This is a genomic window from Pseudooceanicola nanhaiensis (genome assembly GCF_020171315.1).
Lineage (GTDB): Bacteria > Pseudomonadota > Alphaproteobacteria > Rhodobacterales > Rhodobacteraceae > Pseudooceanicola > Pseudooceanicola nanhaiensis_A.
In genome coordinates, this window is sequence record NZ_JAIUZP010000001.1 from 844,096 (window position 1) to 900,555 (window position 56,460).

General features: G+C 67.0%; 53 protein-coding genes (1 of these 53 only partly in view). 37 read left to right on the forward strand and 16 right to left on the reverse strand.

The window, feature by feature from the left end:
• From LCM32_RS03940 to LCM32_RS03950, 3 genes are all read right to left on the reverse strand, one after another.
• A protein-coding gene (locus LCM32_RS03940; RefSeq protein ID WP_224819740.1) for an adenine phosphoribosyltransferase crosses the window boundary here: on the reverse strand, positions 1-288 show its 5' portion. The gene continues 243 nt to the left of window position 1, outside the view; the window shows 288 of its 531 coding nt (coding positions 1-288); the start codon lies at positions 286-288; the stop codon falls past the left edge of the window.
• On the reverse strand, positions 288-1,157 hold the full coding sequence (locus tag LCM32_RS03945; protein ID WP_224819741.1) for an S-methyl-5'-thioadenosine phosphorylase: 870 nt from the start codon (positions 1,155-1,157) through the stop codon (positions 288-290). Before LCM32_RS03945 ends, LCM32_RS03940 begins: the two co-directional genes overlap by 1 nt.
• 92 nt (positions 1,158-1,249) lie before the next feature.
• On the reverse strand, positions 1,250-1,834 hold the full coding sequence (locus LCM32_RS03950; protein ID WP_224819742.1) for a flavin reductase family protein: 585 nt from the start codon (positions 1,832-1,834) through the stop codon (positions 1,250-1,252).
• A gap of 82 nt (positions 1,835-1,916) precedes the next feature.
• On the opposite strand from LCM32_RS03950, the gene LCM32_RS03955 reads away from it, so the two are divergent.
• From LCM32_RS03955 to LCM32_RS03975, 5 genes are all read left to right on the forward strand, one after another.
• On the forward strand, positions 1,917-2,402 hold the full coding sequence (locus LCM32_RS03955; protein ID WP_224819743.1) for a GNAT family N-acetyltransferase: 486 nt from the start codon (positions 1,917-1,919) through the stop codon (positions 2,400-2,402).
• A gap of 106 nt (positions 2,403-2,508) precedes the next feature.
• Positions 2,509-3,303, forward strand: a complete 795-nt coding sequence (locus LCM32_RS03960; RefSeq protein WP_412070660.1) for an EcsC family protein — start codon at positions 2,509-2,511, stop codon at positions 3,301-3,303.
• A gap of 207 nt (positions 3,304-3,510) precedes the next feature.
• Entirely contained in the window at positions 3,511-4,110 is a 600-nt protein-coding gene (locus tag LCM32_RS03965; RefSeq protein ID WP_224819744.1) for a LysE/ArgO family amino acid transporter, read from the forward strand.
• Positions 4,111-4,224: 114 nt separating this feature from the next.
• Positions 4,225-5,169, forward strand: coding sequence for a DMT family transporter (locus LCM32_RS03970; RefSeq protein ID WP_224819745.1), 945 nt, complete (start codon positions 4,225-4,227; stop codon positions 5,167-5,169).
• Between the two features lie 151 nt (positions 5,170-5,320).
• A complete protein-coding gene (locus LCM32_RS03975) occupies positions 5,321-5,572 on the forward strand; it encodes a YdcH family protein (protein ID WP_224819746.1) in 252 nt (83 codons plus the stop codon).
• Here the strand turns inward: LCM32_RS03975 and LCM32_RS03980 are convergent, their stop codons facing one another.
• Positions 5,573-6,970: a helix-turn-helix domain-containing protein gene (locus tag LCM32_RS03980; protein ID WP_224819747.1), complete on the reverse strand. Its 1,398-nt coding sequence runs from the start codon at positions 6,968-6,970 to the stop codon at positions 5,573-5,575. It abuts the gene before it with no gap.
• 124 nt (positions 6,971-7,094) lie between these two features.
• Complete coding sequence (locus LCM32_RS03985) at positions 7,095-8,318, reverse strand: multidrug effflux MFS transporter (RefSeq protein WP_224819748.1); 1,224 nt, start codon at positions 8,316-8,318, stop codon at positions 7,095-7,097.
• 190 nt (positions 8,319-8,508) lie between these two features.
• Between LCM32_RS03985 and LCM32_RS03990 the strand changes: the two genes are divergently transcribed.
• The 7 genes from LCM32_RS03990 to LCM32_RS04020 all read left to right on the forward strand — a co-directional run bounded on the left by LCM32_RS03990 (position 8,509) and on the right by LCM32_RS04020 (position 14,490).
• Positions 8,509-10,041: an acyl-CoA carboxylase subunit beta gene (locus LCM32_RS03990; protein WP_224819749.1), complete on the forward strand. Its 1,533-nt coding sequence runs from the start codon at positions 8,509-8,511 to the stop codon at positions 10,039-10,041.
• Between the two features lie 4 nt (positions 10,042-10,045).
• The gene (locus LCM32_RS03995; protein ID WP_224819750.1) at positions 10,046-10,402 is read left to right on the forward strand and encodes a hypothetical protein; all 357 of its coding nucleotides are present in this window, start codon (positions 10,046-10,048) and stop codon (positions 10,400-10,402) included.
• Entirely contained in the window at positions 10,395-10,796 is a 402-nt protein-coding gene (locus LCM32_RS04000; protein ID WP_224819751.1) for a DUF6497 family protein, read from the forward strand. The genes LCM32_RS03995 and LCM32_RS04000 overlap by 8 nt, the downstream gene beginning before the upstream one ends.
• 217 nt (positions 10,797-11,013) lie before the next feature.
• The gene (locus LCM32_RS04005; protein ID WP_224819752.1) at positions 11,014-11,154 is read left to right on the forward strand and encodes a hypothetical protein; all 141 of its coding nucleotides are present in this window, start codon (positions 11,014-11,016) and stop codon (positions 11,152-11,154) included.
• An 84-nt stretch (positions 11,155-11,238) separates the two neighbouring features.
• Positions 11,239-11,649 (forward strand): hypothetical protein, encoded by a 411-nt coding sequence (locus LCM32_RS04010; protein ID WP_224819753.1) that lies wholly within the window; start codon positions 11,239-11,241, stop codon positions 11,647-11,649.
• A 391-nt stretch (positions 11,650-12,040) separates the two neighbouring features.
• The gene (locus LCM32_RS04015) at positions 12,041-12,253 is read left to right on the forward strand and encodes a hypothetical protein (RefSeq protein WP_224819754.1); all 213 of its coding nucleotides are present in this window, start codon (positions 12,041-12,043) and stop codon (positions 12,251-12,253) included.
• Between the two features lie 191 nt (positions 12,254-12,444).
• Entirely contained in the window at positions 12,445-14,490 is a 2,046-nt protein-coding gene (locus LCM32_RS04020; protein ID WP_224819755.1) for an acetyl/propionyl/methylcrotonyl-CoA carboxylase subunit alpha, read from the forward strand.
• Between the two features lie 115 nt (positions 14,491-14,605).
• Here the strand turns inward: LCM32_RS04020 and LCM32_RS04025 are convergent, their stop codons facing one another.
• Positions 14,606-15,112, reverse strand: coding sequence for a DUF4174 domain-containing protein (locus LCM32_RS04025; RefSeq protein ID WP_224819756.1), 507 nt, complete (start codon positions 15,110-15,112; stop codon positions 14,606-14,608).
• Positions 15,113-15,281: 169 nt separating this feature from the next.
• On the opposite strand from LCM32_RS04025, the gene LCM32_RS04030 reads away from it, so the two are divergent.
• Together LCM32_RS04030 and scpA are read left to right on the forward strand one after the other, a co-directional pair.
• Positions 15,282-16,229, forward strand: a complete 948-nt coding sequence (locus LCM32_RS04030) for a hypothetical protein (RefSeq protein ID WP_224819757.1) — start codon at positions 15,282-15,284, stop codon at positions 16,227-16,229.
• The gene (gene scpA / locus LCM32_RS04035) at positions 16,201-18,330 is read left to right on the forward strand and encodes a methylmalonyl-CoA mutase (protein ID WP_224819758.1); all 2,130 of its coding nucleotides are present in this window, start codon (positions 16,201-16,203) and stop codon (positions 18,328-18,330) included. Before LCM32_RS04030 ends, scpA begins: the two co-directional genes overlap by 29 nt.
• A gap of 242 nt (positions 18,331-18,572) precedes the next feature.
• Here scpA and LCM32_RS04040 read toward each other — a convergent pair whose 3' ends face one another.
• On the reverse strand, positions 18,573-19,217 hold the full coding sequence (locus LCM32_RS04040) for a pyrimidine 5'-nucleotidase (protein ID WP_224819759.1): 645 nt from the start codon (positions 19,215-19,217) through the stop codon (positions 18,573-18,575).
• A 110-nt stretch (positions 19,218-19,327) separates the two neighbouring features.
• Between LCM32_RS04040 and LCM32_RS04045 the strand changes: the two genes are divergently transcribed.
• Entirely contained in the window at positions 19,328-19,975 is a 648-nt protein-coding gene (locus LCM32_RS04045) for a GntR family transcriptional regulator (protein WP_224819760.1), read from the forward strand.
• Positions 19,976-19,982: 7 nt separating this feature from the next.
• Here the strand turns inward: LCM32_RS04045 and LCM32_RS04050 are convergent, their stop codons facing one another.
• Entirely contained in the window at positions 19,983-21,854 is a 1,872-nt protein-coding gene (locus LCM32_RS04050) for a glycosyltransferase family 2 protein (RefSeq protein WP_224819761.1), read from the reverse strand.
• Positions 21,855-22,015: 161 nt separating this feature from the next.
• A complete protein-coding gene (carA, locus tag LCM32_RS04055; protein ID WP_224819762.1) occupies positions 22,016-23,179 on the reverse strand; it encodes a glutamine-hydrolyzing carbamoyl-phosphate synthase small subunit in 1,164 nt (387 codons plus the stop codon).
• A 311-nt stretch (positions 23,180-23,490) separates the two neighbouring features.
• On the opposite strand from carA, the gene LCM32_RS04060 reads away from it, so the two are divergent.
• A complete protein-coding gene (locus LCM32_RS04060; RefSeq protein WP_224819763.1) occupies positions 23,491-23,952 on the forward strand; it encodes a GatB/YqeY domain-containing protein in 462 nt (153 codons plus the stop codon).
• A gap of 87 nt (positions 23,953-24,039) precedes the next feature.
• Here LCM32_RS04060 and LCM32_RS04065 read toward each other — a convergent pair whose 3' ends face one another.
• On the reverse strand, positions 24,040-24,441 hold the full coding sequence (locus tag LCM32_RS04065; RefSeq protein WP_224819764.1) for a GFA family protein: 402 nt from the start codon (positions 24,439-24,441) through the stop codon (positions 24,040-24,042).
• Between the two features lie 308 nt (positions 24,442-24,749).
• Here LCM32_RS04065 and LCM32_RS04070 point away from each other — a divergent pair, with 308 nt between their 5' ends.
• From LCM32_RS04070 to LCM32_RS04090, 5 genes are all read left to right on the forward strand, one after another.
• Positions 24,750-25,739 (forward strand): helix-turn-helix domain-containing protein, encoded by a 990-nt coding sequence (locus LCM32_RS04070; protein WP_224819765.1) that lies wholly within the window; start codon positions 24,750-24,752, stop codon positions 25,737-25,739.
• 200 nt (positions 25,740-25,939) lie between these two features.
• On the forward strand, positions 25,940-27,280 hold the full coding sequence (locus LCM32_RS04075; RefSeq protein ID WP_224819766.1) for an 8-oxoguanine deaminase: 1,341 nt from the start codon (positions 25,940-25,942) through the stop codon (positions 27,278-27,280).
• A 492-nt stretch (positions 27,281-27,772) separates the two neighbouring features.
• Positions 27,773-29,149, forward strand: a complete 1,377-nt coding sequence (locus LCM32_RS04080; RefSeq protein ID WP_224819767.1) for an aminotransferase — start codon at positions 27,773-27,775, stop codon at positions 29,147-29,149.
• A gap of 20 nt (positions 29,150-29,169) precedes the next feature.
• Positions 29,170-30,618: an aldehyde dehydrogenase family protein gene (locus LCM32_RS04085; protein WP_224819768.1), complete on the forward strand. Its 1,449-nt coding sequence runs from the start codon at positions 29,170-29,172 to the stop codon at positions 30,616-30,618.
• Positions 30,619-30,620: 2 nt separating this feature from the next.
• On the forward strand, positions 30,621-31,409 hold the full coding sequence (locus tag LCM32_RS04090) for an ABC transporter ATP-binding protein (RefSeq protein ID WP_224819769.1): 789 nt from the start codon (positions 30,621-30,623) through the stop codon (positions 31,407-31,409).
• Positions 31,410-31,651: 242 nt separating this feature from the next.
• Here the strand turns inward: LCM32_RS04090 and LCM32_RS04095 are convergent, their stop codons facing one another.
• Positions 31,652-32,089, reverse strand: a complete 438-nt coding sequence (locus LCM32_RS04095; protein WP_224819770.1) for a VOC family protein — start codon at positions 32,087-32,089, stop codon at positions 31,652-31,654.
• A complete protein-coding gene (locus LCM32_RS04100) occupies positions 32,086-33,621 on the reverse strand; it encodes an ABC transporter permease (protein ID WP_224819771.1) in 1,536 nt (511 codons plus the stop codon). Before LCM32_RS04100 ends, LCM32_RS04095 begins: the two co-directional genes overlap by 4 nt.
• Positions 33,622-34,197: 576 nt before the next feature.
• Here LCM32_RS04100 and LCM32_RS04105 point away from each other — a divergent pair.
• The 9 genes from LCM32_RS04105 (at position 34,198) to LCM32_RS04145 (ending at position 44,024) form a co-directional block, all read left to right on the forward strand.
• On the forward strand, positions 34,198-35,187 hold the full coding sequence (locus tag LCM32_RS04105; RefSeq protein ID WP_224819772.1) for an ABC transporter substrate-binding protein: 990 nt from the start codon (positions 34,198-34,200) through the stop codon (positions 35,185-35,187).
• 12 nt (positions 35,188-35,199) lie between these two features.
• On the forward strand, positions 35,200-36,315 hold the full coding sequence (locus tag LCM32_RS04110) for an NADH:flavin oxidoreductase/NADH oxidase (RefSeq protein WP_224819773.1): 1,116 nt from the start codon (positions 35,200-35,202) through the stop codon (positions 36,313-36,315).
• 79 nt (positions 36,316-36,394) lie between these two features.
• A complete protein-coding gene (locus LCM32_RS04115; RefSeq protein WP_224819774.1) occupies positions 36,395-37,432 on the forward strand; it encodes an aldo/keto reductase in 1,038 nt (345 codons plus the stop codon).
• Between the two features lie 179 nt (positions 37,433-37,611).
• Positions 37,612-38,655 carry an AI-2E family transporter gene (locus LCM32_RS04120; protein WP_224819775.1) on the forward strand — a complete coding sequence of 348 codons (1,044 nt, stop codon included), beginning with the start codon at positions 37,612-37,614 and terminating at the stop codon, positions 38,653-38,655.
• A gap of 109 nt (positions 38,656-38,764) precedes the next feature.
• Positions 38,765-40,063: an extracellular solute-binding protein gene (locus LCM32_RS04125; RefSeq protein ID WP_224819776.1), complete on the forward strand. Its 1,299-nt coding sequence runs from the start codon at positions 38,765-38,767 to the stop codon at positions 40,061-40,063.
• Positions 40,064-40,209: 146 nt separating this feature from the next.
• A complete protein-coding gene (locus LCM32_RS04130) occupies positions 40,210-41,136 on the forward strand; it encodes an ABC transporter permease subunit (protein WP_412070661.1) in 927 nt (308 codons plus the stop codon).
• 4 nt (positions 41,137-41,140) lie between these two features.
• On the forward strand, positions 41,141-41,983 hold the full coding sequence (gene ugpE / locus LCM32_RS04135; protein ID WP_224819894.1) for a sn-glycerol-3-phosphate ABC transporter permease UgpE: 843 nt from the start codon (positions 41,141-41,143) through the stop codon (positions 41,981-41,983).
• Positions 41,983-43,056 carry a sn-glycerol-3-phosphate import ATP-binding protein UgpC gene (locus LCM32_RS04140; RefSeq protein ID WP_224819778.1) on the forward strand — a complete coding sequence of 358 codons (1,074 nt, stop codon included), beginning with the start codon at positions 41,983-41,985 and terminating at the stop codon, positions 43,054-43,056. The genes ugpE and LCM32_RS04140 overlap by 1 nt, the downstream gene beginning before the upstream one ends.
• Positions 43,053-44,024: an endonuclease/exonuclease/phosphatase family protein gene (locus LCM32_RS04145; protein WP_224819779.1), complete on the forward strand. Its 972-nt coding sequence runs from the start codon at positions 43,053-43,055 to the stop codon at positions 44,022-44,024. Before LCM32_RS04140 ends, LCM32_RS04145 begins: the two co-directional genes overlap by 4 nt.
• A gap of 154 nt (positions 44,025-44,178) precedes the next feature.
• Here LCM32_RS04145 and LCM32_RS04150 read toward each other — a convergent pair whose 3' ends face one another.
• A complete protein-coding gene (locus LCM32_RS04150; protein ID WP_224819780.1) occupies positions 44,179-44,832 on the reverse strand; it encodes a GntR family transcriptional regulator in 654 nt (217 codons plus the stop codon).
• A 138-nt stretch (positions 44,833-44,970) separates the two neighbouring features.
• Here LCM32_RS04150 and LCM32_RS04155 point away from each other — a divergent pair, with 138 nt between their 5' ends.
• The 7 genes from LCM32_RS04155 (at position 44,971) to LCM32_RS04185 (ending at position 53,308) form a co-directional block, all read left to right on the forward strand.
• A complete protein-coding gene (locus tag LCM32_RS04155; protein ID WP_224819781.1) occupies positions 44,971-46,485 on the forward strand; it encodes an ABC transporter substrate-binding protein in 1,515 nt (504 codons plus the stop codon).
• An 83-nt stretch (positions 46,486-46,568) separates the two neighbouring features.
• Positions 46,569-47,486: an ABC transporter permease gene (locus tag LCM32_RS04160; protein WP_224819782.1), complete on the forward strand. Its 918-nt coding sequence runs from the start codon at positions 46,569-46,571 to the stop codon at positions 47,484-47,486.
• 3 nt (positions 47,487-47,489) lie between these two features.
• Positions 47,490-48,401, forward strand: coding sequence for an ABC transporter permease (locus LCM32_RS04165; RefSeq protein WP_224819783.1), 912 nt, complete (start codon positions 47,490-47,492; stop codon positions 48,399-48,401).
• Positions 48,402-48,404: 3 nt separating this feature from the next.
• On the forward strand, positions 48,405-50,054 hold the full coding sequence (locus LCM32_RS04170) for a dipeptide ABC transporter ATP-binding protein (protein ID WP_224819784.1): 1,650 nt from the start codon (positions 48,405-48,407) through the stop codon (positions 50,052-50,054).
• A gap of 120 nt (positions 50,055-50,174) precedes the next feature.
• A complete protein-coding gene (locus tag LCM32_RS04175; protein WP_224819785.1) occupies positions 50,175-50,516 on the forward strand; it encodes a RidA family protein in 342 nt (113 codons plus the stop codon).
• A 9-nt stretch (positions 50,517-50,525) separates the two neighbouring features.
• Positions 50,526-51,758 carry an NAD(P)/FAD-dependent oxidoreductase gene (locus tag LCM32_RS04180; RefSeq protein ID WP_224819786.1) on the forward strand — a complete coding sequence of 411 codons (1,233 nt, stop codon included), beginning with the start codon at positions 50,526-50,528 and terminating at the stop codon, positions 51,756-51,758.
• A 35-nt stretch (positions 51,759-51,793) separates the two neighbouring features.
• Complete coding sequence (locus LCM32_RS04185; RefSeq protein ID WP_224819787.1) at positions 51,794-53,308, forward strand: amidase; 1,515 nt, start codon at positions 51,794-51,796, stop codon at positions 53,306-53,308.
• A 90-nt stretch (positions 53,309-53,398) separates the two neighbouring features.
• On the opposite strand, the gene LCM32_RS04190 is transcribed toward LCM32_RS04185, so the two are convergent.
• The 3 genes from LCM32_RS04190 to LCM32_RS04200 form a co-directional block, all read right to left on the reverse strand.
• On the reverse strand, positions 53,399-54,055 hold the full coding sequence (locus LCM32_RS04190) for a DUF2161 domain-containing phosphodiesterase (protein WP_224819788.1): 657 nt from the start codon (positions 54,053-54,055) through the stop codon (positions 53,399-53,401).
• Between the two features lie 167 nt (positions 54,056-54,222).
• A complete protein-coding gene (gene argF, locus LCM32_RS04195) occupies positions 54,223-55,149 on the reverse strand; it encodes an ornithine carbamoyltransferase (protein WP_224819789.1) in 927 nt (308 codons plus the stop codon).
• 62 nt (positions 55,150-55,211) lie between these two features.
• Positions 55,212-56,399, reverse strand: coding sequence for an aspartate aminotransferase family protein (locus tag LCM32_RS04200; RefSeq protein ID WP_224819790.1), 1,188 nt, complete (start codon positions 56,397-56,399; stop codon positions 55,212-55,214).
• Positions 56,400-56,460 lie beyond the last annotated feature (61 nt).

The following is a 56,460-nucleotide window of genomic DNA, read 5'->3' on the forward strand; positions in this document are numbered from 1 at the left end:
TTCCAGCGTGTAGCTCTGCGAAATCGTGGCGGCGGGCAGCTTGCCTGCCTTGCGCACCGGCACGAAGCCGCAGGACAGCTGATGTGCCACGGCGCCGCCGAGGATGAAGCCGCGGGCCTCCAGACCCACGACCTTGTCGATCCGCGTGCCCGCGAAGGGCTGCACCAGCTGGTCCACCGCAAGCCGGAAGCCGCGGGCGCTGCCGAAGAGCGTGGTCACGTCGCGAAAGAGGATGCCCTCGTGGGGGAAGTCGGGGATCGTGCGGATGTAATTGCGGATGTCGTCCATCACAGCACCCGCCCGGCCACGGCGTCGAGCTTGGCCAGCAGCGCCGGGTCGCGTTTCTCGGGCGCGGTCAGCAGGGCATACTCCAGCGACCGGTCGCAGCCCTCGGCGCAGGGCTGGGGGGAGCCTGCGAGCAGCCGGGGCAGTTCCTGCACCAGCGCGCGCCCTCTCTCGGCATTGCCGAGCAGCGTGTCGCGGATCTTGGTCACATCCACGGCGCCGTGGTCTTCGTGCCAGCTGTCGTAGTCGGTGACCATGGCGATGGGGGCGTAGCAGATCTCCGCCTCGCGGGCGAGCTTGGCCTCGGGCATGTTGGTCATGCCGATGACATCGCAGTTCCAGACGTTGCGGTACATCAGGCTCTCGGCCAGGGTCGAGAACTGCGGCCCCTCCATGGCGAGGTAGGTGCCGCCGCGGTGCAGGGAGATGCCCGCCGCCCGCGCCGCTTCCGCCACGAGGTCGGAGAGCCGCGCGCAGGTGGGATGGCCGAGCGAGACATGGGCCACGCAGCCGGTGCCGAAGAAGCTCTTCTCGCGGGCGAAGGTGCGGTCGATGAACTGGTCCACGAGGACGAAATCGCCCGGCGCCATCTCCTCGCGGAACGAGCCGCAGGCGGAGAGGGCGAGGATATCCGTCACGCCCAGCCGTTTCAGCGCGTCGATATTGGCGCGGTAGGGCACCTCGGTCGGGGAATGGACATGGCCGCGCCCGTGGCGGGGCAGGAAGGCGAGCCGCGTGCCCGCCAGCCGCCCCGTCAGGATCGCGTCGGAGGGCGCGCCCCAGGGCGTTTCGACCTCCTGCCATGTCGCCTCTTCGAGCCCCTCGATCTGGTAGAGGCCCGAGCCGCCGATGATCCCAAGTACACGTTCCATGCGCCGCTCCCCTGTGCCTGTGCCTGTGCTTGTGCCTGAGGCTTTGCCCGCAGCTTACGCAGCGGCGGGCAGGGTGCAACGGCGCGCTGCGATCAGTCGTCGGGGCGTGTCAGTTCGAACACGTCGGTGACGCTTGCGTAGTCACGGTAGCCAAGCCGCGACAGCGCCTGGAAGGTGGTCACGTCGAAACGCCCGTCCACGAGGCAATCCTCGCGGATGTGCACGCCGGTGACCTCGCCGAGGATCAGCCAGTTGTCGGCGCCTTCCAGCTGCAAGATCTGGGTCACGCGGCATTCCAGCGAGGCAGGCGCATTGGCCACGCGCGAGCAGGGGATCGTCTCGCACTCGGCGCGGGTGATCCCGGCGTGGGTGAATTCGTCGGTCTCGGGCGTCAGCGCGGCGGAGGTGGCGTTCATCACGTCGCGGGCCGCGGTCTCCACCACGTTGGCGCAGAAGACGCCGGTTTCGCGGATGTTGCGCAGGCTGTCCTTGGAGGAGGTGGAGGCGAACATCACCTGCGGCGGCACATAGGCGACCGCGTTGAAGAAGGAATAGGGGGCGAGGTTTTCGGACCCGTCCTTGCCCCGGGTCGAGATCCAGCCGATCGGGCGGGGAGAGACGATGGCGTTGAACGGGTTATGGGGCAGCCCGTGGCCGTCCTTCGGTTCGTAGAACATGTGACCTCCGATGGTTTGCCCCCGGTGTAGCGCCATGCTAGGTGCCGTGCCACTGACTTCAGCCAACGGGGCCGCAGGACGCATGTTCACCGTTTCACAGGAACATCCCGAGGACTGGTGGGAGGTCGAGGCGCTGTATGACCTGTGCTTCGCCCCGGGCCGGACCGCGCTGTCGTCCTATCGGCTGCGCGATGGCGTGCCGCAGGTGGCGGAGCTGAGCCGGATTGCCCGCGATGCCGATGGCATCCTCGGCGGGGCGATCCGCTACTGGCCGATCCGGGTGGGCGGGGTGATCTCGCTGCTGCTGGGGCCGGTGGCCGTGCACCCGACGCACCAGGGCGAAGGGCTGGGCGCGCTGCTGATCCAGGACAGCCTGGCGCTGGCGGAGGCGCGGGGCTGGGAACGGGTGATGCTGGTGGGCGATGCGCCCTATTACAGCCGCTTCGGCTTTACCAAGCTCGACGACGTGGTGATGCCGCCGCCGACCAACCCCGACAGGGTGCTGGGCCGCGCGCTGATCCCCGGCAGCTGGGACGGCATAAAGGGCGAGGTGGTGCGCGCCTATTGAGCGCGATCTGCCCGCCGCGCGGGCGTGCCGCTGACTTGTTAACCCGATAAACATTGAAAGCGGCGCTCCTCGGCCCAATCTATCTGTCATGCAGCGGGAGAGCGAGATGCAGCAGATGGAACGCCCGGGCGCGGAGCAGAGCCGTGCCCTGATCACCGACGACACCGCGGCGGCGCTGGATGCGCTGGCCAAGCGATATCGCAACGCGGGTGGCATGGGGATGCAGGTCCTCTCGCTGGTGGGGGGCAAGGCCGAAGGCCTGCTGGACCGGCTGCCGGGCGACGTGCGTGGCCGGCTCGACCGGGCCACGGGGCTGGCGCTGAACGTCGCGGTGAAGGCCGCGCATACATCCCGCGGGATGGTGGGGGACCAGCCCGGCTGGCTCAACACCGTGACAACGACGGCCATGGGGGCGGCGGGCGGCTTCGGCGGGGTCTCGGCCTCGCTGGCGGAGCTGCCGGTCACCACGACGGTGCTGATGCGCGCGATCCTCGGCGTGGCGGCGGAGCATGGCTTCGACCCCTCCGAGGAGAACGTGCAGTTCGACTGTATCGAGGTCTTTGCCGCCTCGGGCCCCTTGGGGGTGAACGAGGCCTCGGACCTCAGCTTCCTGACCGCCCGCTTTGCGCTGAGTGGCAAGACGGTGCAGGGCGTCATCGCCCGGGTTGCGCCGAAACTGGCGGTGGCGATGGGGCAGAAACTGGCGGCCCAGACCGTCCCGGTGCTGGGGGCCGTGGCGGGGGCGGCGACGAACTTCGCCTATACCAGCTACTACCAGGAGGTGGCGCATGTCAGCTTTGGCCTGCGTCGGCTGGCGATCGAGGCGGATGTGCCCTACCCGATCCTCGTGGAGGAACTGCGCGCCCGGGTGACGCGCAAACCCCTGCCACGGCAGAACTGATCGCAGGCCGCAGCGGCGCCCTGTCGGTGTTGCGCGCGGCTAGCCCGGCCCGCAGGGCACCCCCGAACCGCGTACACGTGAAAGGCCCTGTACAGGCTGGTCCCGTATAGGCTGTCCCCGTTCAGACTGGCCTTTGCATTTCCGCCCTTGGGCCGGAGGCCTCGCCGCGCTAGGAAGGGCGCTCTGCTGTGCAAGGGGGAGGCGGCGATGCAATCTTATCTGGCGGGCTTCGGGCTTGGCCTGTCGCTGATCGTGGCGATCGGGGCGCAGAATGCCTTCGTGCTGCGGCAGGGGCTGCGGCGCGAACATGTCTTCTGGATCTGCCTCGTCTGCGCCCTGTCGGATGCGGTGCTGATCGCGGCGGGCGTGACCGGCTTTGGCGCGTTGGCCGCGCGGATCGGCTGGCTGGAGCCGGTGATGACATGGGGCGGGGCGGCCTTCCTGCTGGTCTACGGGGCCTTGGCCTTTCGCAACGCATGGCGTGGCGGCGAGGTGCTGGAGGCCGCGGGGCAGGGCGGGCAGAGCCTTGGCCGGGCGCTGGCCACCTGCCTGCTGCTGACATGGGGCAACCCGCATGTCTACCTCGATACGCTGGTGCTGATGGGCGCGGTCTCGGCCCCCTATGACAAGGCGGGATTCGCCGCGGGCGGGATGAGCGCCTCGCTGGTCTTCTTCTTCTCGCTGGGCTACGGCGCGCGCCTTCTGGCGCCGCTCTTTGCCAAGCCGCTGGCGTGGCGGGTGCTCGACATCCTCGTCGGGCTGGTGATGTGGAGCGTGGCCTTCAGCCTCCTGCGCGGGCAGCTCTGAGCCCCGGTCCTGATCCTGCCAGCACCGCTTCACTAGGCGCGCGTCCGTTTCATTTTCATCTCTGGGGGTTGCCGGAATCGGGCGTTACTGTATGCAGATGACATGGATATGCGCATGTCAAAGACCTCTCGCCTGACCCCGGGCAGTCCGGTTCCGCCGCCGCCCAAACCGGAACAGCGTCCGGTTCTCGGGGTGGCCTACATGGTCATGGCGGGGCTGCTCTTTGTCGGCGTGACGGCGGGGGTACGCTACATCGGCACCGGCCTGCCGGCAGCGCAGGGGGCCTTCATCCGCTATGCCTTTGGCATCATCCTGACGATCCCGGCCTTCTATGTCCTTGCGAAACAACCGCTGACCCGGCGCCAGTGGGGCATGGCGGGGCTGCGCGGCGTGGTGCATTCGGCAGGCGTGATCCTGTGGTTCTACTCCATGGCCCGCATCCCGCTGGCCGATGTGACGGCACTCGGCTACCTGACGCCGATCCTCGTGACCATCGGGGCCGCGCTCTTCATGGGCGAACGGATGGCCGTGCGCCGCATCGTGGCAGTAGGGGTGGGGCTGGTCGGGGCCTGCATCATCCTGCGCCCCGGACTGCGCGAGATCGGGCCGGGGCACCTGTCGATGCTGGTGGCCGCCGTGCTCTTTGCCGTCTCGTACTCTGTCGCGAAGGTGATGACCGACGATATCGGCCCGGTGCCGGTGGTGGCGCTGATGTCGCTGACGGTGACCATCGGGCTGGCGCCTGCGGCGATCCCCGTCTGGCAGGCGCCCACGGGCGAACAATGGGCCGTCCTTGCGGGGGTCGCGCTGGTGGCGACGGCAGGGCACTACCTGATGACGCTGGCCTTCCGCGAGGCCCCGATCACGGTGACCCAGCCGGTGACCTTCCTGCAGCTGGTCTGGGCGGTTCTGCTGGGCGTGCTGGTCTTTGGCGAGCCGATTGACCCCTATGTCGTCTTCGGCGGCGTGGTGATCATCTCGGCCGTGTCTTTCATCACCTGGCGCGAGGCACGGTTGAAGCGGCGCATCACCCCGCCGGCCCCCGCGACGAAGCTATGATCGGGCCTGTCGAATTGGGCCTGCCGGACTGGCCCACTTGCATTGGGCCGGATTGTCGCAGCGGCACCCCCGTGGGACTTGATCCCTGTCAAAGAAGGGTCTGGGACATGGGTCTAGCCTCTCCTCAAAGACAACAGGAAAGGGAACGACAATGTCCAAGGCTCCGCACCAACTTCATGACGACTTCCCGGAATATGCTGCCACGATCACGGCGCTGAAGACGCAGGACACGCATTTCGCGCGCCTGCTGGCCGAATACGCCGAGGCAAACGACAAGATCCATCTGGCCGAAACCAACGTCACGCCGATGGACGATCTGGCCGCCATCGAACTGCGCAAGCAGCGCGGCGCCCTGAAGGACGAGCTTTTCGCCCTGCTGAAGGCCGCACAGCCCGCGGGCTGATCAGCCCACGTCGTAGGGCAGCACGTCCCGCGTGTTCACATCAATGGTCAGCCGCCGCTCCAGCGGCGGCACCGACCGTTGGTGGCAATGCACCCGCTCGCAGATGCGGCAGGAAATGCCGATCGGCTCAAAGGCCTTGGGCTTGCCCAGGTCGAGGTCATCCGCGTAGACGAGCGCCGGCGCATGGGCCACCTCGCAGCCGAGCGCGATGGCAAAGCGGCGCACCGGTGCCCCGAAACTCCCCCCCGATTTCGACACGTCCCGCGCGAGGTTGATATAGCGCACCCCGTCCGGCGTTTCCGCCAGCTGGCGCAGGAAGCGGCCCGGCGTCTCGAAGGCGCGGTGCACGTTCCAGAGCGGGCAGGCCCCGCCGAAGCGCGCGAACTGCAGCCGCGTGGCAGAGTGGCGTTTCGTGATCGTGCCTGCCTGATCGACCCGCACGAAGAAGAAGGGGATGCCCTTGGCCCCCGGCCGCTGCATCGTCGAGAGCCGGTGTGCCACCTGTTCGATGGAGGCGCCGAAGCGGGTTGCCAGCAGCTCCAGATCGTGACGCACCTCCTGCGCTGCGTGGAGGAAGGCGGTATAGGGCATCAGCGCCGCCCCGGCGAAGTAGTTCGCCAGCCCGATCTTGGCGATGGCGCGGCTTTCGGAGGACTGGAAGCGGGCGAGGTCCAGCGTGGCCTCCAGCAGCTTGTCCTGCTCCAGAAGCGCCACCTGCAACAGCAGCTGGAAGGTCTGCGTCTCGGGCGCTGCGCGGTGCGACAGGGTCAGCACGCCCGCCTCGGCATCGAAGCGGCGCAGCACCGGCGTTTCGGCGAAATCCACCGTGATGCCGCGCGCGCCAAGCGCGGTGACGGCCCGCACGCGGATGTTGTGCTCCGGCCCCGTGGGGCTGGCGAAACGTTCCGCCGCACGGTCCACCGCGTCGATGTAATTGTCGCAATAGTGGAAGAAATCGCGCACCTCGTCCCAGGGCGAGGTCTGGCTGCGGGCGTCGTCGCGGCCAAGCGCCTCGTCCAGCGAGGCGAGGCGTTCATGGGTCTGGCGATAGGCGCGGTGCAGTTCGAGGAAGGCCCGGGCGAGGGCGGGCGCGTTGGAGGCGGTCAGCCGTAGGTCCGCCAGCGGCGGGGCGACCTCGGCCAGCACCGGATCGGCCATCGCCTCGCGCATGTCGCTGACCAGCCGCTCGCTGTCGCCGGTCGACAGCTCCGTCACGTCGAAGCCGAACTCCTGCGCCAGCGACAGCACGACCGAGGTGCTGACGGGCCGGTTGTTGTTCTCCATCTGGTTCAGATAGGGCAGCGAGACGCCGAGCTTGGCCGCGAAATCCTTCTGGGTCAGCCCTAGCCGTTGCCGCGTTTCACGCAGCTTGGCCCCGGCATAGAGTTTCTGCGCCATCTCTGTCCCCTCCGCCGCAGCCTGTCGTCCGGGGGTGGCTTTGCAGATTTGCTGCGCCCCGGGTGCCGGAGACGCTAGCTTTGCAAACTGCCGTTAACAAGCGGTTTTGCGCAGGCCGGGGGCGTCAGATCCCGGCCGCGGCGAGGCTCTTTTCGCGCTTGATGACGAGGTAGATCGCGACCAGACCGGCGATGCCACAGGTCATCTGCAACCACAGGAGGGGGAAGGGCGCCTCGGCCCCCTGCAGCAGGATACCGGCGAGGATCGATAGCAGGGCGCCGCCCCCGATCATGATCGTGCCACCAAGCCCCGAGGCAGTGCCGGCGAGGTGCGGGCGCACGGAGAGCATCCCCGAGGTCGCATTGGGCATCGTCAGACCGTTGCCCATGCCTACGAAGATCATCGCACCGAAGAAGGTGAAGGGCCCGCCCAGTCCGACCATGTGCAGCAGGATCGACCCGCCGAGGCCGATCACCATGACGATCGAGCCCCAGATGATCAGCCGGTTCACGCCCAGCCTGGCCGCCAGCCGCGCGGTGACGAAGTTGCCCGCGAAATAGCCGATGGCCGGGGCGCCGGTGAACATGCCGAAGGTCGCCGGGGTCATCTGGTACATCTCGGTCGCGATGTAGGGCGCGCCGCCGAGGTAGGCAAAGAAGGAGCCTGCCGAGAGGGCCGAGGCCATGCAATAGCCCCAGAACCGCGGTGAGGTCAGAAGCTCGGGGTATTCGCGGAACTGCTGGACGAGGGTCAGACCGCTGCTTTCCTTGGTTTCCCCAAGGTCGAAGAAGACCACCGTGAAGAGGCCCAGCCCCATCAGCAGCAGCGCCCAGAAACAGGCCTGCCAGCCGAAGGTCTGATCGAGGAAGCCGCCGATCATCGGGGCGAGCATCGGCACCAGCGACATCCCCATGGTGACATAGCCCAGCATCGAGGCGGCCTTGTTGCGGGAATAGATGTCGCCCACCACGGCGCGGGACAGCACCAGCGAGGCGGCGATGGTGGCCTGCATCATGCGGAAGATCAGGAAGACCGTGATGTTCGGCGCCGCAAGGCAGCCCATCGTCGCCAGGCAGAAGAGCCCGATCCCGCCAAGCGCCACGGGGCGTCGCCCGAATTTGTCGGACAGCGGGCCGATGAAGATCTGCATAACCGCGTTGGTGGCCAGGAACAGCGCCACCGCCAGCTGCATCACGGAGTATTCGGCCCCGAAATGCACCGCCATCGCGGGCAGCGACGGCAGGAAGAGATTGATCGCCATGGCCGAGGCCCCGGCCATCAGGATCAGGGTCGAAATATGCGGGTGGGACCGCCGGTCGAGGTACCGCGATTTAGATGCGTCTGTCATGCAATTCTCGTATGGCGCGCGTGCAGCCTTGTCTATCCCCCGCAAGCTGGGGCAGGGGGTGACTTTGCATATTTGCAATTTGCAAAATGCGAGTTGCCAATGATTTGCAAATATGCCGGATTTCGCTTTGAGCCTGAGCGGCGCTCCACTATGGTCCCGGAAAATCGCACAAGAGCCATGGGGACCCATCATGAAGGATATTCTTCAGGAACTCGACGATCGCCGCAAGATTGCGCGGCTGGGTGGCGGCGAACGGCGCATCGCGGCGCAGCATGCCAAGGGCAAGCTGACCGCGCGCGAGCGGATCGAACTGCTGCTGGATGCGGACAGTTTCGAGGAATTCGACATGTTCGTGGCCCATCGCTGCACCGACTTCGACATGGAGAAGGATCGCCCCTACGGCGACGGTGTCATCACCGGCTGGGGCACGATCAACGGCCGCATGGTCTATGTCTTCTCTCAGGATTTCACCGTCTTCGGTGGCTCGCTGTCGGAAACCCACGCCCAGAAGATCTGCAAGATCATGGACATGGCGGTGCAGAACGGCGCGCCGGTCATCGGTCTGAACGACTCGGGCGGGGCCCGCATCCAGGAGGGGGTCGCCTCGCTCGCGGGCTATGCCGAGGTCTTCCAGCGCAACGTGCTCGCCTCGGGCGTGGTGCCGCAGATTTCTGTCATCATGGGCCCCTGCGCCGGCGGCGCGGTCTATTCGCCCGCCATGACCGACTTCATCTTCATGGTGAAGGACAGCTCCTACATGTTCGTCACCGGCCCCGACGTGGTGAAGACCGTAACCAACGAGGTCGTCACTGCCGAGGAACTGGGCGGGGCATCGACCCACACCAAGAAATCCTCGGTCGCGGACGGCGCCTTCGAGAACGACGTGGAGGCGCTCGCAGAAGTGCGCCGCCTCGTGGACTTCCTGCCGCTCAACAACCGCGAGAAGCCGCCGGTCCGTCCCTTCTTCGATGAGGTGGACCGGATCGAGGCCAGCCTCGACACGCTGATCCCGGACAACGCCAACACCCCCTACGACATGAAGGAACTGATCCTGAAGGTCGCGGACGAAGGCGATTTCTACGAGATCCAGGAAGACTACGCCAAGAACATCATCACCGGTTTCATCCGGCTGGAAGGCCAGACCGTGGGCGTGGTGGCGAACCAGCCGATGGTGCTGGCGGGCTGCCTCGACATCGACAGCTCCCGCAAGGCGGCGCGGTTCGTGCGCTTCTGCGATGCCTTCGAGATCCCGATCCTGACCTTCGTCGACGTGCCGGGCTTCCTGCCGGGTACCACGCAGGAATACGGCGGCGTCATCAAGCACGGGGCCAAGCTGCTCTTTGCCTATGGCGAGGCGACGGTGCCCAAGGTGACGGTGATCACCCGGAAGGCCTATGGCGGCGCTTATGACGTGATGGCGTCCAAGCACCTGCGCGGCGATTTCAACTACGCCTGGCCCACCGCAGAGATCGCGGTGATGGGCGCCAAGGGCGCGACCGAGATCCTCTATCGGTCCGAACTGGGCGATGCCGAGAAGATCGCGCAGCGCACCAAGGACTACGAGGACCGCTTCGCCAATCCCTTCGTCGCGGCCGAGAAGGGCTTCATCGACGAGGTGATCCAGCCCCGCTCGACCCGGCGGCGCGTGGCGCGGGCCTTTGCCAGCCTGCGCGGCAAGAAGCTGCAGAACCCCTGGAAAAAACACGACAACATCCCGCTCTGATCCCATGTCCCGGACCCGCTGGCATATCCTGCGGCAGGACGGCGCGCTGACACTGGCGCGCCAACTGCCCGCGCGCTTCGACCTGAAGGCGGAAACGCTTCTGCCGGGTGGGTCGAAGACCGCGATCGCGCATCAGGTCCGTCAGGACGTCTGGCGTGCGTTGCAGCATATGCGCGGCTTCTCGCCGGTGGTCCGGGTCGAGGACACGGGCGCGGGCCTGCACGTCACCGCCGGTGGGCGGGTCGAGGGCGCCTTTGGCCGCGCGGCCGCCGAAGAGGCGGTGGCCACGCTGCTGGCCAGCCCCGCGCATCGTGCGCGGTGGGTCCGCCATGCCCGTCGCGGGGAGAGGTCCGATGCATAGGGCCGTTGTGACATCTGCCGTTCTCGGAGGGGCCCTCTTTTGGGCGACGGCACCGGTTGCGGGGCAGGAGGACGCCCCGACCGTTCCCTCTGGTCTGGTCCTGCATCTGCAGGAAATCAGGCTGGACGACGCCTCGGAGGGGGGCGTCGTCCGTTTCAGATACGTGGCGGACGGGCTGACCGGTGCCGCCTATGACCGGGTCGAGGGCGACTTTGCCGCGCTCTGCGAGGGGCAGGTTCTGCCCTGGGCGGCGGGGCAGGGAGACCGGCCCGGACAGGCCATCATCTCGCTGGCGTCCTCTGCGGTTGATTTCGGTGTTTCGGCGCCCGATGTGACGCAGTATTTCGAGGCTTTCCGCCTCGAAGAAGGCCGCTGCATCTGGGAGATGTTCTGATGACCGCACCACATATTGCGAAACCCTGCCGGGCCCCCCGGCGGGATGATGCTTTCCCACCACAGGCCGCAGGGACACTGCGAGCCGGATATGAAATCCGCCCGAACTCCGCTATGTTGTCGGCAGGTCGCGATCATGTGACCTCAAACCCGTGGTCGGGGTTCCGTGCCCCCGTGGCCATGGAATACCCGCCCCAGCAACGAAGCAGGAGTATTGGATGTCCAAGAGCATCAAGAGCATCCTCGTTCTCGGTCTGGTCGCCGTCGCAGGCGCCTGCGCGAAACAGGAAGAAGAATACGTCGTGGTCCAGCCCGAGCCGATCTCGATGGAACCCGTCTACACCGGCAAATACAAGTAAGCCGCGTGTGAAGACACCGGGTCCGGCCCTGCGGCCGGACCCGACCCATGGCCTGTCTGTCACCCTGATCTCCGGGGGTGCAGCATGATCAAGCATCGTGGCTTCCCGGGCCGTCTGCCCGGTACGGATTTCCAGTTCACCATCCGCCGCGCCAACCCCAAGGGCGTGACGCCGATCACCAAGCGCGAGCGCTATCGCGACCGCAAGGCCCCCGACCGCCGTGCGGATGCGGGCTTCATGGCGGCGCTCTGGGAACACTTCGGCGCAGAGCCCTTCGAGCGCGGCAACCTCGACGCCGGTCGCCTGTCGTGGCTCTTTGGCCGCGAGGTTGTGGCCGCGGAAGAACCCTTCGACCCCAAGAGCTACGATGCGCTGCTCGTCATCGACGAAGAGGTGGCGCGCCGGTCCTTCCCCGATGTCTTCGCCGATGAGGCAGAGGACTGGGACGACGAGGACGAAGACGACTGGGGTGATGACGAAGACGGGGAGGAATAGGCGTGTTTCTGCCGCTGACCCCCCTTTTCTGGCAAGGAATGGCCCATGCCGCCGCGCCGCGCATTTCAATCTTGGCGCGAGCGATTCTGACGGGCAGCATCACTTATGCTGCAGGGCGTCATTCCTTGTCTGATCAGGGCCTGCGTCCTGCGGCGTGTCTATACCGTTACCCTTCCCCTAAAGGGCGGCCCGGTTCCCCCAACAGCCGGCCGCCCGCCTTTTTCTTCCGTTTCGAGAGACCGAAAGCTCCTGCCACGTCACGCGGCGGGAAAGCGCCTGTGCGCGTCGGTCGGGCGGCAATTTCCCGCCACGGCCAGATCAACTCTATGGAACCGGCAGCGCGTTCGTGTGTTCTATCCCCCAGATACACAATCATTTGGGGTGAGAAACCATGCTCAAGCACGGCAAAAAATGGATCCTGGCAACCGCACTTCTGGGCGGCCTCGCTGCCTGTGGCGACACGCTCGGTGAGCAAGCTGTCATCGGTGCAGGCGTCGGCGGCGCAGGGTCGGCCGTCGCGGGCGGCAGCCTGGCGACCGGTGCCCTCGTGGGTGCTGCGGCCAACGTCGCCTACTGCAACCAGTATCCGCATCGCTGCAACTGATCGCGCTCCGACCCTCCGGTCGGAACCCGGTTCTGCACGTCGAGATCTGAACGCCATCGCGGTGCCTGCCGCGGTGGCGTTTTCGCGTCTAACGGGTGCCCGCTGGCCGGGCCTCCGCGAGGCAGGAACAACCACGCCGGGCGCAACGGCGCCGGGCCGGGACACGAACCAAGACCGGGAAGGGGCATAACATGTTCGACAAAATCCTGATCGCCAACCGGGGCGAAATCGCCTGCCGCGTCATCAAGACGGCGCGCAAGATGGGCATCAGCACCGTGGCCGTCTATTCCGACGCCGACCGCAACGCCTTGCACGTTGCCATGGCGGATGAGGCCATCCACATCGGCCCGCCCCCGGCGAACCAGTCCTATATCGTGATCGACAAGATCATGGAGGCGATCAAGGCCAGCGGCGCGCAGGCCGTGCACCCGGGCTATGGCTTCCTGTCGGAGAACCCCAAGTTCGCGCAGGCGCTGGAGGCCGCGGGCGTGGCCTTCGTAGGCCCGCCGGTCAAGGCCATCGAGGCCATGGGCGACAAGATCACCTCGAAGAAGATCGCGCAGGAGGCCGGTGTCTCCACCGTGCCCGGCTACATGGGCCTGATCGAGGACGCCGAGGAGGCGGTGAAGATCTCGGGCGAGATCGGCTATCCGGTGATGATCAAGGCTTCGGCCGGCGGCGGCGGCAAGGGCATGCGGATCGCGTGGAACGACACCGAGGCGCGCGAGGGCTTCCAGTCCTCCAAGAACGAGGCCGCGAACTCCTTCGGGGATGACCGGATCTTCATCGAGAAGTTCGTGACCCAGCCGCGCCATATCGAGATCCAGGTGCTTTGCGACAGCCACGGCAACGGCATCTACCTGGGCGAGCGGGAATGCTCGATCCAGCGCCGGAACCAGAAGGTCGTCGAAGAGGCGCCCTCTCCCTTCCTCGACGAGGAGACCCGCAAGGCGATGGGCGAACAGGCCGTCGCACTGGCCAAGGCCGTGGGCTATGCCTCTGCCGGGACGGTCGAATTCATCGTCGACGGGTCGAAGAACTTCTACTTCCTCGAGATGAACACCCGCCTGCAGGTGGAACACCCCGTGACCGAGCTGATCACCGGCGTCGACCTTGTCGAGCAGATGATCCGCGTTGCGGGCGGCGAGCCGCTGACCATCACGCAGGACGACGTCAAGCTGACCGGCTGGGCGATCGAGAACCGGCTTTACGCCGAGGACCCCTATCGCAACTTCCTGCCCTCCATCGGGCGTCTGACCCGCTACCGTCCGCCCGAGGAGCAGGCCGCCGGCCCGCTTCTGGTGAACGGCAAGTGGCAGGGCGATGCGCCGTCGGGCGACACGGCCGTGCGCAACGACACCGGCGTCTACGAGGGCGGCGAGATCTCGATGTACTACGACCCGATGATCGCCAAGCTCTGCACCTGGGCGCCGACCCGCGAGGCGGCGATCGAGGCGATGCGCATCGCGCTGGATCGGTTCGAGGTCGAGGGCATCGGGCACAACCTGCCGTTCCTCGCCGCCGTGATGGACCATCCGAAGTTCGTCTCGGGCGACATGACCACGGCCTTCATCGCCGAGGAATATCCCGAAGGCTTTGACGGCGTGACCCTGCCGGAGGCCGAGCTGAAGCGCGTCGCTGCCGCCTGTGCCGCGATGAACCGCGTGGCCGAAATCCGCAAGACCCGCATCTCGGGCCGGATGGGCAACCACGAACGCCATGTCGGCAACGACTGGAACGTCGCGCTTCAGGGCGCCAGCTTCGACGTGAAGGTCGATGCCTCGCCCGATGGCGCGACGGTGACCTTCGATGACGGTACCGCCCTGCGGGTGGCCGGCGACTGGACCCCGGGCGACCAGCTGGCCGAGATGACGGTCGACGGCGCGCCGCTGGTGATGAAGGTCAAGTATATCTCGGGCGGGTTCGGCGTGCGGATGCGCGGGGCCGACATGAAGGTCCACGTGCGCACGCCGCGCCAGGCCGAACTGGCCCAGCTGATGCCCGAGAAGCTGCCGCCCGACACCTCCAAGCTGCTGCTCTGCCCGATGCCGGGCCTCGTCGTGAAGATCGACGTGGAAGAGGGGCAGGAGGTGCAGGAAGGCCAGCCGCTCTGCACCATCGAGGCGATGAAGATGGAGAACATCCTGCGCGCCGAGAAGAAGGCCGTGGTGACCAAGATCAACGCCGCTGCGGGCGCAAGCCTCGCGGTCGACGACGTGATCATGGAATTCGAGTGATCTTCGGGGCCGTCATAACGCCTGCGGGGCCCTGCGCCCCGTGGGCCGGACGGCCCGGAATGGCCGGTCCTGCACCGGCTTGTATTGATCTGCCGGGTCCGGGGGCGCTGCCGTCTTACTGCAGCAGCCGCCGTTCCTGCAGTTCCTGCCGCCGCAGCGGCGTCTTGTCGATGGTGGCGGAGAGCTCGCGCACGGTCAGCGGCTGCGGCTTGCGCAGCGTGACCTGCCCGTTCTTGTCGATCAGCACCACGTTGAACCCGCGCGGGCGCAGTTTGCGCCGCAGCGGGCCGCTGGCGGCGGGGTCGGTATCGGTCAGCACGATGACATCGCGGTCCAGCAGTTCGGCCGGGCGCTCTTCGAGGTTCTCGATCTGGCGCCGGTACTGCGGGTCGTTGGGCGTGTCGGCAAAGACCACCACGGGGCGTTTCTCCCAGAGGAAGCTGTCGAGGTCCGGTGTCTCGCCGGTCCAGAACACGCTGTCTTCCACGCTCTCATTCACGGCGGGTGCCGCGGGCGCGTCGGGCGCAGCCGCGGCGGGCACGCTGGTCGCCTGCTGTGCGGCGGCCGCCAGCGGCGCAAGCACGAGCAGTACGGCACATAGGCATGTCTTCATGGATGTCATGGCCCCTCCTGTCTGTCCGGATATAAGCGCGGACCAAGAAATTACTACGAAAATCCTCTGCGACATTGCGGCAAATCCGCAGGTTAAGCCTCTTCTCACGCCTCGTCCGGCAGGGTGGCGGGGACGGACCGTGGCCCTTGGGGCGCGGCAGCAGAAGGGGCGCAGAGGAATGGAGATCATCCTGCACGCGGGGGCGCATCGCACCGCTTCCACCACGTTTCAGGCCTATCTGGCCGCGAATGCCGCGCAGCTTGCAGGCCACGGCATCGCCGTCTGGGGCCCGCAGCGGACCCGGCGCGGGCTACTGGCGGGCGTCACCGGCGGGCCGGGGGCAGAGCGGGCGCGGGGGCGGATCGCCCTCAACCTCGAAGCCGCGCGGCGCGCGGGCGCCCGGGTCCTCGTCGTTTCGGATGAGAACATGCTGGGCGCGCCCCGCGCCAACCTGCGCGAGGCCACGCTTTACCGCGATGCGGGCGAACGGATCGCGCGCCACGTGGCGGCCTTCGGCTGCCGCCCCCGGCGCATCGCTTTGTCGATCCGCGGGCAGGAGCATTACTGGGAATCGAGCCTCGCCTTCGCGGTGATGCGGGGCCACCGCCTGCCGGACGCGGGTCTGCTGGACCGGCTGGTGACCCAGCCGCGCGGCTGGCGCGCGGTGATCACGGATGTGGCGGCGGCCGCTGGCGGCGCCGAGGTCATGGTGCTGACCCACGAGACCTATGCTGGGCTGCCGGAAAAACGCCTGTGGCACATGGCGGGCCATGCTGTTCTGCCGCCGCTGACCCATGCGCGGGAGTGGCTGCACCGCCGCCCCGATCTGGTGGCCCTGCGCGGCGCGCTGAGGGATCGCGGGGCCGATCCGGCCCGTCTGCCCGAGGGGCAGGGGGTCTGGCGGCTGTTCGACGCGGAGCAGCGGGCGGCACTGGAGGCCGCCTACAGGCAGGATCTCGACTGGCTGCGCGCCGGGGCCGATGGCCTTGCGCGGCTGGTGCAGGAGGATTGGGCCGGGACATTCCTGGTCAGACAGAAGGAGGCGCGGCAGGCGGGGACAACATCCGCCGCGCGGCGAGAGACAAGAGGACAAGCACATGGCACAGACGAAGGACGCATGGCGTAACCTGGCCGAGAAGGAGCTGAAGGGCAAAAGTCCCGACAGCCTCGTCTGGGACACGCTGGAGGGAATTCCCGTTCAGCCGCTCTATACCGCCGAGGACACGGCGGACCTGCCGCATATGGGCACGCTGCCCGGCTTCGGCCCCTTCACCCGCGGGGTGAAGGCGACGATGTACGCGGGCCGGCCCTGGACGATCCGGCAATACGCGGGCTTCTCCACCGCGGAGGAATCGAACGCCTTCTACCGCCGCAACCTTGCCGCCGGTCAGCAGGGCGTCTCGGTCGCCTTCGACCTCGCGACGCACCGCGGTTATGACAGCGACCACCCCCGCGTGGTGGGCGACGTGGGCAAGGCCGGCGTGGCGATCGACAGTGTCGAGGACATGAAGATCCTCTTCGACGGCATCCCGCTCGATCAGGTTTCGGTCTCGATGACCATGAACGGCGCGGTGATCCCGATCCTGGCCTCCTTCATCGTCACCGGCGAGGAGCAGGGCCACGACAAGGCGCTGCTGGCGGGCACGATCCAGAACGACATCCTCAAGGAGTTCATGGTCCGCAACACCTACATCTATCCGCCCGAACCCTCGATGCGGATCATCTCGGACATCATCGAGTACACCTCGAACGAGATGCCCAAGTTCAACTCGATCTCGATTTCCGGCTACCACATGCAGGAAGCGGGCGCGAACCTCGTGCAGGAGTTGGCCTATACGCTTGCCGACGGGCGCGAATACGTCCGCGCCGCGATCAACGCGGGCATGGACGTGGACAAGTTCGCGGGCCGGCTGTCGTTCTTCTTTGCCATCGGCATGAACTTCTTCATGGAGGCGGCCAAGCTGCGTGCCGCGCGGACGCTCTGGCACCGCGTCATGACGGAGTTCGACGCCAAGTCCGAACGCTCCAAGATGCTGCGCACCCACTGCCAGACCTCGGGCGTGTCGTTGCAGGAGCAGGACCCCTACAACAACGTCATCCGCACGGCCTACGAGGCGCTGTCGGCGGTGCTCGGCGGCACCCAGTCGCTGCACACCAACGCGCTAGACGAGGCGATCGCCCTGCCGACGGACTTCTCGGCCCGGATCGCGCGGAACACCCAGCTCATCCTGCAGGAAGAGACCGGGATCACCAATGTCGTCGATCCGCTGGCGGGCTCCTACTACGTCGAGAGCCTGACCGCCGAGCTGATCGAGAAGGCCTGGGCCCTCATGCAGGAGGTCGAGGAGATGGGCGGCATGACCAAGGCCGTGGCCTCCGGCATGCCCAAGCTGCGGATCGAGGAGACCGCGGCGACCCGGCAGGCGATGATCGACCGGGGGCAGGAGGTGATCGTCGGGGTCAACAAGTACCGCAAGGACAAGGAAGACCCGATCGACATCCTCGACGTGGACAACGTGAAGGTCCGCGAAAGCCAGATCGCCCGGCTGACCTCGATCCGCGACACCCGCGATCAGGCTGCCTGCGATGCGGCGCTGGACGAACTGACGCGCCGCGCGCGCGAGGGAGGCAACCTGCTGGAGGCGGCGGTCGAGGCCGCGCGCGCCCGCGCCACCGTTGGAGAAATCAGCATGGCGATGGAGAAGGAATTCGGACGTCACCGGGCCGAGGTGAAGACGCTGGCCGGGGTTTACGGGGCCGCCTACGAGGGCGACGAGGGCTTTGCCGCGATCCAGAAGGCGGTCGAGGACTTCGCCGAGGTCGAAGGCCGCCGCCCGCGGATGCTGGTGGTGAAGATGGGGCAGGACGGTCACGACCGCGGGGCCAAGGTCATCGCCACCGCCTTTGCCGACATCGGCTTTGACGTGGACGTGGGCCCGCTGTTCCAGACCCCGGACGAGGCGGCGCAGGATGCCATCGACAATGACGTGCACGTGGTCGGCATCTCCTCGCAGGCAGCAGGCCACAAGACGCTGGCCCCGCAGCTGATCGCCGCGCTGAAGGAGAAGGGCGCCGAGGATATCCTCGTGATCTGCGGCGGCGTGATCCCGCAGCAGGATTACGACTTCCTCAAGAAGGCCGGCGTGAAGGCGATCTTCGGCCCCGGCACCAACATCCCGCAGGCGGCGCAGGACATCCTGAAGCTGATCCGCGAAGCCCGCGGCTGAGCCCGCCCGGCAGGGCCACCCCCGGGGCGGCCCTGTCCGGAAAATGCACCTTTTCCGGTCCGTTTTCTTCAAAGAAAACGGGCAGGACCGGCCGCAAGGCATATCGCTGCGGCGATGGGACAAGACGATCAGATACGACAAGGGCGGCCTGCGCGAGACGCGGGCCGCCCTTTGACGTCGCAGGCTGCTGTGACCGGCTGCTATAGCCGGGGGATGGGGCTCCGATCCCGGGCGCGGCCCGCTCAGGTCAGCCGGTGCAGGAACCCCGCGAGGTCATCGGTGTGGAAGTGGATATGCTCCGCCTCCATCGGCTCCTCTGCGACATAGACGGTGCGCATCCCCAGCCCGTGCGGCACGGCGAGGTTGCGGGGGTCGTCTTCGAACATCGCCGCCGTCTCGGTCTGGACCCCGTCGAGGGCAAAGACCTTGGCAAAGGCGCCGGCCTCGGGCTTGGGCAGGAAATCGGCGTGCTCCACGCCATAGACCGCGTCGAAGAGCCCGCTCAGCCCGCGGGCCTCGATGACCCGTTCGGCATAGGGGGCGCAGCCGTTGGTGTAGACGATCTTGCGGCCGGGCAGGGCGCGGATGCCCTCGGCCAGCTGCACGTCCACCTCGAGGTGGCTCATGTCGATCTCGTGCACATGGGTCAGGTAGGGCCCGGGGTCCACGTCATGCAGGCGCATCAGCCCGGCCAGCGTGGTGCCATGTTCGCGCCAGTAGAGCTTGCGCAGGCGGTCGGCCTCCGCTGCGTCGACGTTCAGCGCGTCCATCACGTATTGCGTCATCCGCGCCGAGATCTGGTCAAAGAGCCGGGCAGCGGGGGGATAGAGCGTGTTGTCGAGGTCGAAAACCCAGGTCGTGACGTGGGTGAATGCATCTTTTGCCATGGCGAGGACCATACGCCCGGGCGCGGGGCTGGACAAGCTGCCGCCTTGCTCCTGACGCGGTCGCGCACTAACGTGCCCCGATGGACGGAACGATCAGAGAGAAACGCCCGATGAAGCCGGCTCAGAAGGATGCCTATACGCTCATCCTCGAGGCGATCGACGTCGGGCTTTACCGCCCGGGCGATCGGCTGGTGGAAAGCGAGCTGGCGGAGCGTTTCGGCGTGTCGCGCACGCCGATCCGCGAGGCGTTGCAACGGCTTGAGACCCAGTCTCTGCTGACCCGCGACGGGCGCTCGCTGATCGTGGCCTCGCTGGATCATTCGCAGCTGGCCGAGCTTTACGCCGTGCGGGCCGAGCTGGAAGGGCTGGCCGCCGGTCTGGCCGCGCGCCACGCCACGCCCGAGGAAATCCGCGTGCTCTTCGACATGGTGCAGGACGATCGCAGCCTGATCGGCGATCCCAAGGCGCTGTCGCGGGCGAACAAGCGGTTCCACAAGCAGCTGCATCTCGCCTCCCACAACCGCTACCTCGTGCAGCAGCTCGACCTCGTGCACCGCACGATGGCCCTGCTGGCGACGACGTCTCTGGCCGCCGAGGGGCGCGATGCCACGGCGCTGGCGGAGCATGAGGCCATTGTGCAGGCAATCGCGGAGCGGGACGAGGCCAAGGCCTCCGCCGCGCTGCGCGATCACATCTCCAAGGCCTTCATCACCCGGCTGAAGATCGACAGCGGCGAGATCGGCACGACCGGGAACTGATGCCGTCTCAGCCGGTATCGGGCGCGGAATGCCCGTGCTGGGTCTTGTCCCAGTAGAACGGGCAGGCGACCAGCTCGAAAAGCGCCTTGTGCGCGGCGATGCATCCCAGCGGAAAATAGAGCATCATCCCCGGCACCCAGGGGATCAGATGCCTGTGGTCGCGGCCCGAAACCGCGATGATCCCGAGCACGATGTTGAAGCATTCCGTTGCGAAGAAGGCCGTGGCGAGGGCGTGGAACAGCGCGGGCGATGTCATCTCCAGCAGCGGGTGAGGCAGGCCGAAGGGGATCAGCCACATCGACCAGAACACCGGGGCGAGCAGGAACTGCGACAGCGCGCTGAGGAAATGGGCGTTGAAGCCGAGGAACCGCCATGGCCCGAGGTCCCGCAGGAGCCGGTCCGGGCGGCGCATGTGCACGAGGTAGGTCACCATGTAGCCCTTGAGCCAGCGGGAGCGCTGCTTGATCCAGGGCAGGGGGAAGCAGTTCGCCTCTTCCCGGGTGGTGCTGTCGAGGATCTCGGTCCGGTAGCCGCGGCGGTAGAGCCGGTAGCCGAGGTCCGCGTCCTCGGTCACGTTGTGGGCGTCCCAGCGGCCGACCTCCTCCAGCACCGGGCGGCGGATGAAGAGCGTCGTGCCCCCCAGCGGCAGGCCGAGGCCGAGGCGGGCGAACCCCGGCAGCACGACCCGGAACCATGTCGCATATTCCACCGTGAAACAGCGGGCGATCCAGGTCTGGCGGGGGTTGTAGTAGTCGAGCGCGCCCTGAAGGCAGGCGACCTCTGGCGCGGCGTCGCGGAAGTGGCGCGCGACCTTCAGCAACTGGTCCGCTTCCGGGGCGTCCTCGGCGTCGTAGATGCCGATGATGTCGCCCTCGCAGAAGTCGAGCGCGTAGTTCATGGCCCGCGGCTTGGTCTGGGGCCTGCCGCGCGGGACGACCACGGTGCGGAACCAAGGCGGCAGGGCGGTGTCGGCCACCACCTGCCGGGTGAGGCTGTCGTCTTCCTCCAGTACGAGGACGACTTCCAGCAGCCCGCGCGGATAGTCGAGCCGTTGCAGCCGGACAAGGAGGGTCTCGGCGATGGAAGCCTCGCGGAAGAGCGGAACGAGGATGGCGATCCGCGGCAGTTTCGGTGTGTGGCCGGGGCAGGCGAGCGGATGCTGCGGCGGGGGCAGGGCGCGGGGTGCAGGCGGCAGCAGCCGTGCGCCGAGGGCCAGCACGCGCAGCCCCATGGCGAGGGCAAGCGTGAGCAGCGCCCAGAGGCAGAGCGCGGCGAAGAGCGCCCCGGGGCGGAGCAGGGCCAGCCAGAGCGCGCCCATCGGCAGGCCGAGGGCGAAGAGGCTGCGCCCGACTGTGCCGCCCTGCCAGCGGCGGCAGGACAGGGCATCGGGCGTGCAATGGGACATGGCGCGGGCGAGCGTGGCGCGGTGCTGGCGGGCGAGCGTGTCGCGGATCGCCGTCCGGCCACCGATGCGCAGAGGCAGCGCGCGGCAGAGGGGCGGCAGATCGGGATGCGACAGACGCTCGGGGTCGGGGGTGACGAGGACGAGGCGCCCGCCGGTTTCCAGAAAGGGCAGCACCGCGTGCCGCAGGCAGAGGGCGGGTGGCAGTTCCGGCAGGGAGACGGGGCGTCCGCCCTGCGGCTCCCAGAGCGGCAGGTCATGGCTGCGCGCCGTAAGGGTGAGGAGCCGGTCTTCGGACAGGGGGCCATCCGTCAGCAGCAGCGTCTGCAGGTCCGTATCCTGCCACGCCAGCTTGTGCCGCAGGGCGATGACCGCCGAGGCTGGCAACTCGCCGTCCTCCACCAACTGGCGGCCAAGGCTGCGCGCGCCCCGGGGCGGGGCGGCGGATGGAAAGACGGAAACCTCCGACGGCGTCATGCGCATCCTCCGGCGCGAACTCCGGGGATTTGACGGGCAGAAGGTTAATTCATTGAAAACGGATGGTTAACAATGTGTTAACCGCCCCGCGCCGGATACGGGACGCCTAAACGAAAACACCCCCGGAAACCGGGGGTGTCTCTCATTGCCATGTGGCGGGATCAGCTGACCTTGGCCTCGTCCATCGAGGCGGCGAACCGCTCGAAGAGGTAGAAGCTGTCCTGCGGGCCCGGGCTGGCCTCGGGGTGGTACTGCACCGAGAAGACCGGCCGGTCGGTCATGCGGATCCCGCAGTTGGACCCGTCGAAGAGCGAGACGTGGGTCTCTTTCAGGCCCTCGGGCAGGGTCTGGCTGTCGACCGCGAACCCGTGGTTCATCGAGGTGATCTCGACCTTGCCGGTTTCGAGGTCCTTCACCGGGTGGTTCGCCCCGTGGTGGCCGTGGTTCATCTTGACCGTCTTGGCGCCAAGCGCGAGGGCCAGCATCTGGTGGCCGAGGCAGATGCCGAAGACGGGGATCTGGGTCTTGGCCATCACGTCCTGGATCATCGGCACGGCGTAGACGCCGGTCGCGGCAGGGTCACCGGGGCCGTTCGACAGGAAGAGCCCGTCGGGGTTGTGCGCCAGCACGTCCTCGGCGGTCGCGGTGGCGGGCAGGACGGTCACGTCGCAGCCCGCGGAGGCGAGGCAGCGCAGGATGTTGCGCTTGGCACCGTAGTCGATGGCGACGACCTTGTGGCGCGGGGCCTCCTGCTTGCCGAAGCCCTCGGGCCAGGCCCAGCGGGTTTCGTCCCAGCGGTAGGACTGGGCGCAGGTCACTTCCTTGGCGAGGTCCATGCCTTCGAGGCCGGCAAAGCCCCGGGCGCGGGCCACGAGGCCGGCAATGTCGAAGTTGCCTTCGGGATCATGGGCGAGGGCGGCATGGGGCGCGCCCTGCTGGCGGATGGCGCGGGTCAGACGACGGGTGTCGATCGAACCGATAGCAATGCGGCCGCGGCTGGCGAGCCAGTCGCTCAGGCGTTCGGTGGCGCGCCAGTTCGACGGTTCGGTCGGGTCCCATTTCACCACCATGCCCGCAGCCACCGGATCGGCGGTTTCGTCATCCTCGGCGTTGACGCCGACGTTGCCGACATGCGGGAAGGTGAAGGTCACGATCTGGCCGGCATAGGAGGGATCGGTCATGATCTCCTGGTAGCCGGTCATGGCAGTGTTGAAGCAGAGCTCGGCCTGGGTCTCGCCGGTCGCGCCGAAGCCCTTGCCGTAAAAGATGGTCCCGTCCGCCAGTGCGAGGCAGGCAGTCGGCTTCTTTCCATAAGTATGGGGCATGGAGATTCTCCGGGGATGGTGAGGGGCGGCAAATTGGCGCGAAACTATGCAACACCGCCGGAAGGGTCAAGGGGAGGCGGCGCCGGATCTTGACCCCGCTGCATCGCGGCGTGTAGAGGCGCGCGATTGCACGCGGCCTGCGAGGGCAAGTGCCTGATAACCCAAGTTTTGCTGGCGTTTTTTGACCAATTGGACGGGCGTTCTTCGGGAAGCGACGCGCCGTGACCTGCGCTGCGCCGCCGCATATGGTTGCCGGAGCCTTGCCTTTCGCGTAGGGTGGGGCTTCCGAATTTGCCATGGGGATGGGATGTATGGAACTGCGTGAACGGGTCAATTCGGCCCTGAAACAGGCTATGCGCGATCGGGCAGCGGACAGGCTCTCCACTCTGAGACTGATCAACGCTGCCATCAAGGACAAGGACATCGAGGCCCGCGGCGAGGGTAACGAAGACGGCGTCGGCGACGCGGAGGTGCTTGCCATTCTCGGCAAGATGTCCCGCCAGCGTCAGGAAAGCGCCCGGGTCTACGAGGAAGGCGGTCGCATCGACCTCGCCGAGCAGGAACGCTCGGAGATCGTTGTGATCGAGGAATTCCTGCCGCGCCAGCTGAGCGACGAGGAAGTCGCGAAGGCGATCGAATGCGCGATCAAGGACACGTCTGCCTCTTCGATCCGCGACATGGGCAAGGTGATGGGCGTGCTGAAGTCCAAATACACCGGCCAGATCGACTTCGGTTCGGTCGGGCCGCAGATAAAAGGGCGCCTGACCGCCTGAGACCTGCGGGAGCACAGCCTCAAAGGTATGACAAGGGACGCCTTCGGGCGTCCTTTTTCCGTTTCTGGGGGCGGTTTTAGGTTCGGATCAGTCGGAGACCACGGGCCCGCTGCGGCCCTGCCGATGCGCCTCTTCGGTCACCGACATCTCGGGCCCGGCGGTACCATGGCTGATCTCCAGCGTGGAGATGTCGAAATCTTCCAGACAGGTGGCATTCACGCCGTACTGCGTGGGATCCGACCGGCGCTGATGGAACGTATAGATGCCGCAGGTGGGGCAGAAGAAATGCCGCGCCACGCCGGTGTTCCAGCGGTACTCGCTCAATGCCTCCCACGGGGTGTCGAGCGTCAGCTCCTCCAGCGGGACCGTGGCCATGATCGCGTTGCGCCTGCTGCAGAGCGAACAATTGCAGGTGCGGGCCTCGCGGGGCGCGCGGGCGAGGCGGAAGCGGACCTGTCCGCAATGGCAGCTGCCGTGGATTTCGGTCATCGGGGTCTCCTGTCCGGGCCGAGGATAGCGGGACCGTCACGGGGGGCAAGGGCGGCGCGGGGCGGGCGCGAACCACAGGTCAAATTTTCAGCGTGACGCGGCGGCGGGATCGAAACCACGGGGCGGCTTTCTTGACACCCGCAAAGCCGGGTTCCTACGCTGAGGGGGCAAGAGCGGCTGCAAGGGACGAAAACGTCTGGCGCCGGATCGCATCGCGGCACCCCCGCATTACGGGGGCATTCGCGGTCTGCACCACTCACGACTGACACCAGTGCCGGCCCTTCTCCCGGGCCGGACAGGAGATTTGCATGACCGAGGCCCTGATCGCCGCCGGGGACATCCCGGCCCGTGGCTGGAACCTGCTGCGCACCGATGGCATCGCGCCCGGTGAGCGGCTGGAGTTCTGGCGCCACGCCACCAGCACGCTGTTCCCGCCCACGCAGGTCCGGCGCGCCAGTGGCGAGGGCTTCTATGGCCGGATCTCGTGGCAGGAGTTCGGGCGTGTCACGCTGGCGGATATCGTCTCCACCGATATCGAGGTCTCCCGCACCGAGGAGCAGATCGCCAGCGGGGACGACTGGTACGAGGTGAACCTTCAGGTCGAGGGCTCCACCGCCTTCGCGCAGGGCGGGCGGGATGTGGTCGCGCAGCCGCGCACCATGCTGCTCTACGACAGCCGGCAACCCTACCGGATGCTCTTCGAGGGGCATTACCGGCAGCTCTCGCTCAAGGTGCCGCGGCAGGCCCTGCGCGACCGGGTACCGGGGATCGACCTGCTGATCGCGCGACCGATCCCGGCAGATACGCTGCCGGGCCGCTTCCTCTATGACTTTGCCACCACGCTCTGCGATCTGGGGCAGGACAGTCAGGCACAGGCCTTTGCCGGGCGGATCGAGGCCCATGTGATCGACCTGCTGGCCACCGCGCTCTCGGGGCTGGGCGAGGGGGGGCCGCTCTCGGCCGGGCGGCAGGCGCAGCTGGGGCGGGTGAAATCCCATGTCCTCGCCCGGCTCGACGATCCGGAGCTGACCCCCGCCGCCATCGCGCAGGCGCAGCAGATCTCTCTCCGCTCGCTCTACGAGCTCTTCGAGGGGGAGCCGCATCAGGTGGCGCAATGGATCAAGCTGCAGCGGCTGGACCGTATCCGCGCCGATCTCTGCGATCCGTTGCAGCAGGGGCTGCCGATCACCACCATCGCCCTGAAGCGGGGGTTCAAGGATTTCTCGCATTTCAGCCGGGCGTTCCGGGCGCGCTACGGGATTTCCCCGCGCGACTTCCGGAAGAGCCAGCTGCACTGAGGGCCGGCGGGCCGTGGCCTGACGCGGGCGCTGGCCCGCGGGGCGCAGGCATCCGCTGACGGTCAACCTTTCCCGCAGGCGCGGCCATGTTCCGGCTCTGGCTGCGGCGCGGGGCGGGCTGTCTAATCCCCTGAAAACGCGGCGGTCCTGGGCTGACCTTGCCCGCCCGTCACGACACGCCCCACAGAACGGAGTTCCCCATGCGCCTCTGGATCAAGTCGCCGCTGGCCATGATGGCCGATGCCGCCCCGGGCGGGCTGGTGGTCGAGGACGGGCGGATTGCCGAGCTGGTCGGGGCCGAGGGACCCTCCGCACCCGTGGACGAGGTCTTCGACGCCTCGCGCCACGTAATCCTGCCGGGTCTCGTGAACACCCATCACCACTTCTTCCAGACCCTGACCCGCGCCCATCCGGAGGCGATCAACAAGGAGCTCTTCCCTTGGCTCAAGGCGCTGTACCCGCTCTGGGGGCAGCACCTGAACCGGGACCGCTTCCGCCTTGCGGTGCGGCTGGCGCTGACGGAGCTGCTGATGTCGGGCTGTACCACCGCCTCGGATCACCTCTTTGTCTTTGCCGCCGACATGCCCGATGCCGTGGACATCGAGGCCGAGGAAGCGGCAAGGCTGGGGATGCGCGTGGCGCTGACGCGGGGGGCGATCAACCTTGGGACCAAGTCGGGCGGCATCGCGGATGAACGCCTGATGCAGGACTATGACACGGTGCTGTCGGACTGCGAGCGGGTGCTGGGGCGCTACCACGACACCTCTCACGGGGCGATGACCACGGTGGCGCTGGCGCCCTGCGCGCCCTTCAACGTGACCAAACAGCTGATGAAGGACACGGCCCTGCTGGCCGAGAAACACGATTGCCGCCTGCACACCCATCTGGGCGAGACCCATGACGAGGATGACTATTGCCTGCACCATTTCGGCTGCCGTCCGCTCGATTACCTTGAAGAGGTCGGCTGGCTGTCGGACCGGGTCTGGCTGGCCCATGGCATCCACTTCGACGCGGGCGAGATCGGGCGGATCGGGCGGCATCGCATGGGGGTCTGCCATTGTCCGACCTCCAACATGCTGCTGGCCTCGGGGCAGTGCCGGACGAAGGATCTGGAGGCGGCGGGCGCCGTGGTGGGTCTGGGCGTGGATGGCTCTGCCTCCAACGACAATTCCAACATGATGGAAGGGGTGCGGCAGGCGCTGCTGCTGGGGCGGCTGACCTATGGCGCGGCGGCGGTGACACATCACGACGTGCTGCGCTGGGCGAGCGAGGGCTCGGCACACTGCCTTGGCCGCGGGGATATCGGCAAGATCGCGGTGGGCTATCAGGCGGATCTGGCGCTTTTCACGCTGGACGAGTTGCGCTTCTCCGGGGCGGGCGATCCGCTGGCGGCGCTGGTGCTCTGCGGGGCGCATACGGCGGACCGGGTCATGGTCGGCGGCGACTGGCGGGTCGTGGACGGCCAGCCGGTGGGCGTGGACCTGATGCGGCTGCGCGAAGAGCATGGCGCGGCGGCGCGGGCGTTTCTGGAGGCGGTGTGAGGGCGCGGGAACGGAGCGCCGCGTGAGTTGACCTGCCTGCGCCAACGCCTGTGAGACACGCGAAGGGCAGCGCCATCCCGCGGGGTGGCGCGAAAGCGCCGGTCGCCATTGGCGCGCCATTGGTCCGAGCGCCAATGGCGACGGGGGGCGGGTCGGCGCTGCCCGGCCCGAGGCCGGGCGGGACGTCTCTGAGATGTGGGCACTCTGGTGCGGTGATGTTGGAGGGCAGCGACTGCCGGTGGCGATGCAGGGTGTCCTTTTGATGGGCTCTCTGGTGCAGTGCGGACGGGCGCGTGGCCGCTCCCGGGACTGCAGGATATCCCTGTTGCTCAGAGCCCGGACCACCCCGCCACGCATCCCCCGCACGGGCGGACAAGTTTTGGCGCGGTCCCGTCCCAGCCCGCCATCTGGCCCCCCGCAGGTGCCGATGGGACACTGCCGCATCCGTCCGAAGCACCGGCGCTTACCGGGCGGTGCAACCCGGATGACCCCATGAACAGCCCGCAGCGCAACACGCAGGAATGGCAGGTTCTCGACCGCGCCCATTACCTGCATCCCTCCACCGACCATGCCGCCCTGCGCCAGACCGGCGCCCGCGTGGCGATGCACGCCGAGGGCATCCATGTCTGGGACAGCGACGGCAACCGGATGATCGACGGGCTCTCCGGCCTCGGCAACGTGAACCTCGGCTATGGCCGGACCGAGATCGTGCAGGCCGTCGCGGCCGAGATGCAGGATCTCTCCTACTGCCAGTCCTTCTTCAACACGACCCACACCGCGGCGGTGCTCTTGGCGCAGAAACTCTCGCAGATGCTGCCGGGCGATCTGAACCACGTCTTCTTCCAGTGCTCCGGCTCCGAGGCGAACGAGACCGCCGTGCGCGCCGTGCGCCGCTACTGGGACCTGAAGGGCCAGCCGGACAAGCGCCTGCTGATCGCCCGCGAACTGGCCTACCACGGCTCGACCCACATGGCGGCCTCGCTGACGGGCATCCTGCCGATGCACGGGGCCGGGGGGGATATCCCGCTGCCCTCGGTGCACCGCATCAGGACGGCCTACCAGTATCGCAACGGCCCGGACATGACGGAGGAGGACTTCGGCCTCCTTGCTGCCAGCTGGCTGGAGGAGAAGATCCTCGAACTCGGCCCCGAGAACGTCGCGGCCTTCGTGGCGGAACCGGCCCAATCCGCAGGCGGGGCGATCTGCCCGCCGATGACCTATTGGCCCGAGATCCAGCGCATCTGCCGCAAGTATGACGTGCTCCTCGTCCTCGACGAGGTGGTGATGGGCTTTGGCCGTACCGGCCAGTGGTTCGGCGCTGACTACTACGGCATCCAGCCCGACCTGATGCAGCTCGGCAAGGCGATCACCTCGGGCTACATGCCGCTCTCGGCCTGCGTCCTGTCGGACCGGGTCGCGGATGTGCTGATCGACCGGGGCGGCGAATGGGCGCATGGCTACACCTACTCGGGCCACCCGGCCTCCTGCGCCGCCGCGCTGGAAAACATCCGCATCCTCGAGGCGGAGGGCATCGTCACCCGCGCGGGTCAGACGCTGGCGCCCTATTTCGCCGCGAAAATGGAGAGTTTCGCCGATCACCCGCTGATCGGGGACGTGCGCCACGTGGGCCTGATGGGCGGGTTGGAGATCGTCCGCGACAAGACCACCCGCGAGGCCTACCCCTACGAGGCCAAGATCGGGGCCTTCTGCTCAGAGGAGGCGGGCAAACGCGGTCTGGCCTTCCGGGCCAATGGCGATACGATGAGCCTCATGCCGCCCCTGATCATCACCGAGTCCCAGCTGGACGAGGTGTTCGATATCGCACGGGAGGCGCTGGATGCCACGGCCAAGGCCTTCGGCGTGATCTGAACTTCCGAGACCGGACCCGAATGCCCGACAAAGCTCTCTTCTATATCGACGGTCAGTGGGTCGCCCCCACCGGCCCGCAGTCCATCCCCGTCGTGAACCCCGCCACCGAGGAGGTCGTCGCCCGCATCGGCGCCGGCACGCCGCAGGACGTGGATCGCGCCGTCGCCGCCGCGCGGCGGGCCTTCCCGGCCTTCGCGGCCACCTGCAAGCGGGGCCGCGCCATGCTGCTGCGCCGGATCGCCGATGTCTTCGAGGCCCGGCAGGAGGAATTGGCCGCCCGCGTCACGATGGAGATGGGCTCGCCCCGCGATCTCTCCATGTGGATGCAGACCGGCTCCTCGATCGTCTATTTCCGCGAGGCGGCGAATATCCTCGACGGGTTCGACTTTGCCCCCGAAGGGCAGGGCATGGCCGAGACCTCGCGCCTGCGGCTGGAGCCGATCGGCGTCGTCGGGCTGATCACGCCGTGGAACTGGCCGCTGAACCAGATCGTGACGAAGCTCGCCCCGGCACTGGCGGCGGGCTGCACCGTGGTGCTGAAGCCTTCCGAGATCTCGCCCCTCTCGGCGTTGCTGCTGGCCGAGGTGCTGGAGGAGGCGGGCGTGCCGCCGGGGGTCTTCAACCTTGTGAACGGCACCGGGCCGGACGTGGGCTCTGCGATCTCGAAACATCCGGGCATCGACATGGTCTCCTTCACCGGCTCGACCCGGGCGGGCGTGCAGGTGGCCATCGACGCGGCGCCCACGGTCAAGCGGGTGCATCAGGAGCTGGGCGGCAAATCCGCCAATATCGTGCTGGCGGATGCGGACCTCGATCTGGCCGTGAAGGATGGGCTGGCGCGGATCTTCATCAACTCGGGGCAAAGCTGCATCGCCCCCAGCCGGATGCTGGTGCCCGAGACGATGAAGGCCGAGATGCTGGAGCGGCTGGTGGCCGGGGCCGCCAATGTTGTCGTCGGCGATCCGACCGAGGACACGACCACCATGGGGCCGGTCAGCAATGTCGCGCAATTCGACCGGGTGCAGGCGATGATCGGCAAGGGGATCGACGCGGGTGCGACGCTGGTGCTGGGGGGCCTCGGTAAGCCCGAGGGGCTGAACCGCGGCTTCTATGTCCGGCCCACGATCTTTGCGGATGTGACCAACGACATGGAGATCGCCCGGCAGGAGATTTTCGGCCCCGTGCTCTCGGTCCTGACCTATGCGGATGAGGACGAGGCCGTCGAGATCGCCAACGACAGCGACTATGGCCTTGCGGGCTATATCTATTCCCGCGACATCGGCCGGGCCAATGCGCTTGCTGACCGGCTGCGGGCGGGGCGGATCTTCATCAACAATCCGCCCTTCGATTTCAACGCGCCCTTCGGCGGGTACAAGCAATCCGGCAACGGGCGGGAACTGGGCGAATTCGGGATGCGCGATTTCCTCGAAGTGAAGGCCGTGCTGGGTGCGCGCCCGGCGGAGGGCTGAGCATGTCCGAGGCGCCGATCGACCTTGTGATCGAGAACGCGGGCAAGACCTTTGCCACGCCGAAGGGTCCGTTGCAGGCGGTGGCGCCGGTGAACCTGAAGGTCGCGCGCGGCTCCTTCGTGGCGCTGATCGGGCCCTCGGGCTGCGGCAAGTCCACCCTGCTGCGGATGATCGCGGGGCTGGAGGCGCCCGACGCGGGCGGCGGTCTGCGCATCCGGGGCAAACAGCCCGAGGCCTTCCGTGCCGAGGGCGGGCTTGGCATCGCGTTTCAGGATGCGGCCCTGCTGCCGTGGCGCTCGGTCTATGCCAACGTGGCCTTTCCGCTGCAGGTGCTGGGCCGTAAGGTGAAGCCCGAGGACGCCCGCATCCGCGAGATGATCGCCCTTGTCGGCCTCGAAGGCTACGAGGAGGCGCTGCCGTCGCAGCTTTCGGGCGGGATGCGGCAGCGGGTGGCGATTGCGCGGGCGCTGGTGACGCAACCCTCGGTCCTGCTGCTGGACGAGCCCTTCGGCGCGCTCGACCAGATCCTGCGGCGGACGATGAACATCGAGCTTCAGCGGATCTGGGCGGCACAGCAGACCACGACGCTGCTGGTGACCCACGGGATCGACGAGGCGGTGTTCCTCGCGGACGAGATCGTCGTGATGGCCGCCAAGCCCGGCCGGATCGCGGAGGTGGTGAAGGTGCCCTTCGCGCGGCCCCGCGGGCCGGAGCTTTTCGCCGCGCCGGAGTTTCATGCGCTCTGCGAGGCGCTGATGCACAAGCTGCATCCGGAGGTTGCGGGGGGCTGAGGCCGCGCGCCGCACGAAATGGATGGTGCCCCGGCGCACCTCTGGGGTGCCCGACGCCAATAGGACGAGCCACGACATGTGATCTTGCGCGCCTGCGAAACCGAAGGGGCGCGCCCGCCCTCCGGGCAGGCCGGGCGCGGCCCGGACGCGGGGCGTCCGGTCGGTGATGGGCTGAGAGCGTGGGTCTCTTGGCCCAAAGGCCAAAGCGGTGCTCGGTGAAAGAAAGCGCGGGCTCCCCCGCGTCAGGCCTGGCCCTTCAACCACTCAATCTCGATGAAGGCCCCGCCGGGCACCTTCAAATAGGCCGCGCGGCCGCCGGGCCAGTCGATCGGTGCGCCGATGACCTCGGCCCCGGCCTCCGCGCACTCCGTCAACGCCGCGTCGAAATCCGCAACGTGGAAGGCCACATGCCCCGCACCGGGCCGCCATGGCGCCGCATCGGCGGCCATCGCCCCGCCCGCGCGGTGAAAGCAGATCAGCTCCAGCACCACGCCGCCCGCAGGCCCGCGCATCTGGACGAAATCGCAGCTCAGACCGGCCTCGCCCGCCATCACGGCGATGTCGGTCATGCCGTCCTCGCGGACCTCGACGGCGTAGCCAAAGACCGTCTCGAAGAACGCCACCGCAGGGTCCAGCGCAGCGACGCTGAGCGAGGCGTGATGCAGCCGGGCGCCGATCACACCCGCACCTTGCGTTCCAGCGCGCCCACGATCTCGTAGACCGCGACCGAGATGACGATGGAAACGACCGCTCCGGCCCAGACCATCTCGTAGTCGAGCCGCGCGCGCGCCATGTTCAGAAGGTTCCCCAAGCCGATCCCCGACAACAGCCATTCCGCCACCATGACCCCCAGCAGCGCCTGTGGCGCCACCAGCCGGGCAGCGGCAAAGAGATAGCTGATCGAATAGGGAATGGCGATATACACCAGTTGCTTGACCCGCCCGCCGCCATAGACCTGCACGAGGTCATTGGCCGCCCGCGGGATGGTCGAGAAGCCCTGGTTCAGCAGCACGTAGGCCGGGAAGAAGACGACCAGCACCGCCATGAAGACCGAGGCGGTGACCCCGCGCCCGAACATCAGCACCACGAAGGGCACGAGCGCCACGAGCGGCATGTTCTGCAACACCATCGCCACCGGCAGCAGCGCCCGCGCCAGCGTCGGCGCAAGGATCGAAAGCGCCGCGAGGAGGAAGGCGAACGCCAGCCCCGCCAGCAACCCCAGCCCCGCCATGGGCAGGGTCTGGCCGAGGGCGGCAAAGAGATCGCGCCAGCCGCCGTCGAGCACGAAGGCGAGCGTGCGAAGTGGTCCGGGCGCGACGATCGGGTTGATCCCCGTGAGCCACAGCCCGAGGGACCAGAGCGCGAAGGGCAGCACCGCGGCCACCATTGCCAGAGCCCAGACCCGCCAGCGGGCCCCGGGGGCGGGCGCGGCAGGGCGGGCAGCCGCCATGGTGACGGCGGAGGTCGAGGTGGCCAGCCGCCGTGCGGGCAGCAGGAAGGCCACGAAGCCTGCAAGCGCGATCAGCGAGGTGGCGATGCCGATGCCCCAGAGCCGGGCGGGAATGCCCTGCGGCAGGGCGGCAAGGAGGAAGGTGCCAAAGCCCCAGCGGGCGCCGGAGCCAAACTCCCCCAGCACGGCCCCCAGCACGGCGAGGGGCGCGGCCACCCGCAGCCCCGCCAGCAGCGAGGGCAGGGCGCCGCGCAGCCGCACGTAGCGCATCAGCTTGCCCGGCCCCCCGCCATAGACGGCGACAAGATCGGCCAGCCGCGGGTCCACCTCCTTCAGCCCCAGCAGGCAGGTGGACATGGCGGGGAAATAGACCATCAGCGCGGCAAGGATGATCTGTGGCCAGTTGCCCTGAAAGAAGATCACCAGTAGCGGGCCGATGACGATGGCCGGCATGGCGAAGATCGCGATGTTGAGGCCCCGGCAGGCCAGCTCCAGCGCGGGCGAGAGGCAGAAGACGAAGGCTGCCAGCAGGGCCGCGGCGGTGCCGATCAGGAACCCCAGCCCGGCCGAGCGCAGGGTGCTGAGGCCGTGGAGCCAGTAGAGCTCCCGGTCGGTCCAGAACTGGCCGAGGATGCGGTCGGGCGGGGGCAGGATGAAGCGGCCCCAGTCGGTCGTATGGCCGACGTATTCCCAGAGCGCGAAGAGCACGAGCGTCCCGATCAGGATGCGGAGCGGGGCCTGCCGGTCACTGCTGGGGGTCATGGGTCGTCCTTTGCCTGAGACGCGCCGCCAGCCTGCCATCCCCCGGATGGCCGGGCAATGGGCCCGGGAATGGCAGGCTGGCGGCGCATGGGAAAAGTGAAGCCTGTTGCTTGATCAGACGCCAGTTGGGGCACTGGTCCGGCGTGGCGCAAAAATATGCCTGTCCGTGCGTGGGTTTGGCGGGTTTGTGGCCGAGACATGCGCGGTACGGGCGGCGGCATCTGCCTGCCGTGCGGGGGGCGAAGCGCAGGCCTCAAGGCACGGGGCGAGGACTGGGGGCAGGGGGTGTGATGCTGTTAGATATTACGTGTCAGTGGCTTACGAGGTTTTTGCGCGTCATGCCCGCGCCGCGAGGATGGTCTCGCCCGGCAGGCATTCCGGCCTGCCGATGTTGTGCTGCGGGGCGGGCGGGACTGTCCTTGCAGGGCCTCTGGGGCGGCGCATCGGGCCCGGTTTTGCCTGCATCCGGTTTTGTTGACTTGGCCCCCGGCGGCTTTCCTAATCAGCCCAGAGACTGCGCAGGCCCCCGGTCAGAGCCGGGAGAGCAAGGCGCCATCCGTCACAGGGAGAGACCCGATGAAATCCATGATGTCCCGCCGCGCTTTCACGCGCACTGCGCTCGCCGGCCTTGCGGCCGCCCCCTATGGAGGGCTGATCCGCCCGGCCCGCGCCGCCGACCTGACCGAGGTCTCCTTCCAGTCGATCTGGATCAACGACCCGGAGTTCAGCGGCTACTACATCGCCATGCAGGAGGGCTACTACGCGGAGGAAGGGCTTGAGATCAATTACCTGCCCGGCGGGCCCGACGTGATCCCGCAGGCCTCGCTGCTGACCGGCAAGGCGGATATCGCCCTGACCTCGACCATCGAATGCGCCGAGGCGATCGTGAGCAAGGGCGCCAAGTTCAAGGTCGTGGGCGCGCAGTTCCAGAAGAGCCCGGACAGTATCATCAGCCTCGAGGAGACCGGCATCAAGACGGTGCAGGACCTCGTCGGCAAGACCGTCGCCTGTCCGCCGCTGAACGCGGGCCCCTTCGAGGTGCTGCTGGAGCTGAACGGCGTGGCCAAGAGCGACGTCACCATCGTGCCCTACACCTTCGATCCCACGCCGCTGGCCGCGGGTCAGGTGGATGCGGTCATCGACTTCATGACCTCGCTACCCTTCATCGTCGAGCAGACCTCGGGCAAGAAGACCTCCTTCATCCTCTTCTCCGACGCGGGCATGGCCTTCGGGCAGGACCTCGTCACCGTGAACGAGGATTACCTCGCCGAAAACCGCGAGAAGGTGGTGGGCTTCCTCCGCGCCAGCCGCAAGGGCTGGCAGGACGAATTCGCCGACCCCGAGAAATACGGCAAGATGTTCGAGGAGACCTGGTACAAGGGCAACGGCTATACCCCCGAGGCGACCAAGTTCCACGCCAACATCCAGATCCCGCTGATGGATCACCCCAGCGGCGTCTTCTCCATGGATGATGCCTGGATCGACGCCTCCATCGCCTCGCTGGCGAAGATCGGCATCGAGGCGCCCCGGGACATGTTCGATCCTTCCCTGCTGGACGAGATCTGATAACAGATCTGCATGACTGATACATCCTCTGCCCTCTTCACGCCCTTCACCACGCGGGGCGTGACCTTCAAGAACCGCATCGTCGTCTCGCCCATGTGCCAATACGCGGCCGTGGACGGCCATGCGACGGACTGGCATTTCGAGCATTACGCGCGCCTCGCCCTTGGCGGGGTGGGCGGCTGCGTGGTGGAAAGCACCGGGGTGCTGCCGCAGGGGCGGATCACGCCCGGCTGTCTGGGCATCTGGTCCGATGACCATGTGAGCGGCCTGTCGAAGATCGTGGAGATCTTCAAGCGGCAGGGCGCGGCCATCGGGCTGCAACTGGGCCACGCCGGGCGCAAGGGATCGTCCGCGACGCCGTGGGACGGCGGGCGCGGCCTGCCGGAGGGCGACCCGCAGGGCTGGGTCTGCGAGGCGCCGTCGGCCATTTCCTACGACGGCGAACGCCCCGCGCCCCTTGCGCTGACGGTCGAGGAGATCGCCGGCATCGTCACCGCCTTTGCCGAGGCCGCGAAACGCGCCGTGGCGGCGGGCTTCGACTTTGTCGAACTGCACGGCGCCCACGGCTACCTGATCCATTCCTTCGTCTCGCCCGTGTCGAACACCCGCGAGGACGCCTATGGCGGCAGTGCCGAGAACCGGATGCGTCTGCCGCTGGAGATCGCCGCCGCCGTGCGCGCGGTGCTGCCGGAAGAGATGCCGCTCTTCTACCGCGCCTCCTGCATCGACCGGCTGGGGGACGAGGGCATCCAGCTGGAAGATACCGTCGAACTGGCCAAGCGGCTGAAGGCCGTGGGCGTCGACGTGATGGATTGTTCCGGCGGGGGCGTGCTGCTGCGCACCAATCCCGGCCAGATCAAGGAAGGCCCCGGCTTCCAGGTGGGCTTTGCCGAACGCATCCGCGCCGAGGCGGGCATCGCGACCATGGCCGTGGGCGGGATCACCGATCCCGCGCAGGCCGAGGAGATCGTGGCGCAGGGCCGGGCGGACCTCTGTGCGCTGGGCAAGGAGATGCTGGCGGACAGCAACTTCGCCCACCGTGCGGCGCTGGCGCTGGACATCGAGAAACCCGATTTCGTCCTGCCGCAGCGCTACGCCTTCTACCTGCAGTTCCGGCCCCGGGCATGAACCCGCGGCCCCGCGGGGGGAGGGGGCTTGCACCGCCCTTGCGGGCGCTGGTCACCAGCGTCTCGATCGGGGGCAGGGGATGAGCGCGCCTGTCCCGGGGCTGCCCTCGGCACCGCTGGGCCGGACGGGGCTGACGGTCTCGCGCATCGGCTTTGGCTGCGCGCCGCTGGGGGATTTCTTCGACCGGCTGGACGAGCGCCAGTGCCTCGACACGGTGGCGGCCGCCCATGCGGCGGGCGTCACGCTCTTCGACGTGGCGCCGCATTATGGCAACGGGCTGGCGGAGCACCGGCTGGGCACCGCGCTGCGCGGCATGGACCGGGGGCGGGTCGTGCTCTCCTCCAAGGTCGGGCGCTACATGGTGCCGGAGCGCGGGGCAGGGCCCGCACGGGGCTTCGCCGGCGGGTTGCCGCACCGGGCGGTCTTTGACTATAGCCACGACGGCACCCTGCGCGCGGTGGAGCAATCGCTGCTGCGGCTGGGGACGGATCGGCTGGACATTGCGCTGATCCATGACGTCGATGACTGGACCCACGGGGCCGAGGGCGCCGAGGCGCGCTTCGCGGAGGCCATGGCCGGTGCTCTGCCCGCGCTGGAGCGGCTGAAGGCCGAGGGCGTGGTGGGCGCGATCGGGCTGGGCCTGGACGATCACGTCTTTGCCGAGCGGTTCCTGCGGGCCGGAGATTTCGACGTGCTGCTGCTGGCCGGGCGCTATTCCCTGCTGGAGCAGCCCGCCGCCGCGACGCTGCTGCCGCTGGCGGCGGCGCAGGGGGTGGGCGTGATCCTCGGCGGGGTCTTCAACTCGGGCATCCTCGCCACCGGGGCGGTGGCGGGCGCGCGCTACAACTACGACCCTGCGCCGGAGGAGATCATGGCGCAGGTGGCGCGGATCGAGGCGGTCTGCGAAGCCCACGGCACGCCGCTGGCCGTGGCGGCGCTGCACTTCGCGCTCGGCCATCCGGCGGTTGCAAGCGTGGTGCTGGGGGCCGTCCATCCGCAGGAGGTGAGCCGCAACATCGCGGCGCTGGAGGCGGTGCCGCCGCCTGCGCTCTGGTCCGATCTGCGGGACGCGGGGCTGATCGCGGAGACGGCCGTCCTGCCATGCGCGGGGCCTTGAGCGGGGTCGTGATCGCGGGCTGACGTGGCGCGGCTCTGCGTCAGGCGCCACCTGTCACGGTGCTGTCAGAACGATCATCTTTGCGCGAGCGGATCGGCGGATATCTGCTCTTCCCTTCCCTGCGCGCCCGGGATCGGTAATGTGTTTCCCGTCCGACAAGAGGGGGAACCGCGGTCAGCATGAACGTCGAGCTGAGGAATTTCACGTATATCACGGCGCTCGTGCTCATGCTCGGCTGGCTTCTGCACATCGGCAAGGCGGTGCTTCTGCCGGTGATGCTGGCCATGATCGCGCTCTACATCGTCACCTCCGCCGCAAGCCGCCTGCAACGGGTGCCGCTGCTGGGGCGGCTGTCGGCGCCGCTGCGCCGGGCGCTGGTGCTGCTGCTCTTCGCGGCCATCGTGGGGCTGGTGATCACCTACCTCGTCAGCACGCTGAGCCAGGTCGCCTCGGTCCTGCCGCGCTACGAGAGCAACCTGAACGCGCTCGTCACCCGCACGGCACGGATCCTCGGGGTGGACGACGAACCCACGTGGGAGACGATCCGCGATGCCACACTGGGGCAGATCAGCCTGCAACAATGGGTCACCCCTGTGATCTACTCGGTGCAGGGCCTCAGCGGGATGCTCTTCCTCGTGGTGCTCTACTCCTTCTTCTTCATGGCCGAGCGGGGGCGCATGGCCTCCAAGCTGCTGCTGGCGCTGAACGATCAGGAGAAAGGCAAGCGGGCCCTGGCGATCCTCGCGCGGATCAACGCACGGGTGGGGGAATACCTGTCGGTCAAGACCGTGGTGAACATCATCCTCGGCGTGCTCTGCTTCGTGATCATGTATCTCTTCGGGCTGGAGTTCGCGCTCTTCTGGGCCATCCTGATCGGGCTGCTGAACTACATCCCCTACATCGGCTCTATGATCGGGGTGATCTTCCCGGTGCTGCTCAGCCTCGCGCAGTTCGGCAGCTTCGGCTGGGCGGGGGCGCTGGCGATCCTGCTGACCACGGCGCAGATCGGCGTGGCCTCCTACCTTGAACCGATGATGATGAGCCGGGCCTTCAACCTCTCGCCCTTCGTGGTGCTGCTGGCCCTTGCCTTCTGGAGCGCACTCTGGGGCCTGTCAGGGGCGATGCTGGCGGTTCCGCTGACCGCGACGCTGATCATCGTGCTGGCCGAAATCCCGCCGACGCGGCCCGTGGCGATCATGCTTTCGGCGAACGGCAAGGTGTAGCCGCACAAATTTTCCTTACGCGGGGGAGGTTTACAAAACTGTCACCCCAGCGTCATCCATGCATCACCGAACGCGCTGATACCTCCGGCAATCTTTTCAGGAGGCAATCATGCTCAAACTCGCGACGGTTTCCACGATCGCATTTTCGACCATCGCCGGCTCGGCCATGGCTCAAACCGACATCAGCTGGTGGCACGGGATGGGTGGCCGCAACGGTGAGGTCATCAACGAGATCTCCCAGCAGTTCAACGACGCGCAGGACGCCTGCAAGCTGACCCCGCTGTCGCGCGGCACCTACGAAGAGGCGCTGTCCTCCTCGATCGCGGCCTTCCGCTCGGGCGAGCAGCCCAACATCGTGCAGGTCTTCGATGCCGGCGCCGCCACGATCATGAACGCCCCCGGCGCCGTGATCCCCGCCGAGGACCTGATCCTCAACGCGGGCGAAGAGTTCAGCCGTGACGATTTCATCGCCGGCGTCCGGAACTTCTACGCCGACAGCGAAGGCAAGTTCGTGGGCATGCCCTTCAACTCCTCCGCGCCGATCATGTACATGAACACCGAAGCCTTCGAGAAGGCCGGTGTCGAAGCACCCAAGACCTGGGAAGACTTCGAAGCCATCGCGCCCAAGCTGAAAGAAGCCGGTTACATCCCGATGACCGCCTCGCAGCTGACCTGGATGATGGTCGAGAACTTCAAGTCGCGGAACAACCAGCAGTTCGCCACGAACAACAACGGCTATGACGGCGTCGACGGCACCCAGCTGATCGTCAACGACGAGAACACCGTGATGATGTTCGACAAGCTGAAAGCCTGGGCGGACGAGGGCCTCTACGGCTTCTACGGCGCAGGCTGGGGTGACAACCTCAAGCCATTCGAAGAAGGCAAGGTTGCCATGTGGATCGGCTCCTCGGGCTCCTTCGGTGGCCTGCAGAAGTCGGCCCAGATGCCCTTCACCGCCGATTTCATGCCCTACTGGGGTTCGATCGAAGGTGCCGGCACCCAGTCGTTCATCGGCGGCGCGGCCCTCTTCGCGATGGCCGGCAAGTCGGATGAAGAGAACGCCTGCACCGCGCAGTTCTTCTCCTTCCTGACCTCGCCGGAAGTGCAGGTCTACTGGCACGAGAACACCGGCTACGTGCCGATCACCGAAGCCGCCTACGAGCTGGCCAAGGAAGAAGGCTACTACGAAGAGAAGCCGGTCGCCGAAGTTGGCATCAAGCAGCTGATGCTGCCGGGTGGCGAATGGTCCAAGGGCTACCGCCTGGGCTTCTACCCGCAGATCCGCTCGGTCATGGAACGCGAGTTCAACCGCATCTTCTCGGGTGAAACCACCCCCAAGGCCGCCTTCGACACGATCCAGCAAGAGGGCGACGCCCTGCTGGCCCGTTTCGCCAAGACCAGCGGCTGATCTGACGATCTCACACGAGGGAGGGCTCCGGTGACCGCACCGGGGCCCTTCCGGCATTCCGAAAGGGCCGCGCGCGACGCGGCCAGACGCAAAGGCGCTGCCCCGTGACCGATACACCGATGACATTGCCGCAAAGCCCGGGCCTGATGGCGCGGTTGCGCGGCTTCTGGGAGGGCTCCTCCCGCAATCCCGCCAAGCGGGTCCAGTTCGACCGCCCGTTGACGCCGTGGCTCTTCGTGCTGCCGCAGCTGCTGATCGTGGCGATTTTCTTCTACTGGCCCTCCGTGCAGGCGGTGACCTCCTCCTTCTACCTCGAGGACCCCTTCGGTTTCGGCTCCACCTTCGTCGGCATGGACAACTACACCGATGCGATCTCTTCGCGGGAATACCGCCGGATCGCGGGCTTCACGGCCTTCTTCGCGGTCATGGTGACGGGGCTGTCGCTTTCCATCGGGCTGCTGCTGGCGGTGAAGGCGGACAAGGTCATCCGGGGCGCTTCGGCCTACAAGACGGCGCTGATCGCGGTCTATGCCATCGCGCCGCCGGTGTCGGGGCTGATCGGGATGATGTTCTTCGACATGCACATGGGCCCCTTCACCGAGATGGCCGCATGGTTCGGCTACGAGATGAAGGTGGGCATCAACTACAACGACACCGCCTTTGCCCTGATCCTCGTCGCGGTGTGGAAGCAGATCCCCTACAACTTCATCTTCTTCCTGTCGGGCCTGCAATCGGTCCCCGTCTCGGTCCGCGAGGCGGCCCTGATCGACGCGCGCTCCGGCTGGCGGCGGTTCAAGGACATCGTGCTGCCGCTGCTGGCGCCGACGGCCTTCTTCCTGCTGATCATCAACATCACCTATTCGCTCTTCGACACCTTCGCGATCATCGACGTGATGGTGAAGGACAAGCCGGCGAACAACCCGATGACGCTGGTCTACAAGGTCTACCTCGACGGGTTCAAAGGCAACGACATCGGCGGCTCTTCTGCCCAGTCGGTGATCCTGATGGTCGTGGTGGCCGCGCTGACCGTGGCGCAGTTCCGCTTCCTTGAACGCCGCGTGCACTACGGGTGACATGATGCAGAGAATAAAACCCTTCGACCACCTGATCCTGATCCTCGGCGCGCTCTTCCTGTGCATGCCGGTGGTGATGGCCTTTGCCTCTTCGACCCACACCGCGATCGACATCCATTCCAACGGGCTCTACGTGATGCCCGGCAGCAACGGGGCCGAGACCTATACCAAGGTCCTGACAAAGCGCGGCGGCTTCACCGGCGAGGTGACCGGCCTGACCATGCTGATGAACTCCATGATCCTCGGGGTCGGCTTTGCCGTGGGCAAGATCGTCCTGTCGATGATGGCGGCCTATGCGCTGGTCTACTTCCGCTTCCGCTTTGCCACGCCGATCTTCTGGGTGATCTTCACCACGCTGCTGCTGCCGCTGGAGGTGCGCATCATGCCCTCCTATCAGGTGATGTCCGAGCTGAAGCTGCTGAACACCTACCAGGGCCTGATCGTGCCGCTGCTGGCCTCGGCCACGGGCACCTTCTTCTTCCGCCAGTTCTTCAAGTCCGTGCCGGACGAACTGCTGGAGGCCGCGCGGATCGACGGGGCAGGGCCGGTGAAATTCTTCATCGACATCCTCGTGCCGCTGTCGCGCACCATGATGGCGGCCATCTTCATCATCATGTTCATCTATGGCTGGAACCAGTACCTCTGGCCGATGCTCATGACCACGGACGAGAGCTTCTTCACCCTGATGCGCGGGATCAAGACGATCCTTCAGGTCTGGGTCGGCAGCCAGATCCCCGACTACAACGAAGCCTTTGCCCTTGCCGTGCTGGCCATGGTGCCGCCCCTCGTGGTGGTGCTGGTGTTCCAGCGCATGTTCATCAAGGGCCTGACGGAAAGCGACAAGTGATGGGCCAGATTTCCTTCAAATCCGTGGGCAAGACCTACGCCGGTGGCGTGACCGCCGTCTCTGACGTGACCCTCGACGTGGCCGAGGGCGAGTTCATCGTCCTCGTCGGCCCCTCGGGCTGCGGCAAGTCCACCCTGCTGCGCATGGTGGCCGGTCTCGAAGAGATCACCGACGGCGAGATCGACATCGCCGGCCGCGTGGTGAACCGGCTCGACCCGGCGGACCGCGACATCGCCATGGTGTTCCAGAACTATGCGCTCTACCCGCATATGACGGTGAAAGAGAACATGGCCTATGGCCTGAAGAACCGCCGCACCCCCAAGGCCGAGATCGAGGCCCGCGTGGCCGAAGCGGCCCGGATGCTGGAGCTTCAGCCCTATCTCGACCGCAAGCCGCGCGCGCTTTCGGGTGGTCAGCGTCAGCGGGTCGCCATGGGACGCGCCATCGTGCGCCAGCCTGCCGCCTTCCTCTTCGACGAGCCGCTTTCTAACCTCGATGCCAAGCTGCGCGTCTCGATGCGGATGGAGATCCGCAAGCTGCAGCGCCGGATCGGGACCACCTCCCTCTACGTGACCCACGACCAGCTGGAGGCCATGACCCTGGCCGACCGCCTCGTCGTGCTGAACGGCGGCAAGGTGGAGCAGATCGGCAAGCCGCTGGAGGTCTACCACCGCCCGGCCTCGACCTTCGTGGCCAGCTTCATCGGCTCGCCTGCCATGAACCTGCTCGACGCCCGCGTCGAGGGCGGTCAGGTCTGGCTTGGCGGTGCCGCCATGGGCCCCGCGGGCCGCGCCGAGGGGCCGGTCACGCTGGGCATCCGGGCCGAGGACCTGCGCCCCGCGCCGGCCTCGCAGGGCGTCGCCCTGAAGGTGGAGCACGTGGAGGAACTCGGCTCGGGCCGGGTGGTGCATGGCCACGTGGACGGCCAGACGCTGGCCGTGTCCATGGCCCCGGGCCTGTCCATCGGCGACGTGCTGCATGTGGCCGCCGCACCCGAGGCGCTGCATCTCTTCGACACGACCACCGGGCGGCGGATCGAGACCCGCACCCGCACGGCGGAGCTTGTCCAGTGATCACCAAGACCGTGGCGGAGCTGCTGGCTCCGCCCCTGCCGGACCTCTCGGGCGTGACTCGCGATGTGCCGACCCATGACGCGCTGATCGCCGATCTGCCCTGTTTCCAGACGCTTGAGATCGGCGGCAGCGCGCCGGCCGCGCCGCTGGCGCTGCCGATCACCGTGGGGGCGTGGAACCTTGAACGCTGCCTCTTCCCCGAGGCCTCGGCGCTGAAGGTGATGGACTGCGACCTGCTGCTGCTCTCCGAGATGGACAGCGGCATGGCGCGGACCAAGCAGCGCAACACCACCGCCGCCATGGCCGAGGCCAATGGCTATGCCTATGCCTACGCGCTGGAGTTCCTCGAAATGGGGCTCGGCTCGCCCATCGAGCACGAGTTCTGCGACGACGACCACAACCTGTCGGGCTTCCACGGCAATGCGGTGGCGGCGCGGACCACGCTGGGGCAGCCCTTCGCGGTGCGGCTCTTCGGCCATCGCCAGTGGTTCACCGACGCCGAACAGCCCCGGCTGGGCGAACGGGTGGCCGTGGGCGCGGTGGTGGAAACCTCCGCCGGGCCGCTGGTCGCCGTTTCGACCCATCTGGAAAGCGCGACGGGGCAGGGGCACCGGCAGGAGCAGGTCGCGGGCCTGATCGCCGCGCTGGATGCGGCCTTCCCGGGGCTGCCCGTGCTGATCGGGGGCGACCTGAACACCGGCAACCACAGCGACGGCACATGGCGCGACGAGGAACTCTTCGACGTGGCCCGCGCCGCGGGGTTCACCGCCCATGGCGGCCCCGAGGATCAGATGACCACGCGGCCGTCGCTGATCACCCGCTGGCCCGAGCGGGCGATGAAGCTGGACTGGTTCCTCGCACGCGGTGTCACGCTGGAGGCAGTGGAGATCCGCTCCTCGCTCGATCAGAACGGCACGCCTCTGTCGGATCACGATGCGATCGTGGCGCGGATCACGGCGCTCGGATGATCGCTCTCAGCCGGGGGCAGATTGTCTCCGGCTGTCTTTGCGCGTTCCGAAAAACTCTTATTGTACAATGGACAAGGTGCGGGAATTGCTGTAGAATTCCGCCTACGGATTGTGCAAATCCCCTGCCGGGCCGGCCCGGAACTGGGGTGCGCGGTCAGGTTCTCGCCCTGCGGAACGCTTCGTAGAACTGGCTCTGAACCTGGATGTGGCGACGGACGAGTTTGCTGGCGCGATCCGGATCATGGTCGATCAGCGCGTCGATAATCGCGCGGTGTTCTGCCATGGATTTGACCATCCGGTCGGAATGTCCCAGCTGAATGCGTCTGTAGGAGGCAAGTCGCGCCTGCAGTTTGCGCGTTTCTTGTGCAAGGAACGCGTTGCCGGATGCCTCGTAGATGAGCGCATGAAACGCCGCGTTTTCCGTGTAGTAGGTCGCGACATCGGCGGCGCGGAGGGCGGTTTCGCAGCGCTCGAGGTGATCCTCCATCAGGATCAGTTGGGCGGGGGTGACGCGCAGCGCGGCAAGGCGGGCGCACCAGGCTTCCATTTCCGACATTACCTCAAACATTTCAACGACTTCGCTGAAGTTTGGCAGGCGGACAAACGCCCCTCGGTTGCGCCGGATTTCCACATGCCCGCGGGCTGAGAGGAGGCGGAAGGCTTCACGTACCGGTGTGCGGGAGGTGTTGAACCTCTGGGCGAGCCGATTCTCGTCCAGCCGTTCGCCGTCTTCGAAGCTGCCGGCAGCGATCAGTTGCTCCAACTGGTCGCAGACTTGCTCTGATGTGCTTAATTTTTCATCAATCACGGGCGCGGACCCTCCCCCTCGCATACTTATGGGCCGGATTGTATGTAATCACCCGTTCGTATGGAAGAACCATTGATCCCGAGCGGACCGGTAAGGTTCACTCGACCGCATCAAAAACAAACCGACAGGGATGACATTATGAGCCTGAAGCGTTTCCTCTCAGCAGGGGCCATCGCACTTGCACTGCCCGCGACCGCCTCCTACGCGGACAAGGCGAACGACACGGCTGAGATCGTGTTTGTGCGCGACCTCGACAATCCGGATCTTTACTACTCCACCGCACGCTCGGCCGTTATCGCCGGCTTCCAGGTCTTCGACACGCTGTTCTACCGCGACACCGAGACCGGCGAATACGTCGGCAACCTCGCCACCGAGTGGGAATGGACGGACGACGTGACCCTGAAGGTCGTGCTGCGTGAAGGCGTGACCTTCCACAATGGCGAAGCCTTCAACGCCGATGACGTCGTTTACACCTTCGAACACTTCGGTGGTCCCGATGGCGTCGCCAAGGGCCGTCCGGGCTTCAACTGGATCGAGTCCGTTGAGAAGGTGGATGACTACACCGTCATCTTCCACGCCAAGGCACCGTTCCCGGCCGCCATGGCCTACCTCGCCATGTCGAACTACATCTACCCGAACGAGTACTACGCCGAAGTCGGCTCGTCGAAGTTCGCCGAGAAGCCCGTTGGCACCGGCCCCTACATGTTCGACAGCATCGACCCGGGTAAGGGCTATGTGCTGAAGGCCAACCCCAACTACTTCGAGGGTCCGAAGCACAAGGCGCAGATCGGCACGATCAACGTCCGCACCATCCCCGACGTGAACACCCAGCTGGCCGAGATGATCGGTGGCAACGCCGACTTCCTGTGGAACATCCCGGAAGACCAGGCGCAGAAGCTGCAATCCTCGGGCCGTGGCAACATCATCAACGCCGGCGCCGTGCGCGTGGGCTACATCACCATGGACGCCGCTGGCCGCACCGATCCCGAAGGCCCCTTCACCAAGAAGGAAGTCCGTCAGGCGGTGTCCTATGCCATCGATCGTCAGGCCATCAAGCAGGCGCTTCTGTCGGAGGCCAACACGGTCATCGACTCGGCCTGTAACCCGGTTCAGTTCGGCTGCGAAACCGACGTGACGAAGTACGAGTACAACCCCGAGAAGGCCAAGGAACTGCTGGCTGCAGCGGGCTACCCGGATGGCTTCTCCACCAAGTTCTACGCCTACCGTGACCGTCCGATCACCGAGGCGATGCTGAACATGCTGGCCGAAGTGGGCATCAAGACCGAGCTGACCTACATGCAGTACGCCGCGACCGCGGAAGCGCATGGCAAAGGCGAAATCCCGATCACCTTCCTGACCTGGGGTTCGGGCTCGATCACCGACGTTTCGGCCATCACCTCGCGCTTCTTCAAGTTCGAGAGCCGCGATGACGCCCGTGACGAGGAAGTGAAGCAGTGGCTGGACGAAGGCGACACCTCGGTCGACCCGGCAGCCCGCGAGGCAGCTTACTCCAAGGCGCTGAAGAAGATCGCAGACGAAGCCTACTGGCTGCCGCTCTGGACCTACTCGATCAACTACGCGCTGTCGGATGAGCTGGACTTCGCGCCGACCGATGACGAAGTCGTCCGCTTCTACGACATGAGCTGGAAGTAATCGCACCACCGATGCCGGGCCGCGTCAGCGCGGCCCGGCGTTGCACATAATAAGACCCTAGAAAAGGGAAGGCAGAGGGACAGATGGTCCGGTTTATCCTGACAAAACTCGTTATGGCCGCCATGGTGGCGCTGACGGTTTCCATTATCAGCTTCGGGCTGGTCTACATGGCCGGCGACCCTGCGATCGCCCTGGCGGGCGAGACCGCAACCGACGAGGAAATCGCCGTCATCCGGGAACAATACGGCTTCGACCGTCCGATCCCCGTGCAGTACCTCGACTGGCTGGGCAGCGCCGTGCGCGGCGACTTCGGCATCAGCTACTATTACAACATGCCCGTGTCGGACATGATCTTCAGCCGGCTTGGCACCACGGTGACCCTTGGCCTCTGCGCGATCAGTTTCGCGCTGTTGATATCGCTTCCGATGGGGGTGCTTTCGGCGATCAAGCCGAACTCCCTGCTCGACCGGGTGGCCGTGTTCATCGCGGTGGTGGGGGAGGCGATCCCCAGCTTCTGGTTCGGCCTGCTGCTGATCGTGCTCTTCTCGATCAACCTCGGATGGCTTCCGGCCTCCGGCTCCGACAGTTGGCAGAGCTTCATCATGCCGACGATCGTGCTGGGCTACTACGCCACGCCCGCCCTTATGCGCCTGACGCGCGCGGGCATGATCGACGTGCTGTCCTCCGACTATATCCGGACCGCCAAGGCCAAGGGCCTGCGCCCGCGCAAGGTGCTGTTCAAGCACGCGCTGCGCAACGCGGTGATCCCCGTGGTCTCGCTGGCAGCGGTGCAGATGGGCTTCATGCTCGGCGGCTCGATCGTGACCGAGACGGTCTTCGCGCTGCATGGCGCAGGCTTCCTCGCCTGGCAGTCGATCTCGCGCAACGACCTGTCGACGATGCAGGCGCTGATCCTGATCTTCTCGATGTTCTACATCGTCTTCACCTTCCTGGCCGACGTGCTGAACGCCTGGCTCGACCCCCGTCTGCGGAGCGGCTGATCCATGTCCACCACTGATACTTCTGCCCCTGAAGGCAAGACCGTGACCCAGAAGAAAGAAATCACCCCGCGGCAGGCGCTGATCAAGCGCGCGCTGAAGAACCGCAACCTCATGGTGTCGGGTGGCATCCTGCTGCTGATCGTGCTGATCGCGATCTTTGCGCCGCTGCTGGCCCCCCATGACCCCTACAAGCAGAACCTGCTGGCGCGCATGGTCCGCCCCGCCTTCATGGGCGGTGACAGCAAGCACCTGCTGGGCACCGATGCGCTTGGCCGCGACATGCTTTCGCGTCTGCTCTACGGGGCGCGCGTCTCGCTCGGGGTTGGCCTGCTGGCCACGCTGATGTCGGGGATCATCGGCACCACCATGGGCCTGCTGGCCGGCTACTTCGGTGGCCGCATCGACCAGGTCGTCCAGTTCCTGATCAACGTCCGCCTCGCGCTGCCCGCGATCCTCGTGGCACTGGCCTGCGTGTCGCTCTTCGGTGGCTCGATCACCGTGGTGACCATCACGCTGGGCCTGCTGCTCTGGGACCGGTTCGCCGTTGTGATCCGCGCCGCCACCATGCAGCTGCGCAACATGGAATACGTGGCCGCCGCCGAAGTGCTGGGCGCCCGGATGCCGCGCATCCTGCGCAAGGACATCCTGCCCAACGTCACCAGCCAACTGGTCGTCATCGCCTCGCTCGAGATGGCCTCGGCGATCATGCTGGAGGCGGGCCTGTCCTTCCTCGGCCTCGGGGTTCAGCCGCCCACGCCGTCCTGGGGTCTGATGATCTCGGAAGGCAAGGAGATGCTGCTCTTCGAAAGCTGGCTGATCACGATCCCGGGGATTTGCCTCTTCGTGCTCGTCTTCGCCATCAACGTCTTCGGCGACGGTATCCGCGATATCTCGTCCCCCGAGGGAAGGAACTGATCCATGAGCGACACCCAAGACACCGTCCTCTCGATCCGCAATCTGACCATCGACCTGCCCGAAGGCGGCGACCGGCCCCATGCGGTGGAAAACCTGAACCTCGACGTGAAGCGCAACGAGATCGTCTGCATCGTGGGCGAATCCGGTTCCGGCAAGTCGATCACCTCCTTCACCACCATGGGGCTGCTGCCCCGGGTGCTGAAACCCTCGCAGGGGGAGGTGCTCTTCGAGGGCACTGATGTCCTCAAGCTGTCGGACAAGCAGCATTCCAAGCTGCGCGGCAACCGCATGGCGATGATCTTCCAGGAGCCGATGTCGGCCCTGAACCCCTGCTATACCGTGGGGGACCAGATCGAGGAGGTCTTTGCCACCCACTCCAGCATGACGAAGTCGGAGCGCCGTGCGCGCACGATCAAGCTGCTGGACGAGGTGCACCTGCCCGAGCCGGAGCGGATCTACCATTCTTTCCCGCACCAGCTTTCGGGTGGTCAGCGTCAGCGGATCGTCATCGCCATCGCCCTTGCGATGGACCCGGCGCTGCTGATCGCGGACGAGCCGACGACCGCGCTCGACGTGACGACGCAGGCGCAGATCCTCAGCCTCTTCAAGCAGCTGAAAGAGACGCATTCGGCGGGCATCATGTTCGTGACCCACGACTTCGACGTGGTGGCCGAGATCGCCGACCGCGTCGTCGTGATGCAGAAGGGCCTCGTGGTGGAGCAGGGGACGGCGGACGAGGTCCTGAACCGGCCCAAGCACCCCTACACCCGTCAGTTGATCGACGCCGTGCCGCGCCGCACCCGCGAAGCGCCGCCCTCGATCGAGGGCAACGAGGTGGTGATGAAGGTCGTCGCGCTGGAAAAGACGTTCCACACGTCGCGGACGCTCTTTGCGCCGGCCCGCACCGTGAAGGCGGTGCAGGACGTGAACCTCACCATCCGCAAGGGTGAGACGCTGGGCATCGTGGGCGAATCCGGGTCGGGCAAGTCCACGCTGGTGCGCTGCCTTATCCGCCTGACCGACATCGACGATGGCGCGGTCTGGATCGGCGGCAAGGAATTCTCGCGCGTCCCGCGCGGGCAGCTCCATGACTGGCGCAAGAAGATCCAGATCATCTTCCAGGACCCCTACGGCTCGCTCAACCCGCGCCGCACCATCGGCGACCAGCTGGTCGAAGGGCCGGTGAACTTCGGCGTGCCCCGCAAGGTGGCCATGCAGAAGGCCCGCGAACTGCTGCGCATCGTGCGGATGGAGCAGGACGCGCTGCACCGCTATCCGAACCAATTCTCGGGCGGTCAGCGGCAGCGGATCTGCATTGCCCGCGCCCTGATGGTGGAGCCGGAAATCCTGATCGCGGATGAAAGCGTTTCGGCGCTCGATGTGTCCGTGCAGAAAGAGGTTCTGAACCTGCTGGCCGAGATCAAGGAAGAGATGGGCCTGACCATGCTCTTCATCACCCACGACCTCCGCGTCGCGGCCCAGGTCAGCGACAACATCGTGGTGATGAACAAGGGCCAGATCGTCGAGCGCGGCAACGCGGATCAGGTCTTCTCGAACCCGCAGAACGACTACACCAAGAAACTGCTCGCCGCGATGCCGGGCCAGGGATGGGAAGTCCCCGATATCGCAGCACTGGAGCGGGCCGGGGCCTGACACGGCGCCCCCCGGTCGGGGGGCAGCGCCACGCGCGTGCCGGTTCCCGCCCGTCCAACGCAATCCCCTCGGGGCGCGGCCTTGGCTGCGCCCCAACTTACGACAGTGAAAGGAAAATCAATGTCTGTCCCTCTCTCCAAGGTCCGCAAGCTCGGCAACACCTACTACCTCTCCGGTGAGCTCGGCTTCTCCGCGCCCGGCGTTCTGGCCGAAGGCGGCGTCGCCGGCCAGACCAAGCAGGCCCTGGAAAACATCAAGGCCACGCTGGCCGGTGAAGGCCTGACCCTCGACGACGTGGTCACCGCCACCTGCTACCTCGTGAACCCCTCCGACTTCGGCGCGTTCAACGAGGTCTATGCCTCCTACTTCGGCGATCCCAAGCCCTCGCGCACGACCGTCGGCATCGAGCTGATGCTGCCCGAGGCGCTGGTGGAAATCACCGTCATCGCCGAGGGGAAGTGATCCCCGCCCATGGCTGACGTCATCGTCCTCGGCGCCGGCATGATCGGCGTGTCGACCGCACTGGCCCTGCAGGCCCGCGGTCGCGATGTGCTCCTGATCGACCGCAAGGCGCCCGGGCGCGAGACCAGCTATGGCAACGGCGGCCTCATCCACGGTGAGGCCGCCGAACCCCATCCGATGCCGCGGGACCTTTCCGCGCTCTGGAATATCGCGTTGCGGCGCGACAACAACATTCACTGGACCTTCGACGCGCTGCCGTCGCAGGCCCGCGCGCTTTTCGATTACTGGTGGCACTCGCAGCCTGCGCGCCACATGGAACTGTCGAAGACCTACCACGCGATCACTGCGCGCTCGCCCGCAGATCACCGCGGCCTGATCGAGGCGGCAGGCGCCTCCGACATCATCCGCGACAAGGGCTACCGCAACGGCTTTGGCAGCAAGGACGGGTTCGACCGGGGCCGCGCGGCGGCGCAGGCGGTGGCCGATCGCTGGGGCCTGAAACTGCGGGTGCTGAGCGGCGACGAACTGGCCGCCGCAGAGCCCGCGCTGACCCGCCGCTACGCCGGTGCGATCGAATGGCAGGATGCGATTTCCTGCACCGATCCCGGGGCGCTCGTGCAGGCCTATGCCGATCTCTTCGCCCGTCGCGGCGGCACCGTCGAGAAATCCGAGATCTCTGCCATCGCCCCGATCGGGAAGGGCTGGCGCGTCCATGGCTCTGCCGGGGCCCATGAGGCCGCCGACCTGGTGCTGGCCGCCGGGCCCTGGACGCCGCGTCTGATCGCGCCGTTGGGGTATCGGCTGCGCATGGTGCGCAAGCGGGGCTATCACCTGCATTTCAAGGGCGGCACGTCGCTTGACATGATCTTTGCCGATGCGGATCGCACCGGCGTTCTGATCCCCACGCGCTTGGGCACCCGTCTGCTGACCGGGGCGCAGGTGGTGCGGGAAGGCGCCGCGCCGAACCCGGTGCAACTGGCCAAGGTCGAGGCCCAGACCCGCGAATTCATCGACCTTGGCCGTAGGGTCGAGGCGCAGCCCTGGCACGGCGACCGGCCCTGTATGCCGGACATGCTGCCGGTCGTGGGCGCGCTTTCGAAACACAGGGGCCTGTGGCTGAACACCGGCCACGGGCATCAGGGCTTCACGCTGGGGCCCACCACCGCCGAACTGCTGGCGGATGACATGCTGACGGGACAGACCGCCCATCCGGTTCTGCGCCCGGCACGATTGGGGCTCTGACCTGCGGGTCGGGCCGGATGACAGGAGAAGACGAGATGACCGATACGCCGAAACTGGCCACCGATCCCGCGGATCTGAGCGCGATCGAGGCCCGCAGCCTGATTGCGCGCCGCAAGCTTTCGCCGGTGGAACTGGCCGAGGCCTGCATCGCGCGGACCGAGGCGGTGAACCCCGCCGTCAACGCGCTTGTGGACTTCGACTTCGAGCGCACGCTGGCCGAGGCCAAGGCCTCCGAGGCGCGTGTCGCCAAGGGCGAGACGCTGGGCCTCGTCGAAGGGCTGCCCTTCGGCGTGAAGGACATGATCGACGTGACGGGCCTCAAGACGACCCTCGGCTCGACGATCTACAAGGACAATGTCGCCACCAAGGACGACGTCATGGTCGCGGCCATGCGCGCTGCCGGGGCCGGGGTGCTGGGCAAGACCAACAACCCCGAGTTCTCGGCCGGGGCCAACACCCGCAACGCGGTCTACGGCGTCACCGCCAACCCGCATGACCTGACGAAAAGCTGCGCGGGCTCCTCGGGCGGCTCCGCCGTGGCGCTGGCCACCGGGATGGCACCGCTCTGCACCGGCTCGGATACCGGCGGGTCGCTTCGCAACCCGGCAGCCTTCTGCGGTGTCGTGGGCTACCGTCCGACCCCCGGCGTGGTGCCCGGCAACAATCGGGGCCCGGCGCTGATCCCGCTGCCCACCTCTGGCCCGATGGCCCGTACCGTGGCCGATGCGGCGCTGATGCTGGCGGTGCTGGCGCGTCCCGATCGCGACGATCCCTACACCTATGTCTCCGGCGGCAAGACGCCGTGGGACCCGATGGCCTTCACCAACCTGCCGCGCGTCGATCTGACGACGCTGAAGTTCGCCATGACCGAGGACTACGGCTTCACCCTGACCGAGAACATCGTGCGCCGGGCCTTCCAGAAGACCTGCAAGGGCCTTGCGCCCTATGTCGGGCAGCTGGACGAGGGCACGCCGGACTGCACCGACTGCGACCGGATCTTCGCCGTGCTGCGGGCGGTGATGATGATGGCCGGCCACGAGGACCGGATGAAGCATCACGCCGACCAGATGGGCCCGAACGTCACCGCGAACTGGGAAGAGGGGCTGACCTACTCCGGCCTCGACGTGGCGCAGGCGCTGGTCAAGCAGGGCGCCTACTATCGCCGCTGGCAGGCCTTCTTCGAGACCACCGACTACGTGCTCTCGCCCGCCGTGACCATCTCGCCGCGCAACTGGCGTGAGCTTTACCCCGAAGAGGTCGACGGCCAGAAGACCGAGAGCTACTACCACTGGCTGTCGCTGGCCTATGCCTCGACCGTGGCAGGCCACCCGGCGATCACCATCCCCGTGGGCCGCGACGAGACGGGCATGCCCTTCGGCCTGCAGATCGTCGGCAAGCGCGGCGATGACCTTGGCGTGCTGGCCGTGGCCGCCGAGATCGAGGCGCTCTTCAAGGACGACGCTGAGTTCGGGATGCCCAAGGTGGACATCGCCGCCCTCAAGGCCGCACCGAAACTGTCGGACGCCGAAGGGTTCTTCGGCTTCGCCTGACCCACTGGGGCCGCGCCCATGGCGGGCGTGGTGCAGTGAGTATTTCTGGAAAGATGAAAACCCCGGGGGAGACCTCGGGGTTTTACACGTCTAGCCGCCGTGTTCGTCGGCGCCGCGCGGGGTGAGGGCATAGACGCCGCGTTCGACACGCTCGAACCAGCCGTAGTGGTCATCGCGCAGCATGGTGGTGGCCTTGGTGACGCCGGTGGCCTTTGCGATCTCGGCCCCGCGGCAGGGGCCATGGGCCGCCAGATGGGCGGCGATACGGATCGCATCCTGCCGGTAGGCCGTGACCAGCCGCGTGCGGGTGGAGCCGCCGGTGTTGGGATCGCCCTCGCGGCGGGCAAATTCGCGCAGCAGGCGGGTCTGGCGCGGCTTGACCTTGCGGGGGCTGAAGGGGCCGGGATCGCAATGCGGCGTGACGTGGCCATCCTTCAGCCGCACCGTCAGCAGCCCCAGCCCGAGGCGGCGGCAGAGGCCAACCTGCCGTGACAACGCCTTGCGCCCCGAGGTGGTGGGCACGGCGAGGTAGACCCAGTCGCTGAGCCTCTGGCGGTCGATGCCCTGATGCAGCAGGGCAAGGGTGAAACCGGTCTTCAGCTCCACGATCACCGGATCGGGGTCCCCGTCGCGCAGCGCCATGATGTCGACGCCCTCGACCTCGGCCTTCACCTCGTAGCCCTGACCTTCGAGGAAGGCCTTCACGGGGGCATAGAGATCGGTTTCACGGGGACGGGGGGCGCTCATGCCTCAGGTGTAGCGGAGCCGTGAGGAGGGGAGAAGAGGGTTTGGGGGGCTAGGGGGGCAGGGGACTGGGGGCGGATGGGGCGGCGTGCCGCCTGCGCGGGGGAGGACAAAAGAAGAGCCCCCGCAATTGCTCGCAGGGGCTCGTCATCAGGCGGGCCGGGCGCGGCTTACTTGCCGAGGCACCAGCGCATCACGGCCTTCTGGGCGTGCAGCCGGTTCTCGGCCTCGTCGAAGATCACCGACTGCGGGCCATCCATGACCGAGGAGGTGACCTCCTCGTTCCGGTGCGCGGGCAGGCAGTGCATGAAGAGCGCATCGGGCTTGGCCGCCTGCATCAGCGCATCGTTCACCTGATAGGCGCGCAGCAGGTTGTGGCGCCGCTCGCGGGTGGACTGGGCGTCATGCATCGAGACCCAGGTGTCGGCCACGATCAGGTCGGCGCCGTCCACGGCCTTCCACGGGTCGCGCTGGATGGTGAAGTCGACACCGGCCTCGCGCGCCATCGAGACATATTCGCGATCCGGGTCCAGCTGCTGCGGGCCGGAGAAGACCAGTTCGAATTCGAACTGCTGCGCCGCGTGGAGGAAAGAGGCGAAGACGTTGTTGCCGTCGCCGGTCCAGACCACCTTCTTGCCCTTGATCGGGCCGCGGTGCTCTTCGTAGGTCATGACGTCGGCCATGATCTGGCAGGGGTGCGACCGGTCGGTCAGGCCGTTGATCACGGGGACGGAGGCGTATTCCGCCATCTCCTGCACGACGCTTTCGTCGAAGGTCCGGATCATGATCAGGTCGACGTAGCGCGACAGCACCCGGGCGGTGTCGGCGATGGTCTCGCCGTGGCCCAGTTGCATGTCCTGCCCCGACAGCACCATGGTCTGCCCGCCCATCTGGCGCGTGCCCACGTCGAAGGAGACGCGGGTCCGGGTCGAGGGCTTCTCGAAGATCAGCGCGACCATGTGGCCTGCGAGCGGCTGCTCGTCATCGGGGGCGCCGCGCGGGCGGCCCTGACGGGCGTCCTTCATGGCGCGGCCCTGGTCGATCATGGTCCGCAGGTCTTCGGCAGAGGTGGTGTGGATGTCGAGGAAATGGTTCATTTTTCTGTCCTTTTGGTGGGGCGGGGCCGGTCGCGTGCCGGCCGCCTGCCCGGGGGCCGGGGTTACCCGGCCGTGATCTGGCTTGCGACCTCGGTGGCGGCGGCGTCGAGACGCTTGATCGCCTCGGCGGCCTCTTCCTCGCTCAGGTTCAGCGGCGGCAGCAGGCGCAGCACGTTGTCGCCCGCGGGCACGGTGATCACGAGGTTGTCGTACCCGGCCTTCACCACTTCACCCACGGCGGGCTTGCACTTGAGGCCCAGCATGAGGCCGCTGCCGCGGACCTCCTCGAAGACGTCCGGATGCGCGGCAACCAGCCCTTCGAGCCCCTGCCGCAGCTGGCCGCCGATGCGGTTCACATTGGCGAGGAAAGCCTCGTCCGAGACATGTTTCATCACTTCGAGGCCCACGGCGCAGCCCAGCGGGTTGCCGCCATAGGTCGAGCCATGGGTGCCTGCGACCATGCCCTGTGCGGCCTCTTCGGTGGCCAGCACGGCGCCGAGGGGGAAGCCGCCGCCGATGCCCTTGGCGACCATCATGATGTCGGGGGTCACGCCCGCCCATTCATGGGCGAAGAGCTTGCCGGTCCGGCCCATGCCGCATTGCACCTCGTCCAGCACCAGCAGCAGCTCCTTGTCGTCGCAGAGCTTCCGCAGCATCTTGAGGTCCGCGTCGGGCAGGGGACGGATGCCGCCTTCGCCCTGGATCGGCTCGATCATGATCGCGCCGGTGGTCTCGTCGATGGCCGCCTCGAGCGCGTCCCAGTCGCCCCAGGGGATCTGCTTGAAACCGGGCAGGAGCGGGCCGAAGCCCTTGACCATCTTCTCGGTCCCCACGGCGGCGATCGCGGCGGAGGAACGGCCGTGGAAGGCGCCGGTGAAGGTCAGGATCGTGGTCTTCAGGGGCTGGCCCTTCTCGTACCAGTATTTCCGCGCCATCTTGACCGCCAGTTCCGCCGCCTCGGTGCCCGAGTTGGTGAAGAAGACGGTATCGGCGAAGGTCGCATCCACGAGGGCGGCGGCGAGCGCCTCCTGCTGGGGGATCTCGTAGAGGTTCGAAAGGTGCCAGACCTTCTGGGCCTGCTCGGTCAGCGCGGTCACAAGCGCCGGGTGGGCATGGCCGAGGGCGTTCACGGCGATGCCGGAGCCAAGGTCGAGGAAACGGCGGCCGTCCTCCTCGATCAGCCATGCGCCTTCACCCTTCACGAAGTGGAGGGGCGCGCGGATGTAAGTCGGCAGAACGGAGGGGATCATGTCACTATCCTCGTAGGGGGCCCGGAATTCATGCGCCTTGAGAGCATGAGCCTTCGGGGCA

Coding starts and splice junctions, on each gene's coding strand:
- LCM32_RS03955 (WP_224819743.1), top strand. CDS start 1,917: ATGTTCACCGTTTCACAGGAACATCCCGAGGACTGGTGGGAGGTCGAG.
- LCM32_RS04045 (WP_224819760.1), top strand. CDS start 19,328: ATGAAGCCGGCTCAGAAGGATGCCTATACGCTCATCCTCGAGGCGATC.
- LCM32_RS04070 (WP_224819765.1), top strand. CDS start 24,750: ATGACCGAGGCCCTGATCGCCGCCGGGGACATCCCGGCCCGTGGCTGG.
- LCM32_RS04015 (WP_224819754.1), top strand. CDS start 12,041: ATGCTCAAGCACGGCAAAAAATGGATCCTGGCAACCGCACTTCTGGGC.
- LCM32_RS04060 (WP_224819763.1), top strand. CDS start 23,491: ATGGAACTGCGTGAACGGGTCAATTCGGCCCTGAAACAGGCTATGCGC.
- LCM32_RS04180 (WP_224819786.1), top strand. CDS start 50,526: ATGGCTGACGTCATCGTCCTCGGCGCCGGCATGATCGGCGTGTCGACC.
- LCM32_RS03985 (WP_224819748.1), bottom strand. CDS start 8,318: ATGACAGACGCATCTAAATCGCGGTACCTCGACCGGCGGTCCCACCCG.
- LCM32_RS04040 (WP_224819759.1), bottom strand. CDS start 19,217: ATGGCAAAAGATGCATTCACCCACGTCACGACCTGGGTTTTCGACCTC.
- LCM32_RS04030 (WP_224819757.1), top strand. CDS start 15,282: ATGGAGATCATCCTGCACGCGGGGGCGCATCGCACCGCTTCCACCACG.
- LCM32_RS04175 (WP_224819785.1), top strand. CDS start 50,175: ATGTCTGTCCCTCTCTCCAAGGTCCGCAAGCTCGGCAACACCTACTAC.
- LCM32_RS03950 (WP_224819742.1), bottom strand. CDS start 1,834: ATGTTCTACGAACCGAAGGACGGCCACGGGCTGCCCCATAACCCGTTC.
- LCM32_RS04165 (WP_224819783.1), top strand. CDS start 47,490: ATGTCCACCACTGATACTTCTGCCCCTGAAGGCAAGACCGTGACCCAG.
- LCM32_RS04170 (WP_224819784.1), top strand. CDS start 48,405: ATGAGCGACACCCAAGACACCGTCCTCTCGATCCGCAATCTGACCATC.
- LCM32_RS03980 (WP_224819747.1), bottom strand. CDS start 6,970: ATGGCGCAGAAACTCTATGCCGGGGCCAAGCTGCGTGAAACGCGGCAA.
- scpA (WP_224819758.1), top strand. CDS start 16,201: ATGGCACAGACGAAGGACGCATGGCGTAACCTGGCCGAGAAGGAGCTG.
- LCM32_RS04120 (WP_224819775.1), top strand. CDS start 37,612: ATGAACGTCGAGCTGAGGAATTTCACGTATATCACGGCGCTCGTGCTC.
- LCM32_RS04185 (WP_224819787.1), top strand. CDS start 51,794: ATGACCGATACGCCGAAACTGGCCACCGATCCCGCGGATCTGAGCGCG.
- LCM32_RS04075 (WP_224819766.1), top strand. CDS start 25,940: ATGCGCCTCTGGATCAAGTCGCCGCTGGCCATGATGGCCGATGCCGCC.
- LCM32_RS04125 (WP_224819776.1), top strand. CDS start 38,765: ATGCTCAAACTCGCGACGGTTTCCACGATCGCATTTTCGACCATCGCC.
- LCM32_RS04115 (WP_224819774.1), top strand. CDS start 36,395: ATGAGCGCGCCTGTCCCGGGGCTGCCCTCGGCACCGCTGGGCCGGACG.
- LCM32_RS04160 (WP_224819782.1), top strand. CDS start 46,569: ATGGTCCGGTTTATCCTGACAAAACTCGTTATGGCCGCCATGGTGGCG.
- LCM32_RS04130 (WP_412070661.1), top strand. CDS start 40,210: ATGGCGCGGTTGCGCGGCTTCTGGGAGGGCTCCTCCCGCAATCCCGCC.
- LCM32_RS03970 (WP_224819745.1), top strand. CDS start 4,225: ATGTCAAAGACCTCTCGCCTGACCCCGGGCAGTCCGGTTCCGCCGCCG.
- LCM32_RS03995 (WP_224819750.1), top strand. CDS start 10,046: ATGTCCCGGACCCGCTGGCATATCCTGCGGCAGGACGGCGCGCTGACA.
- ugpE (WP_224819894.1), top strand. CDS start 41,141: ATGCAGAGAATAAAACCCTTCGACCACCTGATCCTGATCCTCGGCGCG.
- LCM32_RS04100 (WP_224819771.1), bottom strand. CDS start 33,621: ATGACCCCCAGCAGTGACCGGCAGGCCCCGCTCCGCATCCTGATCGGG.
- LCM32_RS04025 (WP_224819756.1), bottom strand. CDS start 15,112: ATGACATCCATGAAGACATGCCTATGTGCCGTACTGCTCGTGCTTGCG.
- LCM32_RS03975 (WP_224819746.1), top strand. CDS start 5,321: ATGTCCAAGGCTCCGCACCAACTTCATGACGACTTCCCGGAATATGCT.
- LCM32_RS04105 (WP_224819772.1), top strand. CDS start 34,198: ATGAAATCCATGATGTCCCGCCGCGCTTTCACGCGCACTGCGCTCGCC.
- LCM32_RS04010 (WP_224819753.1), top strand. CDS start 11,239: ATGATCAAGCATCGTGGCTTCCCGGGCCGTCTGCCCGGTACGGATTTC.
- LCM32_RS04000 (WP_224819751.1), top strand. CDS start 10,395: ATGCATAGGGCCGTTGTGACATCTGCCGTTCTCGGAGGGGCCCTCTTT.
- LCM32_RS04155 (WP_224819781.1), top strand. CDS start 44,971: ATGAGCCTGAAGCGTTTCCTCTCAGCAGGGGCCATCGCACTTGCACTG.
- LCM32_RS04090 (WP_224819769.1), top strand. CDS start 30,621: ATGTCCGAGGCGCCGATCGACCTTGTGATCGAGAACGCGGGCAAGACC.
- LCM32_RS04140 (WP_224819778.1), top strand. CDS start 41,983: ATGGGCCAGATTTCCTTCAAATCCGTGGGCAAGACCTACGCCGGTGGC.
- LCM32_RS04200 (WP_224819790.1), bottom strand. CDS start 56,399: ATGATCCCCTCCGTTCTGCCGACTTACATCCGCGCGCCCCTCCACTTC.
- LCM32_RS04065 (WP_224819764.1), bottom strand. CDS start 24,441: ATGACCGAAATCCACGGCAGCTGCCATTGCGGACAGGTCCGCTTCCGC.
- LCM32_RS04190 (WP_224819788.1), bottom strand. CDS start 54,055: ATGAGCGCCCCCCGTCCCCGTGAAACCGATCTCTATGCCCCCGTGAAG.
- LCM32_RS04110 (WP_224819773.1), top strand. CDS start 35,200: ATGACTGATACATCCTCTGCCCTCTTCACGCCCTTCACCACGCGGGGC.
- LCM32_RS04050 (WP_224819761.1), bottom strand. CDS start 21,854: ATGACGCCGTCGGAGGTTTCCGTCTTTCCATCCGCCGCCCCGCCCCGG.
- LCM32_RS04085 (WP_224819768.1), top strand. CDS start 29,170: ATGCCCGACAAAGCTCTCTTCTATATCGACGGTCAGTGGGTCGCCCCC.
- argF (WP_224819789.1), bottom strand. CDS start 55,149: ATGAACCATTTCCTCGACATCCACACCACCTCTGCCGAAGACCTGCGG.
- LCM32_RS04005 (WP_224819752.1), top strand. CDS start 11,014: ATGTCCAAGAGCATCAAGAGCATCCTCGTTCTCGGTCTGGTCGCCGTC.
- LCM32_RS04020 (WP_224819755.1), top strand. CDS start 12,445: ATGTTCGACAAAATCCTGATCGCCAACCGGGGCGAAATCGCCTGCCGC.
- LCM32_RS04080 (WP_224819767.1), top strand. CDS start 27,773: ATGAACAGCCCGCAGCGCAACACGCAGGAATGGCAGGTTCTCGACCGC.
- LCM32_RS03945 (WP_224819741.1), bottom strand. CDS start 1,157: ATGGAACGTGTACTTGGGATCATCGGCGGCTCGGGCCTCTACCAGATC.
- carA (WP_224819762.1), bottom strand. CDS start 23,179: ATGCCCCATACTTATGGAAAGAAGCCGACTGCCTGCCTCGCACTGGCG.
- LCM32_RS03960 (WP_412070660.1), top strand. CDS start 2,509: ATGCAGCAGATGGAACGCCCGGGCGCGGAGCAGAGCCGTGCCCTGATC.
- LCM32_RS03965 (WP_224819744.1), top strand. CDS start 3,511: ATGCAATCTTATCTGGCGGGCTTCGGGCTTGGCCTGTCGCTGATCGTG.
- LCM32_RS03990 (WP_224819749.1), top strand. CDS start 8,509: ATGAAGGATATTCTTCAGGAACTCGACGATCGCCGCAAGATTGCGCGG.